A 56297-nucleotide genomic window follows, 5' to 3' on the forward strand; every position below is an offset into this window, starting at 1 on the left:
CTGGTTGTGAAAGAGCATGCAGGTTAGACTCGGACATGGCGTATCATTCCTCTGTTGGTTGTGATCTTGGCGGTGATCAACCAACAGGATACGCCACCCCTTCAGCCTGCTTCCATACACCAGAAATCACCATAACTCGCGCGGGCCTGCCGGTTCCGCAACTCTGCACAGAATAATCAGACAGATAAGCCTCCCGAATCAGGTTCGGAGCATTTACATCCGGCGTGGAGTCGTAGTGCAGTAACCACTGGAACCCGGCGTCTGCCGTCACATTGCCCGAACCGGCCAGCGCCGGATCCAGGAATGCATAGCGCAGGAGGCGATTGACCTTTACCTCAGCACCGTCTGTTGAAAGCGTCCGGGTATCGTATTCCAGTGCCAGATTGGTGAACGTTGCCGGCTGTGGCTCGTAACCGGAAAACAAATAGCTCTGGATTGCTGTCACCAAAAAGTTTTCCTGATTGGTTTCAGTGTCAACCAGGTCGCACTCAACGACCCCTCCCTGCCATTCCACAACTTCCAACGGCTCCTCATCTTTGGTGACCGCGTAACCCGCAAACAGCTTAACGCTACTATCGGGATCCCCCCCGGTTAGCCGGTAGACCGTTCCCGCGTCCGCACCAGCGCCACCGACTGTCGCAACAAGCTCCGAGATTGCACCGTCCTGCTCACTCCAGCTATAGCTAACCTCCGCTCCGGCTCCAAGCTCGGTGGACGCCGGTTCGATGCCCCTGGCTGCATGGCAAAGTGTCGACGTCTGGAATTCGATCGCCCCTCCATCCCAGTCAAAGGTCAGAGTTTCATCCACTGCCTGGTCGGGATCGTTTTCAGGATTGAACGCATCCCAACCCGCTGGCGCTAGGGATACCGAGGGCAGCCACTGGGTAGAAAGCCTGCCCATATAACCACCAGCTTCAATCAGCCGGGCCAGTTCCGGCATCGACAGCGCCAGGCAGCCATTCGCCGCAATTTTAGCCAGCCGCCCGTCTTCACCGTACTCAAACTCAAGCCCGGTTGAGGCAACCAGGTCATCCGGTGCCACTGGCAGCTCACTACTTTCCGCACGAGCAAAGACCTGCTGCCCCGTCAGCACCAGCGGATCGGTGATACTGACGGTGACATCCGGCAGTTCCAGAGTATCGATCGCCACGCTGGAGTAGTCATCGCCAGCCGCCTGATCTACGGCCGTAATTACGGCCGGAGCGTGCCGCAACAGGGAAGTGCCCAGAAGCCGGGCCTCTTCCGGGCTCAGGCTAAGCTCTGCGCCCGCCCTGTTGGGCATGCTGCTTGCCACCTGCTGCGTCATAAACTTCACCAGTGCCCGGGCATAGGCATGGGCCCGGGCATCCTGCCCACGAATATAATCCGCAGTCACGTTGATGCCAGCCAGGCTCTCACCCAGATCGCCCCCGGGCATCAATTCCAATGCCGTCTGGTAACGGGCCAGGGTGGTCAGCGGCGTTACATTGCGGACACCGGGATTAGCCGACAAAACATAGCCCACGGCTATGGCCTGATCCCCCACTTCGGTCTGCTCAACCGTGGTTCCGGGAATAGCGGCTGCGAACAGCGGGTAGTCCCGTGGATCAAGCGGTCGGCCTTCCTGGGGTGACAACTGCAAAGCGGCAAGGTCCAGGCTGAACGCGCCATCCTGACCACTCATGGCCATGGGTTCTCCGCCTTCGATAACCGCAGAATTGCCATTATCCAGCTCTACAGTGAACGACTCCGCGGTGTACTTTCCATCACCGTTCACATCCAGCCACACCCGGGCATTCTTCAGATAGCCATCAATCACCCGCCCCTGATACGGCGCCGGTTCGCTGTAGTTCACGCCATCGAAATCGCGGCCATCTACGGGCAGTTGGTCGGATTCTTCGCCACAACCGGCGATGGCAAGGGTAAGCAGGGGAACGGAGAGAGCAGTCAGGCGTTTCATCGCGGCAACCGGTTATCCTTGTTAGAGGTTGTGCCGCTACTTTAGGGGATGTACCGCCGGGAGACCTTGACAGGCTTGGCAAATTGTAAAGTTTGGTAAAGCACTGGCCCCGCACGGTGTCGGGGCCAGTCGGGTCAAAACCCTCAGAATGAACGAGCCACGATTTCCTTCATGATTTCGTTGGTGCCGGCATAGATGCGCTGCACCCGCGAATCGGCCCAGGCCCTGGCAATGGGGTATTCCCACATATAGCCATAGCCGCCGTGCAGCTGCACGCATTCATCCATCACCTTGCACTGCAGGTCTGTGGTGTGCTGCTTGAGCATGGCCGCAGTGGGGATATCCAGCTTCTTGTCCAGATGCAGTTCAAGGCAGCGGTCAGTGAACACCCGGGCCGCCGTGATTTCAGCTTTCAGCTCCGCCAGCTTGAAACGGGTGTTCTGGAACGCGATAACCGGTTTATCGAAGGCTTTGCGCTCTTTCACGTAGTCCAGGGTCCACTGCCAGGCTGCTTCGGCAGCGGCTACGGCAGTCAGAGCCACTTGCAGGCGCTCCGCCGGCAACTCCTGCATCAGCTGGAAGAAGCCCTGCCCTTCCATGCTGCCCAACAGATTATCGGCCGGCACTTTTACATCCTGGAAGAACAGCTCGGAGGTGTCCTGGGCCTTCATGCCCACCTTGTTCAGGTTCTGGCCTTTCTCGAAACCTTCCCAGGCGGTTTCCACCAGCAACAGGCTGGTGCCCTTGGCGCCTTCCTTGGGATCGGTCTTGGCCACAACGATCACCAGGTCCGCCAGCTGGCCGTTGGTAATAAACGTTTTGGAGCCATTGAGATTGTAGTGGTCGCCCTGGCGAATGGCGGTGGTCTTTACGCCCTGCAGGTCAGAACCGGCGCCCGGCTCGGTCATGGCGATGGCGGTAATCATTTCACCGGAGGCCATTTTCGGCAGGTACTTCTGCTTCTGCTCTTCCGAGCCGTAGTTCAGGATGTAAGGCGCCACAATATCGGAGTGCAGTCCCCAGCCAATGCCGGACAAACCGGCCCGGGAGATTTCTTCCATAATCACCGCCGAGTAGCGGAAATCGGCCCCTACGCCGCCGTACTCTTCCGGCAGCATCGGGCACAGGAAGCCCAGCTCGCCCGCCTTTCGCCAGAGCTCGCGGCTGACCTGGCCATCCTTTTCCCATTGCTCGTGATAAGGCGCGGCTTCCTGTTCCAGGAACTTGCGAACGGAATCGCGAAAGCCTTCAAGATCGGCGTCGAACAGAGTACGTGGAATCATGCTGAACCTCGGTGAACGGGTTGGTTTATCGTTGTGTTCAGCAAGTCTGTGGCGGGGCGGGTTTTGGCTCAATGGTGAAAACCATCAATCGCTTTGGCCAAAACCAACGTCCCGGGAAGGGTCAATCTGTTTTCTTTGCACCCCAGCGCGGGACCAGGGTTTGCGGCAGGTCCAGGTGGTCAAGAATCCGGGCCACCATGAAGTCCACCAGGTCATCCAGGGATTGAGGGTTGTGATAGAACCCCGGACTGGCCGGCATGATCACCGCCCCCATGCGGGTGAGCTTGAGCATGTTCTCCAGGTGCACTTCGGAATACGGGGTTTCACGCAGCACCAGGATCAGCTTGCGGCGTTCTTTCAGCGCCACATCGCCGGCCCGCTCGATCAGGTTGTTGCTGGCACCGGTGGCCAGGGCCGACAGGGTGCCGGTGCTGCAGGGGCAGATTACCAAAGGCGCTTTCTCGCCGGAGCCCGAGGCCGGCGGGGAAAACCACTCCTCCCGGCCGAACACCTGTACCTGCCCGGCTTCGGCGCCCGCGTATGCAGACAGCGCCTCCGCCATGGCCGGGGTGGAACCCGGCAAACGGAAATCAGTTTCGGTAGCAATCACCACCTGGGCCGCCTTGCTGATCATCACGTTCACCCGGCAACCGTTCGCTACCAGGCACTGCAGCAGGCGCAGTCCGTATTGGGCCCCGGACGCGCCGGTAAATGCCAGGTTAATTACCGGTGATGTTTCAGCCACGACGCTTCTCCAGTTCGGCGACCAGTTTGCGGTGAATACCACCGAAGCCACCGTTACTCATGATCACAATGTGGCAGGTTTCCGGCAGCTGGTCCACGGCCCGGGCAATCAGGGCATCGACCGACTCTTCCACGCCATGGTGGTCCAGCTCGCCGTGCTCGGCACGCCAGCCGTTCACCAGTTCCGGCAGCCAGCTCATCTCGCTCAGGTTACCCCAGAGTACACGGTCTGCTGCCGCGGCACTGGGAATCAGGGTCTGCTGGTGTACACCCTGTTTCATGGTGTTGGAACGGGGCTCGATAATGGCAAGAATCGGCTCGTCCCCCACCTGGCTGCGCAAGCCCTCAAGGGTCAGGGCAATGGCCGTCGGGTGATGGGCAAAGTCGTCATACACCCGCACACCACCAACCTCGCCCACCAGCTCCATCCGCCGCTTAACACCGGAGAACCGGCACAAGGCGGCCACGGCATGGTCCGGCGTTACACCCACATGGCGGGCAGCGGCAATGGCTGACAGCGCATTACGCACGTTGTGCATACCCGTCAGTTTCCACTTCAGGGTAGCCACCGGCTGCTCGTGGTGGATGACCATAAAGCGGCTGCCGTCTTCTGCCAGCAGCTCCGCGCGCCAGTCTGCGGTGCGGCTGATCTCGCTGCCGATGGCGGTATCCTGCACCGGGCTCCAGCAGCCCATTTCCAGCGCATTGTCCAGGTGCTGGTCCAGGGCCGGACGAATGATCAGCCCCTGGGACGGAACAGTGCGCACCAGGTGGTGGAACTGGCGCTCGATGGCTTCCACGTTCTCGAAAATATCGGCGTGGTCGTATTCCAGGTTGTTCAGGATCAGGGTGTTCGGGCGGTAATGGATAAACTTGGAGCGCTTGTCGAAGAACGCGCTGTCGTATTCATCGGCCTCGATGACAAAGAAGTCGCTGCTGCCCAGGCGCGCGGACACCGGGAAATCCTGGGGCACGCCGCCCACCAGGTAGCCGGCATCAAACCCGGCCTGGTCCAAAATCCACAGCAGCATGGCGGTGGTGGTGGTTTTGCCGTGGGTGCCGGCCACCGCCATCACCCAGCGATGGCGCAGGACTTCCCGGGCCAGCCACTCGGGGCCGGACATGTAATCGATGCGCCGGTTCAGAACAGCTTCCACCTCCGGGTTGCCCCGGGACATGGCATTACCGATCAGCACCAGGTCCGGCTTCGGCTCCAGGTTCTCCACCCGGTAGCCTTCCATTAACGAGATACCCTGGGCCTCCAGCTGGGTGCTCATGGGCGGGTATACCCCCTGGTCGGAGCCGGTCACAGTGTGCCCCAGTTCCCGGGCGATGACCGCCAGGCTGCCCATGAAAGTGCCGCAGATTCCCAGGATGTGTATGTGCATTAAGGTAAGGCCTCCGGTTTGAAACCTGCCAAGCCTCTACCATACTTTCTGCGGGGTCAAGGGCACGGTATATGCTCATGAAACTTCCACCTGATTCGCGTATGATTTGCGCCATCATTGAACCAGCAGGAGGCTTTAGCCCGAGATGGCTATCAAGAATGCATTTTATGCCCAGTCTGGCGGGGTTACCGCCGTTATTAACGCCAGTGCCTGTGGCGTTATTCAGACCGCCCGCCAGCACCCGGACAAGATCGGCAAGGTGTTTGCCGGCCGCAACGGCATTATCGGCGCCCTGAAAGAAGAGCTGATTGATACCAGCCTGGAGTCAGATGACGCCATCCAGGCGCTGATTCATACCCCGGGCGGCGCTTTCGGTTCCTGCCGCTACAAGCTGAAGAACCTGTCTGAGAACCAGCGCGAGTACGAGCGCCTGATCGAAGTGTTCCGTGCCCACGACATCGGCTACTTCTTCTATAACGGTGGCGGCGATTCCCAGGATACCGCCTACAAGGTATCCCAGCTGGCCGACAAGATGGGATATCCGATCACCTGCATCGGTGTACCCAAAACTGTCGACAACGACCTGCCGTTCACTGACTGCTGCCCCGGCTTTGGTTCTGTCGCCAAGTACATTGCCACCTCTACCCTGGAAGCCAGCCTGGACATCAAGTCTATGTGCGAAACCTCCACCAAGGTGTTCATCCTGGAAGTGATGGGCCGGCACGCGGGCTGGATTGCCGCTTCCGGCGGCCTGGCTGGCCAGGGTGAAGGCGAACCACCCCACATCATCCTGTTCCCGGAAATCCCGTTCAACCGGGAGAAGTTCCTGGAGCGCGTAGACCAGTGCGTGAAAGATTACGGCTACTGCGTGGTGGTTGCCTCGGAAGGTGCCCAGTACGAAGACGGCCGGTTCGTAGCCGACGCTGGCGCCAAGGATGCCTTCGGCCACACCCAGCTGGGCGGTGTTGCACCGGCCCTGGCCAACATGGTGAAGCAGGCCCTGGGCCACAAGTACCACTGGGCCGTTGCCGATTACCTGCAGCGCGCAGCGCGGCACATTGCCTCCGCTACCGACGTAGAACAGGCCTACTCCGTGGGAAAGGCTGCCGTGGAAATGGCGCTGAACGGCAAACAGGCATTGATGCCCACCATCGTGCGGGACCAGGCCAAGCCTTACCGCTGGAGCATTGGCCAGGCTAACCTGAGCGAGGTGGCTAACCAGGAAAAGAAAATGCCCATCCACTATATTACGGATGACGGCTTCGGCATTACCGAGGAGTGCCGTGACTACCTGCAGCCGCTGATCGAGGGCGAGAGCTTCCCGCCGTTCGAGAACGGCCTGCCCAAGGTGGCCAAGCTGAAAAACCAACTGGCCGAGAAAAAGCTGAAAACAGAGTTCACCCTGTAACAGCTATCGCCAGAAACACAAAGGCCCGGCTTTTTACAGCCGGGCCTTTGTGTTTCCGGAAGACGGAAAATGGCGTCAGGCGGGCTGCCTGCGCACGTAGGCGGAGAAATCGTCGTAGCCGCCAACGTATTCGTCACCCACCAGAATCTGCGGCACGGTATACACCGGGCGGCCAATCCTGTCGGCAACGTCCTGCTTGCTCAGCCCTTTCTCGATCATGTCGACCCACACGTAGGGCATGTTCCGGGACTCGCACAAGTTCTTTGCCGCTACGCAGAACGGGCAGCTCATGCGACCGTAGATGGTAACCTGCTCCATAAAACCTCCTCGGGAAATAAAGGAAAACCAAAACCTGAAAGTTGGGCAAATAATGACAGCTCGTCCGGGGATTGGAAATTGGCACTTACCATTACAGCCATAGTACTTTACGATTCAGCCATGGAGACGCCATGGCCTACCTGACCCTTTTCCTGACCGCCTTCGCGGCCGCTACCCTGCTGCCAGCCTACTCGGAGATCCTGGTGGGCACCCTGGTGAACCAGGATTACGCCCTGTTCTGGATCTGGTTCTGGGCCACCGCCGGCAATACCCTGGGCTCGGTGGTGAATGGCATCATTGGCCGGCAGGTAGACAGGTTCAAACACAAACGCTGGTTTCCGGTCAGCGAACTGCAACTGCACAAGGCCCGCAACCGGTTCAACCGCTACGGGCAGTGGTCTTTGCTGCTCGGCTGGCTGCCGATCGGGGGTGACGCGCTCACACTGGTGGGCGGCATTATGCGGGTGCCCTGGCTCAACTTTGTAGTGCTGGTAGCCATCGGCAAGGGCTTGCGCTACGCCTTTGTGATTTGGGTGGTACTGGAAGCGTCCGGGTTGGTCGGATCCTCACCGTAAAGGTAACGGCGCAACAGTGGTTCACCATTAAACTCGGAGTGCATCACCGCCACAAAGGTGTACACACCAATCAGCTTCCGGTTCAGGAACACGAACTCCTTGGGCGGTACCCGGAAGTAACGGCTGATGGCCGAGCGGGCTGCCTGCCGGGCCACCCGGGATGGCAGGTCGCTCTGTTTCCAGCGGTACTGGCCGTGGCTGTTCACCGCATAGTCCGGCCACTGGCCCTGGTCCCGGGCCAGGGGCTCCAGCACCGACATGCAAACCTGTCCGAACTTTTCCAGCACTTCCCGGGGCCAGTCGTAGCTCATAAAGCGCAGCTTCACGCCGCCCTCGATCACCTGTTCCAGGTCGTCTTCATAGGACGCCCGGATCATCTGGATGACCGGGTCCAGAAACTCCCGGGAATAGCTTTGTACCGCACCGAAATCGAGCAGCACAATGCGATCATAATCCGGCTCCTCCCCGGCTTCACCGGCAATACGGATCCGGTAATTGCCGAAGTTGGGATCGGTCTGGATTTCGCCCCAGACAAACAGCTCCCGGAAAAACAGCTCAAGGGCCGCCTTGCCCAGGGCGCTCCGGCGCTCCAGGGACAGCTCCCGCACTTCCTGGGAGCCTACGGAATGGCCGTGTTCATAGGTTGAGGCGATGATGTGATCGGTGGAATATTCCGGCAGCACCCGGGGCACGATAAACCGGGGATCGTCCGCCAGCATCTGGCGGAATTTTTCCGTGGTGCGGGCTTCCAGCCGGTAGTCCACCTCCCGGTGCATCATCTGCCGGACTTCTTCGAGCCAGTCATTGAATTCGGGGCCAAAGCTCACCAGCCTGGCCACTTTCAATAACTGGGCCACGGCGTTGAGGTCGCTGTCTACAGCATCAGCCACGCCGGGGTACTGAACCTTCAGCACCAGCTCCAGGCCATCGCTGCGGCGCACGGCACGGTGCACCTGCCCCAGCGAGGCAGCGCCTATGGGTTCCGGGTCTACCTCCAGCTCTGCCAGCCGGTCCGCACCGATTTCCGCCTTCAGCACCCGTTCAATGGCAGGCCACTCCAGGGACGTGGTCTGGTCTTCCAGGGTATGCAGGGCTTCAGTCACTTCTTCCGGCAGAAAGTGCTCGCCGTACAGCGCCATCACCTGGCCGATCTTGACCACACTGCCCTTCAGGCGGCCAAGCTCATCTACCAGGAACCGGGCCTGGCTGGACAGCATGGCCTTGTGCCTTTGCTCACGGGTGTCTTTGCTGCTGAACCAGTTGGTAGCCATGTGGGAAGCCATGCGGGTTCCGGCAAAGAGACCGGCCTTGGTCAGCGACAGCCGACGCTCAAAACTACCGGTCTTGATGCGTGAGACGGATTTTCCGGAGCGCCTTTCTGTCATGAACGACCTGTCTTTGTCTGGGAATTTGCTGCTTTTCCGATACTTCCATGCATTATACGGATCCTGCCCCGATACAAGCTAACCGATTCGTCGCCGGATTTCCGCTTCCGGGGCCAATGTGCACGAACTTTAACCAGCAATAATCAGTACCCGCTGAAGGTTACGATTCGATACAGTCACAGCACTTAAGTGCCTCTACTATGTACAGACCGGCCACGACTGGCCGCCCTGAAATCTTACACAACAATAATGCCATGACGCAGACACCCCACTCCGCTGCCGATTCCGAGCTGTCTCAGTTTCGGGTTAAAGGCGAAATTCCTGTACCGGCCCTGATCAACTGGCTGAGCGCGGCCGCGGTTCCCATACTGGCCTTCTTCGCCTGGCGCTCGAGCCAGCATGGCGACAACCTGAACGCCAGCGTGCTGCTGGTATTCTCCGGCCTGCTGGCACTCAACCTGCTGGTGTTTCTGGGCTTTCGCCACAAAACCTTGCAGCGTCGGGGCTTCATTTCGCTGATCACCGTGCTGTTCACGTACCTTGCCGTGCACGCGGTGGAAGATGGCTCTGCCATTATCTGGCTGTTTGCCTACCCGCCCATCATCTTTTACATCAGTGAAGCCCGGGTGGGCGTGTTTGCCTGTGCTGGCGGCTGGCTGGCCGTACTGTTTCTGTTCAGCCCCGCCGGCGAATGGCTGTTTGGCGCCACTTACAGCAGCAGTTTCCGGATTTCCCTGGTGATCGTGCTCGCGTTCGAAATGATCACTGGCTATATCCTCGACCAGAGCCGGCGCCGCAGCAAGCTGGGGCTGCTGAAACTGGCGGCGGAGTTCGAATATGCGGCCAAGCACGATGCCCTGACCGGGCTGGCCAACCGCCGCGAAGGCCTGACCCAGCTCGAAGGCGAATACCAGCGCTACCTGCGCAACGGGCGGCCTTTCTCGGTATTACTGATGGACATTGACCTGTTCAAGACCGTGAACGACCAGCATGGCCACCAGGTGGGCGACGAACTGATTATCTTGGTGGCGCGCACGCTGGCATCCGGCTGTCGCAAGATGGATACCATTGCCCGTTGGGGCGGGGAGGAATTCCTGGTGCTGTTACCGGAAACGGCTCTGGCCGAAGCCAGTGCCAGCGCTGAACGGATGCGGGCCGCAGTAGCCAGGCAGTCCGTTCAGACCGAAAGCGGCAAAACCATGGGGGTTACCATCAGTACCGGCGTTGCCAGCATTCGAGGATCGGAATCGATTGACCGGCTGTTGCAGCGGGCCGATGAAGCCCTGTATGCCGCCAAGTCCGGCGGCCGGGACCAGGTGTGCATCGAGGCCAATGCTGCACGCTGAACCGGCTTACCAGCCCTGGCGATGCTCCACCTGCTGGTTGCCCAGCCCGGCTACCAGCTCTTTCACCAGGCGGCGTTCAAGCTCGTATACCGAGGCGCCCTGCTCGAAGTCTTTCACCTGACACATGTTCATGCCGGCATAGCCACAGGGATTGATGCGGGAGAAAGGTTCCATGTCCATATTCACGTTCAGGGCCAGGCCGTGGAAAGAACAGCCCCGGCGCACCCGCAGGCCCAGCGATGCGATCTTGGCCCCGTTCACATAGACACCGGGTGCGTCGGCACGGGGTGCCGCTTCCACACCGGACTGGGCCAGTGTGCGCACAATAGCCTGCTCGATCACATCCACCAGGGCCCGGACACCCAGTTTGCGCCGGGACAGGTCAATCAACAGGTAGATCACCAGCTGGCCCGGGCCGTGGTACGTCACCTGGCCGCCGCGGTCTACCTGGATAACCGGGATATCACCCGGTAACAGGATATGCTCGGCCTTGCCCGCCTGCCCCTGGGTAAACACCCGGGGATGTTCCAGGCACCAGAGTTCGTCGACCGTGGATTCGTCCCGGTTAGCGGTGAAAGTTTTCATCGCCTCCCAGGCTTCCATGTAGGGCTGCTGGCCCAGCGAGCGGACAATCAGGTCTGGCATTTACAGCACCATGTGAACCCGGCCACTGGCTTTGAGGTCCTCAAACAGTGCCTTGAGTTGCTCTTCGCCGGTGGCAACGATTTTCAGCTGCACAGACGAAAACCGGCCCTTGCTGCTGTCGTTTACCGAGATATCTGCCTCGCAGATGCCCGGCGCGTGCTGCTCCACCACTTCCACCACGAATTCCGTGAAATCCGGGGCTGCATTACCGATCACCTTGATCACGTAATCGCAGGGAAATTCAATTTTCGGTGCTTTCGGCTCACTCACGCCGTCTTTCTCCCGGCCAGGGCACACTCTGTGCCTGTGGCTCACTCAAACAGTTGAACAAAAAAGAGCTTGATGGCATCCCAAAGCCGCTTGAACAGCCCGCCTTCCGGCACTTCGGTCAGCGCCAGTACCGGTTCGTCCACCAGGGTTTCGCCATCCAGGATAACCCGAACGCGACCCAGCTCGTCTCCCACATTGATGGGTGCCTTGATCACAGAATCAAGGTCTACGGTAGATTCCAGCTGGTTTCTGGAGCCGCGGGGAATGGTTACGTAAACATCTTCCGGCATACCCACGGAAATCTGGTCAGCCTGGCCACCCCAGACCTTTGCCTGCACCAGCTCCTGGCCGGCACGGAACAAACGCTCGGTTTCGTAGTAACGGAAACCGTAGTTCAGCATTTTCTGAACTTCCTGGGCCCGGGCTTCGGAACTCGAGGTGCCCATTACCGAGGCAATCAGGCGGGTATCGTTACGCTTGGCAGAGGCCACCAGGCAGTAACCGGCTTCTTCGGTGTGGCCGGTCTTCAGGCCATCCACGCTGTCATCCCGCCACAACAGGGCGTTGCGGTTTGGCTGACGGATATTGTTGTAGGTGAAGTGCTTCTCCGCATACAGCGGATAGTTTTCCGGATAGTCCTGGATAATTGCCCGGGCCAGAAGGGCCAGGTCGTAGGCGGTCGAAAAATGATCCGGGGCCGGCAAGCCGGTGGCATTCTGGAAGTTGGTGTTCGTCATACCCAGCAATTGCGCCTGCTGGTTCATGATATCCACGAACGCACCCTCACTACCGGCAATAAATTCGGCCAGGGCCACGGAGGCATCGTTACCAGACTGGATGATCACGCCTTTCAGCAGGTTTTCCACGGATACCGTGGTGCCTTCCTGTACGAAGGTCCTGGAACCCTCGGTACGCCAGGCTTTCACACTGATGGGCACCATGTCAGACATGGAAATCCGGCCTTCGTCCAGCTCACGCTCAACGATGTAAGCCGTCATCATCTTGGTCAGGCTGGCCGGGGGCAAACGCTCGTTGCTGTTGTTCTCCATGATCACACGGCCGCTCAGGGGGTCCATCAGAACCCAGGAGCTGCCGGCAATGGCCGGAGGAGAAGGAATCAGGACCGACTGGGACTGGGCCGAAGCCGTCCCTGCGGTTACAAACAGAGCAAATGCCAGTAGAAAAATTCGGGTAAACATTTTGAAAGCCATGGGTTGTGTCATTCGTCGTCAGATGTTGGTCTTATGTGTGCCGGCGGCAACTCAGTGCGAATCCGTCAGGACTATGGGCTGGCCGAAACCCCGGGATTCCAGCAGGTTCCGGGCATAGCGGGCTTCGTCTTCATTCGGGAACGGGCCCACCTGTACACGGTGGAAACGTCCCGAGCCGGTGCTCACTTCACGCAATCGTGCCGGAGTCTCCGTTGCTTCCCGGGCCCTGGCCAGCAGGGCTTCGGCCGGGTCCCGACTGCTGAAGGCACCCAGCTGCACAAACAACGCCTGTCCCGATGCTGCCGGCGCAGAGGCAGGTTCTGAGGCTACCTGCACCGGTGCCTGGACCTTGCCAGTGGGCTCAAATGGCTCGCCCGCCAGGAACATGGCGCCATCCGGACGAACCGTGATAGCGGCCACTTCCACCCGGGCTGTGCCGCGGGCGTGATAATCCAGCTTCTTGGCTGCCGCATAGGACAGATCAATCAGGCGGTCGCCGTGAAACGGGCCACGATCATTCACCCGGACAATCACCGACCGGCCATTGTCCAGGTTGGTCACCCGGGCATATCCCGGTATGCGCAAAGACTTGTGGGCGGCCGACATGGCGTACATGTCGAAGGTCTCGCCATTGGACGTTTTGTGGCCGTGGAATTTCTCACCATACCAGCTGGCTGTACCCCGGGCCACATAACCGTCATTGCTGTCGATCACCCGGTAACTCTTGCCCCACACGGTGTACGGGGATTTGTTACCGGCCCGGCGAGGCTCCTCGTAACGGGGCACCGCGTCGGTCAGGCCGCTGATATCGTAGTCACCGGAGGGGCCACGATCCTGCTTTATGGTATAGCGCGAGGAATGATCGGTTTCCGGAGCCGGAGTGCTGGCACAGCCAGACACCAGAACCAGTGTGATCAACCCCGGCAGCCAATGTTTCGGAACCTGCAGCATATCAGCGCCTACCCCTGTATTGTCTCGGTTAGTCAGTCATTACTGACCGGCAACATTGTAACGGGTTCCAGGCGTGATTCACCATTACCGGCCGGCCATTATTGCCAGCCCGGCTACGCCGAGATCATCCGGCGGTGGGTGTGAATCGACATCAGCACACCGAAGGCCGCCATCAGGGTGACCCCGGACGTGCCCCCGTAACTGATCAGGGGCAGCGGAACACCAACCACTGGCAGCAGCCCGCTGACCATTCCCACGTTCACAAAGATGTAGATGAAGAAGGTCATGGTCAGGGCGCCCGCCAGCAAACGGCTGAAGGAGTCCTGAGCGGTTACGGAAATATAGAGACAGCGCAGGATAATCAGGAAATACACCGCCATCAGCAGCATCATGCCGACAAAGCCGAATTCCTCGGCAAGCACCGCCACAATAAAGTCGGTATGGCTTTCCGGGAGGAATTCCAGGTGCGACTGGGTGCCCTGGAGCCAGCCCTTGCCATCCATCCCGCCGGAGCCGATGGCGGTTTTCGACTGGATAATGTTCCACCCCGCCCCCAGGGGATCACTTTGCGGGTCAAGCAGGGTCAGCACCCGTTGCTTCTGATAGTCCCGCATCACGTAGAACCACATCAGCGGCGCGGAAACCGCCACCATGCCGAAAAAGGCCGTAATGAGCTTCCAGCTGATGCCGGCAAAGAACACCACGAAGATACCTGCCATACCCACCAGCAGCGAAGTACCCAGGTCAGGCTGCTGGATGATCAGGAACATGGGCAACAGAACAATCACCAGGCCAACCACAATCCGCGAAAACGTGGGTGGCAGGTAATAGCGGGACAAATACCAGGCCGCCATCATCGGTACCACCAGTTTCATCAGCTCCGAAGGCTGGAAACGGGGCAGCCCGGGTAGCGCCAGCCAGCGCTGGGCACCCTTGGCACCAACACCCACCAGCAACACCGCCACCAACCCGGCCAGGCCAGCCAGGTACAGCCAGGGAGCCCAGCGCCGGAATATTGCAGGGTCCAGCTGGGCAAACACAAACATCACTACAAAGGCCACGCCCAACCGGATCATCTGGCCCTCAACCACGGCAAAGTTCCGGTCTGCACCGCTGTACAACACAAACAGGCCTCCACCCACCAGCAGCAACAATAACGCCAGCAAGATTGGATCCAGGTGTAACGTTGACCAGATGCTTCTGGGCCGGCCCAGAGCGCCCGATTCCTGGCTGTTCAACAGCTTTCCGAGTGCCATCAGCCCTCACCTCCGGTTTCAGCCTGGCCCACCACCTGGGCCGCCTCTGCCGCAGGGAATTCCTCCAGCCACGCATCAAACAGCCCGCGGGCAACCGGTGCCGCGACACTGCTGCCGCCACCGCCATTCTCGACAATGATGGCAACGGCGATTTTCGGATCGTCTGTGGGGGCAAAGCCGACAAACAGCGCGTGGTCCCGCAGGCGCTCGCGGATCTCCTCGGCATCGTATTCTTCATCTTCACCCAGGCTGAACACCTGGGCGGTACCGGTTTTACCCGCCATCCGGTAGCTGGCACCCCTGGCGGCACCACGAGCCGTGCCGCGGGTTCCGTGCATAACTTCTTCCATGGTATCCACCACGTATTCCCAATCGTCAGGATTCTTGAGATCCAGGGGCTTATGGGTGGATGCCGGCAGGAACTCTTCCACCGGGCGGTCACCACGGATATCTTTCAGCAGGCGCGGTTCTACCCACTCACCCCGGTTGGCAATCAGGGCCGTGGCGGTCGCCAGTTGCAGGGGTGTAGCCAGGAAAAAGCCCTGGCCGATACTCATATTGACGGAATCCCCCGGATACCAGGGTTCACTGCGGACCGCCCGCTTCCAGTCCCGGGACGGCAGCAGACCACTGAGGGCCCCGGCGACGTCGAGGGTGGCGTCTTCACCAAACCCGAAGCGGGACAGGTAGTCGTACATCACGTCGACACCCATTTCGACGCCTATCTGATAAAAATACACATCGCAGGACTCCGCCACGGAATCCATCAGGTCTACCCAGCCATGCCCGGTTCGTTTCCAGTCCCGGTAGCGTCGACCGCTTTCCTTGAGCTGGAAATAGCCCGGGTCCCAGATGGTTCGCTCGCGGGTGGTTACGCCACTGTCCAGGGCAGCCACGGCCATCATGGGCTTGATGGTGGAGCCGGGGGGATACTGGCCACGCAGGGCCCGGTTGAACAGGGGCTTGTCGATGCTTTCACTCAGATCCCGGTAGTCTTTAACACTGATACCGGTCACAAACTTGTTGGCATCGAAGCCGGGCACGCTGGCCAGAGCCAGGATGCCGCCGGTGGCGGGCTCGATCGCAATGATGGCGCCACGCCGGCCTTCCAGCAATTCGTGGGCCTTGCGTTGCAGGCGCAAATCCAGGTGCAGCTGCAGGTCTTCCCCGGGTACCGGGTTTTCCCGTTCCAGCACCCGGAGTATCCGCCCCCGGGCATTGGTTTCTACGTGCTGGTACCCCACCTTGCCGTGCAACACTTTTTCATAGAATCGCTCCACACCGGATTTGCCGATGTAGTTGGTGCCGGCGTAATTCACCGGATCAATGCGCTGCAGTTCATTCCGGTTAATACGGCCGACATAGCCCAGGGCATGGGCGGTCAACTCACTGTGAGGGTAATAGCGAACCAGTTCGGCCTTGACCTCGACACCGGGGAACCGGTGCCGGTGTACCGCCATCCGGGCGATTTCCTCTTCGTTCAGGTCGTAACTCAGGGGGATTTCCTGGAACGGGCGGCGCGGTTCATTCAGCCGGCGCTGGAAGCGTTCAATGTCTTCATCGGAAATACTCAGGATTTCCGTCAGCCGGGCCAGGGTTTCATCCATGCTGCCAATCCGCTCGGGCACCAGGGTCAGGCTGAACACCGGCCGGTTTTCCGCCAGCAGCAGGTTATTGCGGTCGTAAACCAGCCCTCTGGGAGGCGGGACCGACTGCACCTGCACCCGGTTCTTGTCAGACAGCGTGGTATAGATTTCATGCTCGACGATCTGTAACTGGTACATCCGCGCCAGCAAACCACCCAACGCAAGCATAACCAGCACCAGCATAACCAGTGCCCGGCGCTGGAACAGTCGGCGCTCTGCTACGGTGTCCTTGAATTCGCCCCAGGCCATTGGCAGCCCTATGCCCGGTGGTAGGGGTGGTTACGGGTGATGGACCAGGCCCGGTACAGTTGTTCGGCCAGGACGATACGCACCAGCGGGTGCGGCAGGGTAAGGGGGGAAAGTGACCATTGCTGGTCGGCACGGTTGCGGCAGGCGTCAGCCAAGCCATCGGGGCCGCCCACCAGAAAGCAGACATCCTGGCCATCCTGCTGCCAGTTTTCCAGCTGGCTCGCCAGTTTCTCGGTGGACCAGGGCCGGCCACCCACTTCCAGCGCAATCACGCGGTCACGCTGACCCACTGCCGACAGGATGGCGTCGCTTTCACGCTGCATCAACCGGGGAATATCCGGATTCTTGCCGCGATGGGCCATGGGGATTTCAGTCAGTTCGAGGGGCAACTCCGGAGGCATCCGGCGGGCGTAGTCGTTGTACCCCGCACTGACCCAGTCGGGCATTTTCTGCCCGACACAGATCAGACGCAGGCGCATGGTTACTCGCTGCCCGCTGCACCAAGGTCCGGAGCATCACGCCAGAAGCGCTCCAGATCGTAGAATTCGCGGGTAGCAGGCATCATCACGTGAACCACCACATCGCCCAGATCTACCAGAATCCAGTCACTACCGGCACCGCCTTCAACATTGTTGGCGCGCACACCCTGCTCCTTGGCTTCGATAACCACGGAATCGGCAAGGGATTTGATGTGACGGTTGGAAGTACCCGATGCGAGAACCATAAAGTCGGTCACGCTGGTGCGATCACGGACATCAATCACGCTGATATCCTGTGCCTTGACCTCTTCAAGAGCGTTTACGACCAGATCTTTCAGTTGTTCTGCCTGCATAATTACCCTGTTTTCCGGGCTCTGGCCGGAGCGGCCGCCCGATAAGTGATATTCAGCCGCGATTGTAGCATCAAAGCCGGCTGTGGATAACTCCTAAAAACCGTCGGCGCTGCCGGAACCATAAAGGCCCAGTGCCTGCACTCTCTGCCACACGGCATCGGGCATCAGGTATCGGGGAGAACGGCCGGTTGCAATGCGCTCCCGAATGCCGGTTGCCGAGATGTCCAGCAGCGGCGGATCCAGCTCCAGTACCCGGCCAGCCGGGCTCTCCCGCAAACTGGCCGCACCGGCAGCGCGCCGGCCCGCAAGCAAGTGTGCCGCACCACTGTTTTCAGGCAGCTCAGCGCCGGGCCTGCGTACCACCACAATGTGCGCCAGTTCGGGAATCTGCTGCCAGTCCTGCCAGCGGTCAAAGCCGGCAAAGGAATCAGTACCCACGACCATGACCAGGGGCGCCTCCGCACCCAGTTCCTGCCGGAGCTGGCGCAAAGTGTCTGCGGTATAAGAGGCACCGGCCCGCTGAAGTTCACGGTCATCCACCCGCAGGCGTTCTTCGCCGGCAATGGCCAGGCGGATCAGCTCGAGCCGCTGGGCAGAGGTCGCCCCCGTGTCGCCCCGGTGGGGAGGAATATGACAGGGCACCAGGTGAACCCGATCCACCGCCAGGGCATCGGATACCTCCAGCGCCAGCCGGAGATGTCCGTGGTGGATGGGGTCAAAGGTGCCACCGTAGATTACATGCATGGCATCAGGCCCGGATGTGGCCGTCGCCGAATACCACGTATTTCTGGGAAGTCAGGCCTTCCAGGCCAACCGGGCCACGGGCGTGGATCTTGTCGGTGGAAATGCCGATTTCAGCCCCCAGGCCATATTCGAAACCGTCCGCAAAGCGGGTGGAAGCGTTGACCATCACCGAGCTGGAGTCCACCTCGGTCAGGAACCGGCGGGCCCGGGTGTAGTTCTCGGTGATGATGCTGTCGGTATGCTGGGAGCTGTACCGGTTGATGTGCTCGATGGCGCCATCCAGGCCGTCGACCACTCGCACCGCAAGAATCGGCGCCAGGTACTCTTCGTGCCAGTCGTCCTCGGTGGCGGCACTGATGCCTTCAAGAATCGCGCAGGTACGCTCACAGCCCCGCAACTCCACACCCTTTGCGGCAAATTCGGCCGCCAGCAGGGGCAACATATCGTCTGCCACCTCCTGGTCCACCAACAGGGTTTCCATGGTGTTGCAGGTGCCGTAACGGTGGGTCTTGGCGTTGACCGCAACCTTCAAGGCTTTTTCAGGGTCGGCATGGCTGTCGATGTACACGTGGCACACGCCGTCCAGGTGCTTGATCACCGGCACCCGCGCGTCCCGGCTGATGCGCTCGATCAGGCCCTTGCCACCCCGGGGCACAATCACATCCACGTACTGGGGCATGGTGATCAGCTCGCCCACCGCGGCGCGGTCCGTGGTTTTCACCACCTGCACAGCGGTTTCCGGCAGCCCGGCGGCCGCCAGGCCGGTGGCCAGGCATTCGGCAATCGCCTGGTTGGAATGGATGGCCTCGGAGCCACCGCGCAGAATGGTGGCATTGCCGGACTTCAGGCAAAGGCTGGCCGCCTCCACCGTCACATTCGGCCGGGATTCGTAGATGATGCCGATAACGCCCAGCGGAACGCGCATCTTGCCCACCTGGATACCGGAGGGGCGATAGGTCATATCGGTGATTTCGCCCACCGGGTCCGGCAGGGTTGCCACCTGGCGCAGGCCTTCAATCATGGTGTCGATACGGGCCGGCGTCAGCTCAAGGCGGTCCAGCATGGCTTCGTCCAGGCCATTGGCCCGGCCGTTTTCCAGGTCCTTGCGGTTAGCCTCTGCCAGTGCCTGGCGCGCCGCATCCAGCGCTTCCGCTGTCGCCAGCAGGGCCTGGTTGCGCACTGCGGTTGCCGAACGGGCGACTTCTCTTGAGGCGACCCTGGCCTGCTGGCCAAGCTCCGCCATATAGGCTGCAACATCCATCGATATACCTTTTATTCTGCTAGCTGATTCCAAAACCGGGCGGTTACTTTACCTTTCCCGTTTCAAGTCCGCACCCCAAACGACTATTATACCGCTGCACTGCTTTCAATATTCAATGGATGTGCCAGCGAAGGACAGAGGTTCCATGCCCCAGTCGGCCGAAAAATTCCTGCCCAGCACCCTCACCAAAGCCGGTTGTGCCGCCCTGGCGCTAACCAGCGCCCTGAGTGTGCTGCTTGGCGAACCCCTTGCGGCGGCTTCTGCGGCGGCTGCGGCCGGGTTGTGCCTGGCAGGCAGCCCCCTGAACAATCAACAGGGCAAACTGCCATGGCCACAACTGAGGTATTTTTTCCTCGGCGCCCTGGCCCTGGCGCTTATTGCCGCCCTGTGGCTGGGGCCGTGGTCACTAAGCCACTGGCTCTATGCCCTGCCGCTGGCCACCTTCGCCCTGCTCCCGGTTTACCTGGCGGCACCGGTGACCCTGGTTCTGCTGGTCCTCGTACTGTCCAGCGCCCAATGGCTGGTCAACCTGCCAGACCGCCACCAGATGGTCAGCGCGTTTGTACTGACCACGCTGTTGGCCGGCATCCTGGTGTTCCTGCGGGAATACAAGTCCCGCCAGCTGGCGCCACTGCGCCGCACCGACGAGCTCACCCAGGCCGCCAGCCGGGAGTACCTGTCGGCGGACCTGCACAAGGAAATCCAGCGCAGCGAACGGGAGGGCACCAACCTGTCGGTGATGATGATCGGCCTCGACACCCATCTGAGTGACAGCGACCCGGACGAAGACATCCGCGCTATCCTGCCCAGAATCGGCCGTTACCTGCATTCCCAGTTACGGGACTTCGATACCTATTACCGGGTGGCCGACCTGCAATTCCTGGCGATTCTGCCGGGCGCAAATACCGCCGAAACCGCAAAGAAGGCAGACCTCATCCGCCAGGGACTTGATAAATTGATGGAGTCTCACGGCCTGAAACTCACCGTCAGCACCGGCGTCGCCGGCCTGAACATTGGCGATGATGCCGACAGCCTGCAGCAAAGCGTGGCCAACGCCCTGCGCCGGGCCCAGCAACAGGGTGGCAATCGCACCCAGACCTTCAGCAACCCGCTGCCGCCCGACCTTCCGGGCAAACAGGAACCGGAGGCCAACGCTCAATGACCGAAACCCGCCTGCGTACCTGGAGCCACAGCGCCGCCTACAGCCTGACAGCCCTGGTTATTTCCGTCCTGGCGTTGCAGAACCTGCGCTACGGCTTCTACCAACTGTTTTACCTGGCCCTGGCAATGACCGCCCTGCTGCTGGCCGGGCTGGTGTATACCTACTTCTGCCGTCGCCACCAGCTTTCGGCACCGGGCCACCTGATCATCCTGGCCGGCCTGAACAGTGGCCTGGTGGCGGCCGTTCTGACCATGAACGCACCCGGCATCAGCCACTGGGCCATGCCCCTGCTGGTGCTCAACCTGCTAATCCTGCCCCTTCGGCAGGGGCTGGCGCTGTGCGCCCTGCTACTGCTACCGGTGATTGCCGCGACCTGGCTCGGCAACCCTGTAACCGATGCCGTTATCACCAGTGCGGGGCTGCTGTTGCTGGCCGCCGTCACCGCGCTTTATGTCTGGCACTACGACCACATGACCCAGTCCGCCCAGGACCTGGCCATTACCGACCCGATCACCGGCGCCCACAATGCCCGCTTCCTGGATGAAACCCTGCAAAAGGAAATCAGCCGGGCCATTGCCACCGGCCACCCGCTGTCGGTCATCAGCCTGAGCCTGGACCACCACGACCAGATCCGCGACCTGCACGGTAAGCGCGGCCTGAACCGCCTGCTGAGCCAGATTACCCGGCAACTGTTCGAAACCATCCGGGCGGGAGACTCCCTGTACAGCCTGCAGGATTCCGAGTTTTTCCTGATCCTGCCATTCACCCCGGAAGAAGGCCTGCGGGTCATTGCCGAACGCATCCGCCGCACCATCGCCGAACGGGACTGGCCGGAAACCGGCAAGGTGTCCGTAAGCCTTGGCTGTACTACACGGGGCAATGGCGATACCAGCACCGAGCTGCTTCGCCAGCGGGCAACCAATGCCATGCTGGAAGCCAGGAAACACGGGGCTGATTCCGCCTGGTTCACCCCGGGAGAGCCGGTCCGGGCATGACCGGGAGCTGGTTCACTGAGCTGACCACCTGGGTAGCTGGCAACCCGGGCTGGCTGGTGTTCGCCCTGTTTGCCACGGCGCTGATTGAATCCCTGGCTATCGCCGGCATCATCGTGCCGGGCGTGGCTATGTTGTTTGCCTTTGCCGCCCTGGCCGGAAAAACCGGCATTCCCCTGTCCGAAGCCCTGATCTGGGCCGGCCTGGGCGCCGTTGCCGGCGATGTCCTGAGCTTCTCCATCGGCCGGCTACTCAAAGGACGACTCGACGCCGTGTGGCCTTTGAGCCGTTACCCCGGCCTGATTGCGAAGGGAGAAACCTTCTTCCGGGCCCATGGCGGCAAGAGCGTCATCATCGGGCGATTCGTGGGCCCGATACGCCCTATCATTCCCATGGTGGCAGGCGCACTGCACATGCCCTGGCGCACCTTCATTACCTTTAACCTGCTGTCAGCCGTGGGGTGGGCACTGGTGTATATCCTGCCCGGGTTCACCGTAGGCACGGCACTGGCCAGCGAAATCAAGCCGCCACCTCACTTCTACCTGGTGCTCGGAGTCAGCTTTGGGGTACTGCTGGTGGTTTACCTGATCCTGCTGCAAATGCGACTGGGCCTGGGAGAAGGCAGCCGCCCGTACCGGTGGCTGGAAACCACCATGGCCCGCTACGATGCAACCCACCGGTTCTGGCGGCTGTACACCAGCGAGCGGCCGGCCCGCCGTGGCGAATTCCCGCTGCCGTCCCTGATGATGTCCGTTACAGCCCTGGCGCTGTTCCTGATCCTGGCTCAGGTGGTGCCGGTCAGCAGCAAACTGTATGAACTGAACCAACAGGTGCTGGCCTGGTTTGCCCTGCTGCGCCAGCCGCTGCTGGATTTGCCGATGGTTGCCTTTACCCTGGCCGGAGACCCACCGGTACTGATTGTCGCCGCCGTGCTCGGGTTTCTGGTGCTGGTATTTCGCGGCTACTATGCCGCCGCTATCCACGTGGCCGCAGCCGCCATTTTGGCCAGCGGGAGCATCTGGTTACTGAAAGCCGGCTTCGGCATACCACGGCCCGATACAGTGATGCTCCCGCCATCTTCAGGGGCCTTTCCCAGCGGCCACACTGCCGGGGCCACGGTGCTGGTAACCCTGTGCGCCAGCTTCATTGCGGCGGAAAGCCGGCAACGGCAACGCTGGCAAAGCTACGTGCTGCTGTCACTGCCATTGCTGCCGGTAGCCCTGAGCCGGCTGTATCTGGGGGTACACTGGTTTACCGATGTTCTGGGAGGGTTGTTCCTGGGGTTGGCCATTACCGGGGTTATCCGCGCCAGCTACAGCCGATATGATCGCGTGCCCCTGAGCCCGGATCCGTTCACCTGGGCAGCGCTGGGCCTGTGGCTGGCATTCACCGCCGTTTACATGGCCAGCCATTGGGACGGTGCCGTTCTGGCCTACTCGCCGCAGCCTGTGACGCCCTGACCGGTTTCAGGCGCCTTGTTCAAGGATGTCCAGCAGCGCTTGCAACCGGTCCAGGCGTTCGACCGGATCCCGGCACTCCGCCAGCTGCTGCTTCTCGGACTTGTCCAGGGGCAACAGCTCGGTAAGCCGCCAGCCCACCTCACGGGCATCCTCAAAATCGACATCCATGCCCAGATCCTTCACCACCGGATGCCGGAACAGGGCCTGCAGAACCGCCGGCAATTCATAGTGCCGGTCCGGTATATCAACCTGCTGCTCCGGCTCCAGCGGCTCGGCATCCCCCATGTGCAAACCGTCTTCCTGCTGCCAGTTGCGGACTACCCGCACCTTGGTGTCGCCTTCAACGGTGATACCCAGCAAGCCGTTCTCCAGCTGCTGAAAGTCGATAATCCGCACATAGGTGCCCTGATCGTGGAACAGGGCCTTGCGGCCAACCTCGTCGCCATCCTGCAAAAGCACCACCACAAAGCCCTGCTGCTCTTTCAGGCAGCGGGTCAGCATATCGATGTAGCGGGGCTCGAACAGCTGCAGGGGAATACGCCCCTTGGGCAGGATGATGGAATTGAGCGGAAACAGCGGCACGCTGGAAAGTGAGTCAGTCACTGTGGGAATGGCTCTTGGTTGGTTTTATGGAATTCAGCCTGCGGGCTGAAGGTTTATTGTAAACACCGATCGGGAAAACAGCCATGTGAGGGGCACGGAATCTGTTATCCTCTCGGTTTCGCTTAGTCCGTTCAAAATCAAGGGAGAGAGCAGCACACCATGCCCCAGTATCGTTCCCACACCTCAACTGCCGGCCGCAACATGGCTGGAGCCCGTGCGCTCTGGCGCGCCACCGGTATGAAAAATGACGATTTCGGCAAACCGATTATCGCCGTTGCCAACTCGTTCACCCAGTTTGTGCCCGGCCACGTGCACCTGAAAGACCTGGGCCAGCTGGTCTGTCGCGAAATCGAAGCCGCCGGTGGTGTGGCGAAGGAATTCAACACCATCGCCGTAGACGACGGTATCGCCATGGGCCACGACGGCATGCTGTATTCCCTGCCCTCCCGGGAGATCATTGCCGACTCCGTAGAGTACATGGCCAACGCCCACTGTGCCGATGCGCTGGTGTGTATTTCCAACTGCGACAAGATCACCCCGGGCATGCTGATGGCCGCCCTGCGCCTGAATATTCCGACGATCTTTGTTTCCGGCGGCCCCATGGAAGCCGGTAAAACCAAGCTGTCCGAGAACAAGCTGGACCTGGTAGATGCCATGGTGATCGCGGCTGATCCGACCGCCACCGACGAGATGGTGGAAGAATACGAACGCAGCGCGTGCCCCACCTGTGGCTCCTGCTCCGGCATGTTCACCGCCAACTCCATGAACTGCCTGACCGAAGCCATCGGCCTGGCCCTTCCGGGCAACGGCTCGCTGCTGGCAACCCACTCCGACCGCGAGCAGCTGTTCCTGAACGCCGGCCGCCAGATTGTGGAAAACGCCAAGCGCTACTACGAGCAGAACGATGCCAGCGTGCTGCCCCGCAGCATTGCCTCCATGGAAGCGTTCCAGAATGCCATGACCATGGACATTGCCATGGGCGGCTCCACCAACACCATCCTGCACCTGCTGGCAGCAGCCCAGGAAGGCCAGGTGGACTTCACCCTGGCCGATATCGACCGGCTGTCCCGGAAGGTACCGCAGCTGTGTAAAGTGGCCCCGAACTCGCCCCTGTACCACATGGAAGATGTGCACCGCGCCGGCGGCATCATGGGCATTCTGGGTGAACTGGAGCGCGGCGGCCTGATCAACACCGATCTGCCCACCGTACACAGCAAGACCATGAAAGAAGCCCTGGAAGTGTGGGACATCATGCGCTCCCCCACCGGTGAAGTGGTGGAATTCTATAAGGCCGGCCCGGCCGGCATTCCCACCCAGACCGCATTCAGCCAGAGCACCCGCTGGCCGAGCCTGGACGGTGACCGTGAGAACGGCTGTATCCGTTCCGTCGAAAACGCCTACTCGTCCGAAGGCGGCCTGGCCGTACTGTTCGGCAATATCGCAGTCGACGGCTGCGTGGTAAAAACCGCCGGTGTAGACGAAAGCATCTTCGTATTCGAAGGCAAGGCCAAGGTCTTCGAGAGCCAGGATACGGCCGTGGCCGGTATCCTGAATGACGAAGTGAAGGCAGGCGACGTGGTCATCATTCGCTACGAAGGCCCGAAAGGTGGCCCCGGCATGCAGGAAATGCTCTACCCAACCAGTTACCTGAAATCCAAGGGACTGGGCAAGGAATGCGCCCTGCTGACTGACGGCCGCTTCTCTGGCGGTACTTCGGGCCTGTCCATCGGCCATGCGTCTCCGGAAGCGGCTGCCGGCGGCGCTATCGGCCTGATCGAGGAAGGCGACACTATCCTGATCGACATCCCGAACCGCAGCATCAATGTGCAGGTCAGCAACGACGAGCTGCAGAAGCGCCGCGAAGCGCGGGATGCCAAGGGCTGGAAACCGGAAAACTCCCGTCCCCGAAAGGTATCGGCGGCACTCAAGGCCTACGCCCTGCTGGCCACCAGCGCAGATAAAGGCGCGGTACGGGACCTGTCCAAGCTGGACTGATCCCGACAGGCCTTAAACAAAAAGCCCGCAAGCTGCCAGGCCTGCGGGCTTTTTTATGACATTGGCCAAAGCAGCCAGGCCGGGATTACCAGAGCGACCAGGCTTCGTCTTCGTCATCCTTTTCTTCAGCTTGCTCGGCAGCTTCAGGCTGCGGCTCACTTTCCGGCTTCGCAGCTGCCTGAGCGGGCGCCCTGGATTCGGGAGCAGCCTCTGCAACGACCACCATCCCGAGCGCCTTCTTGGTTTCTTCATTCAGGGTACCGCTGGCTTCCAGCCCCTGATCTTCCTGATATTGGGTTAACTCGGCCCGGGTATGTTCATCCAGTTTGGGGTTCACATTGTTTATATCGTACCCGGCGCCATATAAAGCGTGCTTTAGTGCGACAACATCATTGGCGTGGGACAAAGAGGCAGTGCCAAGGAGCGCAACGGCTCCCGCAGCGAGGACCAGTTTGTGCAATGGATGGCTGGCAGTTTTCGTGGTAAACACCGGCTTACTCCTGATATCGCTTGAATATCTTGTTATTAGGGTAATGCGGCGCCCATCTCCACGGTCGAGGGCATTAACCCGACCCTAGCACAAGCTAATCCTCATCCTTGCTACCTGGTTCACATTCTGGCCGGGAAGCATGCGCCTCTTCGCCGAACTCCCGGATAAAAATCCCCCAGAACGCCATAAACAGCGCTGCCACCAGTGGCCCCATAACAAAGCCATTGATGCCGAACAGCACGATGCCACCGAGTGTGGACAGAAGCACCAGGTAATCCGGCATCTTGGTGTCCCGGCCCACCAGTATCGGGCGCAGCAGGTTGTCGGCCAGGCCGATCACAACGGTGCCAAACGCCGTCAGGATGATCGCCGGAATGATATCGCCAACGGCTGCCAGGTAGACCGCTGCCGGCACCCACACAATCGCTGCCCCCACGGCCGGCAGCAGCGAGACAATCGCCATCACCACCCCCCACAGCAAGGCGCCGGTAATACCCAGGGCCCAGAAGATCAGCCCCCCCAGCGCACCCTGGATAATGGCAATCAGCAGGTTACCCTTCACGGTAGCCCGGGTAACCTCGGCAAACTTGGCAAACAACAGCCGCTCACGCTCATCCCCGAGCGGCAACGCCTTGATCAGCAACTCAACCAGTTTATGGCCGTCCCGCAGCAGGAAAAATGCCAGGTAAACCATCAGCGCCAGCCCCAGAAAAAACTGGAAGGTGTTCTGGCCAATGCCCAGGGCCTGCTTGGCCAGGAACTGACTGCCGCCCAGAATGGCGCTCACCGCACGATCCCGAAGTTCACCGAAGTTGATGTCAAACTGGGCCAGGAAAGCCTGAATGGCCGGAAATGACCGATTCACCTGGTCAATGTATTCCCCCGGCCGGATTTCCCCTTCCTGGATTTTCTGGTAGATGCCAACGCCTTCGGCAATCAGCGCAGTCCCGAGAAACAGCACCGGAATCACCACGATAATCATGCAGATCATCAGGGTGATCAGGGCATTGATGTTGGGGCGCTCGCCCAGGCGCCTGACCAGCAGTTGCTGGACCGGGTGAAAAATCAGGGCAATGGCCACGGCCCAGAAAATCGGCCCGAAAAACGGCTTCATCAGCCAGATAAAAGCAAACGACACCCCCACCAGCATGGCCAGAAAGGTCCGTGTCTCGAGTTTTGCGTACATATCAAACATTCCTGAAGCAATGACGTTCCCGGCGAACCGGTTTTCCAGCCCCGCAGACTACCACGAGAGCGTGGCCACTGTAGCCGGATTCACGTTATAGTGGCAGGTTATCGAACAGCAAATAAACAGGCCATGTTGTTGGATCCCGATAGCTTTACCATCGAAACCGCCCTTGAGGCTGCCACCGAACTGCAGAAGGTGCTGGCCGCCCGCACCCATCGCCGGAAAGTGATGGGGCAGGAGGTATTGGTGCCCGGGCAACTCGGCGAAGCCCTGCACCTGCCCCGCACCATCAGCCGGCTGGCCAGCAAGCAGTTACGGCAACGGGAAAGAGGGCTGGAAGACTTCCAGGAACTCTGGCCCACGCTTTCCGAGTTCACCCGGCGCAAGGTAACCGACCGGCTGGGCTGGTACGACCCGAAAGACCTGGACTGGGACGACAAACGTTCCAACCGCCGCCCGGTAGTCGATCCTGACGCCTGATACGTATAACTGCTGAACCCGAACCATGGAACGCCCGCTGGCAGACTTTGAATTGTCACAAAGCGTCCCTATGGTAGGTAGATCAGGAGGATTTCTTATGACTCAACATCAACACTTCAATGCCTTTCTGGCAGAAAGAAGCGCAGTACCCACGCTACTGTGCGGCCATTGCCGCTCGATCCTGTCCCGGGCCCGGATTTTCCGGAACCAGGGCGACAACCACCAGGACATCTGCTGCGACACCATCGGCCTGTGCTCGGCCGACGACTGCGGTGCCGTCAACTGCTGTGACGACGCCCTCGCGCAAGTCGACAACCCCGAGCGCCTGTTCGATATAGCGTCCTGATTCAAAGCTGCAACGCTCTGTTACCGAACTCAAACACAGCAACATTCCATCTGCATTATCCTGAAGACTGAACATTGTCACCGCGACAATCGCGCAACCTATCAGTCAGGACAGTCGATGGCATGCGTATTCTGAGAACTGACGAAGCCCGCTTCGCAGGCCTCCCGGATTACCCTTTCTCCCCCAACTATCTGGATGTCGAACCGGGCCTGCGAATGCACTTCGTGGATGAAGGCCCGAAAAATGCGGCACCGGTAGTGATGCTGCACGGTGAGCCTTCCTGGTCGTACCTGTACCGGCACATGATCCCCGTGGTCGCCGATGCCGGGCACCGGGTACTGGCCCCGGACCTCGTCGGTTTCGGAAAATCGGACAAACCTGTCGACACCGCAGACTACACCTCGGACAACCACGTAAACTGGCTGACCCGGTGGGCCGAAGAGCTGGACCTGTGGAATATCACGCTGGTATGCCAGAACTGGGGCTCACTGCTGGGCTTGCGACTGGCTGCAGAAAACCACCGGCGCTTCAGCCGCATTATTGTCGGTAACGGAATGCTGCCCACCGGAGAAGCGCCGGTGCCCCCGGCATTCCGTCTTTGGAAAGCCTTTGCCAGCCACAGCCCCTGGTTTCCCGTAGCACGGATCATCCAGCTGGGCACCGAGAGAACCCTGTCCAGCGGCGAACTGGCCGCCTACGAAGCCCCCTTTCCGGACGCCCGCCACAAAGCCGGGGCACGGGCCTTTCCGAAACTGGTGCCCACCTCGCCCGCAGACCCGTCCAGCGCAGCGAACCGGGAAGCCTGGCGGATACTGGAAAAATGGCGCAAGCCGTTTATTACCTGCTTCAGCAGCAGTGACCCGATTACCCGGGGCGGAGACCGGCTGATGCAGCGCCGCATTCCCGGCGCTTTCGGCCAGCCCCACATTACCCTCAGTGGCGGTCACTTCCTGCAGGAAGATTCACCCCGCCAGTTTGCCCGGGTGATACTGGACGCCCTGAAGGCCGAGATGGCGGCCTGACGCCCGCTCCAGGCTTATCCGAACACGGTAACCGTCTGCCGGCTCAGCGCCACCAGCTCACCGCTGGCCGTCCAGATACCGGCATGGGTGTGGCCGTAACCCGCTCCCGCCTGGTCAATGGTGGCCCGGTACAGCAGCCAGTCACCGGGATTGATCACCGGCCGGGGATGCACAATTTCCAGCGCCCAGCTCAGGGAACTGGCCGGCGCACGATCTTTCAGGTGCGGCAGTACCGCCGGTGGCCAGGCATCTACCAGCGCAACAATGTGGGCATCGGTAAACACTTCCGGAGCTTCCCGGAACTGCATCCAGCCGCCCATTTCGCGACCACCCTTACCGGAAAACGGCAAATTGCCGAACGCCCAGCGCATCTCGATGTGCTGGGTGAACTCCGGAGTCATGCCCTTGATGTAGGGCAGCCCCTGACACTGGTCGACCGGCCTGGCTTCAGGCGCCGGAAGCGGCTCCACCTGAATGGCCGATTCCCGGTCTCCGCCGAAGCTGGCCAGGCAGACCAGGCGAGGCTCGCCATTCTGCAGAATCCGCCCCTGTACTTGCGAAACGGCCTTGCCTTCGCGCAACAGTTCGGCCTCAAACTGCGCCGGCACGCCGGGCTCCACCGGCCCGACAAAGGATACCTGCAGGGCCCTCATAGCCCGGCCATCCGCTACCTTTGCTGCCATCACATCAAATGCGAGGGCCGCAACCAGGCCGCCAAACGTGGCGCGCCCCTGAGCCCAGTCAGAAGGAAGGGTCACTGTGCCATCCTGGCGCACTTCGGCCAGCAGCTGATCAAAGGTCATAGACTTGTTTTCCAGTTGGTTAGTATGCAAACCTCATAGACTGCACCAATCGCAACACGCCCGCAATAACCTTGCCCCGGCAACTACCTACCACCAAACCGGCATTATTCATATTAAAGCAGCGACAAAACGACTATAATGTTTAAAAATCACGCACTGCCCTGCGGTGCAATACCCTCCGAATACCGAGTACATTCATGTCAGAATTGTCTTTTGCCGAACTGGGGCTGGATCCAGCTGTACTGGAAGCCGTTTCCGCTGTTGGCTATGAAACTCCGTCGCCCATCCAGGCGCAATCCATCCCTGCCCTCCTGGCCGGTAACCACCTGTTGGGCGTTGCCCAGACCGGTACCGGCAAGACCGCAGCCTTTGCCCTGCCGCTGCTGAGCCGCATCGACGCCAACATCGCTGAACCCCAGATCCTGGTACTGGCTCCTACACGAGAGCTGGCCATCCAGGTGGCAGAGGCCTTCACGACCTACGCCAGCAAGTTCCGCAACTTCCATGTACTGCCCATTTACGGCGGCCAGGACTTTGCTCCGCAGATTCGCGGCCTCAAGCGTGGCGCCCAGGTTATTGTGGGCACCCCGGGCCGGATGCTCGACCACCTGCGCAAAGGCACCCTGAAACTGGGCAGCCTGAAGGCACTGGTGCTGGATGAAGCCGACGAAATGCTGCGTATGGGCTTTATCGACGACGTAGAAGCGATTCTGTCGAAAACCCCGGATACCTGTCAGCGCGCCCTGTTCTCGGCCACCATGCCGCCGCAGATCAAGAAAGTTGCGCAGACCTACCTGAAGAACGCGACTGAAGTAAAAATCGAGAGCGAGACCCGCACGGTTGAGCGTATCTCCCAGTTCGTTCTGCCGGTGTATGCCGAGCGCAAGCTGGATGCCCTGACCCGCATCCTGGAAGTGGAGCCGTTCGACGCCTCCATTATCTTTGTGCGCACGAAGGCCGAAACGACCCTGCTGGCTGAAAAGCTGTCAGCCCGTGGCCACGCTGTGGCGCCCCTGAGCGGCGACCTGAACCAGCGCCAGCGTGAGCAGACCGTTGAAGATCTCAAGCGTGGCAAGAAAGACATCATCATTGCCACCGACGTAGCGGCTCGCGGCCTGGACGTGCCCCGGATTACCCACGTTATCAACTACGATGTGCCCTACGACACTGAAGCGTATATTCACCGTGTTGGTCGTACCGGTCGTGCCGGCCGTACCGGCAAGGCTATCCTGCTGGTCACTCCGCGTGAGCGCAGCTGGCTGCGTACTCTGGAGCGGGCCACCAACTCCCCGATGGAACCGTACCAGCTGCCGTCACCGGCTGCCCTGCAGAAAATGCGGGTAGAACAGTTTGAAGAGCAGCTGCTGGGCTTCACCAACGATCCCCGTTCTGGCAAGGCTATCGCCCTGCTGGACGAGATTGCCGAGCGTAACGACATGGACATGGCGGCCGTAGCCGGCGCCCTGGCCTGCCTGCTTGAAGCCTCCCAGCCGGATTCCCTACCGCTGGAGCAGCCGGAAGCCCTGCCGGAGATTTCTGCCGCACCCCGCCGTGATCGCAAAGGCCCGCCTCCGGGCAAAGGTGGTTTCCGTAAGGGTGCCCCGGGCAAGAAGTTCAGTAAGGATGGCAAGCCGGGCTTCCGCAAGAGCGGCCCGAAAGCTGGCAAACCCGCCGGCAAGGGCGGCAAGCCCGCAGCCAAGGGCCCCAAGCGCGCCCCGCGCTGAGGCCTGATCAGCTAGCCGGTCAGCTTGACCGGCTACGCTGGTAGACTACGAAGCTGTAGTCGTAAGGATTGTTGTCTGACGCGGAGAAGTCTTCGCGTCCGATTTCTTCCCACTCGTCCCAGTTCACTTCCGGAAAATATGCATCTCCGTCTACCTCGGCGTGCACCTGGGTGATGTACATCCGGTCGACCATTGGCAGGGCTTCAGCGTAGATCTGACCGCCGCCGATGATCATTACTTCGTCTCCGCCTTCCAGCTCAGCCTGCGCTTCCGCTTTGACCAGTGCCGCTTCCAGTGATGGCGCCGCAACGGTGCCCGCGGGTGCCTGCCAGTCTGCGTTCCTTGATATCACCACATTCATGCGCCCGGGCAACGGCCGGCCAATGGAATCCCAGGTTTTCCGCCCCATGATGATGGGCTTACCCATGGTAGCCTGCTTGAAGTAACGCAAATCGCCCGGCAGATACCAGGGTAGCTGGTTATTCCGGCCGATCACCCGGTTTCGGGCCATGGCTACGATCAGTGCCTTTCTCACGCTTCTGTACCTCTCATATTATGCCCTGCCGCCGCTTACCGCTTGCTTGGGTTTAGCGGGGGACAGGGTAAGGCTTTCCAAAAAACGCTCCTTGCGGCACATCCATGTGGCGCTTCTGCTCCGCCATCCATGGCTCCGCAAATTTTTGGAAAGCCTTACCCTGTCCCCCGCACCCCAACTTGAGCGTATGCCGTCTTTAGAACTCAGATTGCTATAGGGGCCTTAATCACCGGGTATGGCTCATAGCCTTCGAACTCGAAGTCTTCCAGTTCGTAATCGAAGATGGATTCAGGTTTACGCTTGATGACCAGCTTGGGCAGCGGCCGCGGCTCACGCTTCAACTGCTCGAATACGATGTCGTCGGTCAGGTGGTTGCTGTACAGGTGGCAGTCGCCGAAGGTGTGGACGAATTCACCTACCTCCAGATCACACTGCTGGGCGATCATGTGGGTCAGCAGCGCGTAGCTGGCGATGTTGAACGGAACACCGAGGAACAGGTCGGCGCTGCGCTGGTATAGCTGGCAGGAGAGTTTGCCGTCGGCCACGTAGAACTGGAACAGGCAGTGGCAAGGCGCCAGTGCCATGCGGCCTTCACGCACGTTGTCCTGAGGGCTAACGGACTCGTCCGGCAATTCTGCCGGGTTCCAGGCGGAGACGATCAGGCGCCGGGAGTTGGGTTTGGTGCGGATCTGGTCGATGACTTCGCTGATCTGGTCGATGACGCGGCCGTCGTGGCATTGCCAGCTGCGCCATTGTTTACCGTAGATGGGGCCCAGGTCGCCGTTTTCGAGGGCCCATTCGTTCCAGATGCTGACTTTGCGTTCCGCCAGCCAGGTGTTGTCGGTGGAGCCTTTCAGGAACCACAGTAATTCGTAGATGATGCTGCGCAGGTGCACTTTTTTGGTGGTGACCAGCGGGAAGCCGTCCTGCAGGTTGAAGCGGATTTGTCGGCCGAATACCGAGCGGGTACCTACGCCGGTGCGGTCGCCTTTGTCGAATCCGTTGTCGACTACGTCTTGCATCAGGTCGAGGTAGGCTTTCATTGGGCGTTTCTCCGGTAAGCAAGGATCATCAGGGCGGCGCCGGCGGCGATCATGGGGGTGGAGAGCACCTGCCCCATGGTGAGCCAGTCAAAGGCCAGGTAGCCCAGTTGCGGGTCTGGCTGGCGCACGAATTCGGTCAGGAAGCGGAAGCTGCCGTAGCCCACCAGGAACAGGCCGGAGACGGCCATTTTCGGGCGGGGTTTGGAGGAGAACCACCACAGCAACGCGAACAGCACCACGCCTTCCAGGGCGAACTGGTAGAGCTGGGACGGGTGCCGCGCCAGGCTGTCCGGTGCCTGGGGGAAGACCATACCCCAGGACACATCTGTAGGCTTGCCCCAGAGTTCGCCGTTGATGAAGTTGCCGATGCGCCCGGCACCCAACCCCACCGGCACCAGGGGTGCCACGAAGTCTGCAATTTTCCAGAAGCCGGCCCCGGTTTTGCGGCCGAACCACCACATGGCCAGCATCACGCCCAGCAATCCGCCGTGGAACGACATGCCGCCTTCCCAGACCCTGAGCAGCCACAGCGGGTCTGCCAGGAAGGTGTCGAAGTTGTAGAACACCACGTAGCCGAAGCGGCCACCGAGGATGACCCCCAGCGCCAGGTAGAACAGCATGTCGCCCACCTGTTCTTCGTGCAGGGGCGACCAGGGCTTGCGGGTGCGCAGGCGGCCCAGCCACCAGCCGGCAGCAAAGCCGAGCAGGTAGGTCAGGCCATACCAGTGAATTTTGAGTGGGCCGATGGCGATGGCCACCGGGTCAAATTGCGGGTGTTGCAGCATAGAATGTCTCTCAGCTCAGCAGGAATCGGAGGCCGACGATGATCAGAACGATCGCAAAGATTCGCTTCAGCAGGCGGCCGTCGAGTTTGTGCGCCAGCTTTGCGCCGATGCGGGCAAAGAACACGCTGGTAACCACAATACCGATCAGGGCTGGCAAATATATGAAGCCGAAGCTCATTTCCGGCAAACCCGGGTGTCCCCAGCCGGTCCAGATGTTGGCAGTGGCTCCGGCCAGGGCGATGGGCAGGCCAAGGGCGGCGGAGGTTCCCACCGCCTGTTGCATTTTCACGTTACACCAGGTCAGGTAAGGCACTGATATGGTGCCGCCGCCAATCCCGAAAATGGCGGAGGCCCAGCCGATAAAGCCGCCGGCTACGCCAAGGCCGGCTATTCCCGGCACATCCCGGCCCGGCTTGGGGTTCACTTCCAGGATCATTTTCAGGGCCACCAGGATAGCGAAGGCACCGATGATGGTTTCCAGGGCGGGCCCGCTCAGCAAAGACGCTGTCCAGGCCCCTACCACCGCACCGCCGACAATACCCACAGTCAGGGGCCGGAACAGTTCCCAGCGCACCGCCTGGTGCTGGTGGTGGGTTCGGATGGAGCTGATCGAGGTGAACACGATGGTGGCCAGGGACGTGCCGATGGCCAGATGCGCAGCGATTTCAGGGCTCACGCCCACAAAACCGAAGCTGAAGATCAGCACAGGCACGATCACCAGGCCGCCACCAATGCCGAACAGGCCCGCCATGGTGCCGGCCAGGGCGCCGAGCAGCAGGTACAGAATAAATACGCCGAACAGGGTCATGAGTCTCAAGGGTCCCGGTAGGATTTCAGGCTGGTATGATACGCATAGTTGACTGTATCTGCAGCCTCCCGAACCAAAGGAAACGCCTGAACCATGTGCCTGATTGCCTTCGCCGTTGGCCAGAATCCCCGCTTCCCGCTGGTGGTGGCGGCCAACCGGGATGAATTTTTCCGGCGCCCCACTGCCGGCATGGATTGGTGGCAGGATTCCCGCGGGCAAAAAGTGCTGGCAGGCAGGGACCTGGAATCCGGCGGTACCTGGCTGGCTATCTCTCCGGACGGCCAGGTGGCTGCGGTTACCAACGTGCGCGAAGGCAGTACCGAAAGCGGTCGCCACAGCCGGGGTGAGCTGCCACTGCTGGCACTGGCCCGGCCACGGGAGGAATTGCAACACCAGCTGAATTCCGAACCCGGCCGCTACGCCGGGTTTAACCTGGTGTCGCTGGCCGGCTCCGGCGGCTGGTATTACAGTAACCGGGACGCCCATCCCGGCCGGCAGGTATTCCGGGGCATGTACGGCCTGAGCAATCACCTGTTGCAGACGCCCTGGCCGAAGCTGCTGCGCCTGCGCACCGCCGTGGGCCACTGTGTCGAGCAGGCCGGCGGCGATGCCGGCGCACTCCATCAGCAACTGATTCCCCTGCTGCAGGACAACAGCCCGGCCCCGGACCACGAACTGCCGGATACCGGCGTAGGCATCGAAACCGAGCGATTTCTGTCGGCGCCCTTCGTTACCGGTGAGCACTATGGCACCCGGGCCACCACGGTGGTGACAGTCTCCCGGGAAGGCGAAATCCACGTAACCGAACAATTCTGGGGGCCGTTCGGCGCCGCCCTTGAGCGACGTCAGTTCAGCTGGCAGCGATAGCCCGGGGACTCTGATATAATCCGCCCAATTTCTGACACACCGGACCCGGAGGGCCCCATGGCCGGCGAGAGCAACAACAGCACATCCATTGCCGACTTTGAAAAATCCCTGGACGAACTGGAAAAGCTGGTTCGCGACCTGGAGCAAGGCGAGCTGTCGCTGGAGCAGTCCCTGGCCGCTTTCGAGCGGGGCGTAAAACTCACCCGGGAATGCCAGAGCGCCCTGAAATCCGCCGAGCAACGGGTGGAACAACTCGTCCAGAACAGCGATGGTTCGCTGGAAACCCGGCCCTTTTCCGCGGATGACAGCAACTGATGACCGACAGCACTTCCCCGGCCCTCGCCTACCTGGAACACTGCCGTACCCGTATTGACCACGAGCTCGCCCAGGGCATCCAGCAGGCCTCGGTTTCAGACCGCCTGCAGGAAGCCATGCGCTACAGCGTGCTGGGAGGCGGCAAACGGATTCGCCCGGCGCTGTGCCTGGCCGCCGCCAGGGCAGTGGGCAGCCCGGAAGATGCCGCCGTGGCACCGGCCTGTTCACTGGAACTGATCCACGCCTATTCGCTGGTGCACGATGACCTGCCCGCCATGGATGACGACGACCTGCGCCGGGGCCGGCCTACAGCCCATATTGCCTTCGACGAAGCTACCGCGATCCTGGCCGGCGATGCCCTGCAGACCCTGGCGTTCACGCTGCTCGCTGATGCCCCGCAACTGTCCGATACCCAGCGGGTTCGCATGATTGCCGAGCTGGCCCGGGCCAGTGGCCATCAGGGCATGGTGGGCGGCCAGGCCATTGACCTTGAATCGGTCGGCCTTGCGCTGAACATCGAACAGCTGGAAACCATGCACCGGCACAAGACCGGCGCGCTGATTGAAGCCAGCGTGCGGCTGGGCGCCCTGACCGCTCCGGGGGTCAGCGAGCAGCAACTGAGTGCCTTGTCGGATTACGCCAGCGCCCTTGGCCTGGCATTCCAGGTGCAGGACGACCTGCTGGACATCGAGGGCGACACTGAAATCATCGGCAAGCGCCAGGGCTCGGACGCCGCCAAGGCCAAGCCCACCTACCCGGCCCTGCTGGGGCTGGACGGTGCCCGGGAGCGGCTCGGGGCGTTGCTGCAGCAATCCAAGCAGGCGCTGGACGGGTTTGGCGAAGAAGCCGCTCCGTTGCGGGCCATGGCAGACTATGTGGTCAGCCGGAACCACTGACCGGATTATCGCCGCAACATACCTTTTTGTAACAACTGGCCCGGGAAGTATGAAACAGCCTGTCCTGTTCCCTTATAATGCCCGCCAGAGAATTCATCTTTCCGACAAAGACCCGAGCTGATGCAGGACACATATATTTTCAGGGAAATCCCGTCACAGCGGCCCAACACTCCGCTACTGGACCGGATTGAAGTTCCGGCCCAGCTGCGTGAACTTCCGCCGGAAGATCTGCCCCAACTGGCCCGGGAGCTGCGAGCATTCCTGCTCTGGTCGGTGGGCCAGACCGGTGGGCATTTCGGCGCCGGCCTGGGGGTTCTGGAACTGACCCTGGCACTGCATTTTGTATTCAACACGCCTGAAGACCGGCTGGTATGGGATGTGGGCCACCAGGCCTACCCCCACAAGATCCTGACCGGCCGCCGCGAGCAGATGGGCAGCATCCGCCGCAAGGATGGCCTGGCCGGGTTCCCGAAGCGGGCCGAAAGTGAATACGACACCTTCGGTGTGGGCCACTCCAGCACGTCTATCAGTGCCGCCCTGGGCATGGCCATTGCCGCCCGCATGCAAAACACCGGGCGCAAGAGCATTGCCGTGATCGGCGATGGCGCAATGACCGCAGGCATGGCCTTCGAGGCCCTGAACCACGCAGGCCACCTGCATGCCGACATGCTGGTGATCCTGAACGACAACGACATGTCCATCTCCCGCAACGTCGGCGGCCTGTCCAACTACTTTGCCAAGCTGCTGGCCAGCCGCACCTACAACCAGGTTCGCGACAGCAGCAAGAAAGTACTCAAAGGCACGCCACACCTGATGGCGCTGGCCAAGAAGACCGAAGAGCACTTCAAGGGCATGATCGCACCTGGCACCCTGTTTGAAGAGCTGGGCTTCAACTACATCGGCCCCATCGATGGCCATGACCTGCCGCTGCTGGTGGAAACGCTGGAAAATATCCGCGAGCTGGAAGGCCCGCAGTTCCTGCACGTGGTAACCACCAAGGGTAAGGGCTTTGCCCCGGCCGAGGCCGATCCGATAGGCTACCACGCCATCAACAAGATCGAACCGGTGCCAGCCAGCAAACCGGAGCCGGTAAAACCCGCCTCGCCCAAACCCAAGTACGCCAACGTCTTCGGCCAGTGGCTGTGTGATGCGGCAGAACAGGACGAGCGGGTTGTCGGCATTACCCCGGCCATGTGTGAAGGGTCAGACCTGCTGGCCTTCTCCGAACGTTTTCCGGAGCGCTATTTCGATGTTGCCATTGCCGAACAGCACGCCGTAACCCTGGCGGCCGGTATGGCCTGTGATGGCGCCAAGCCGGTGGTGGCCATTTACTCCACCTTCCTGCAGCGGGGCTACGATCAGCTGGTGCACGATGTGGCCATCCAGAACCTGGATGTGCTGTTTGCCATCGACCGGGCAGGCCTGGTGGGCGAAGACGGCCCCACCCACGCCGGCGCCTTCGATATCAGCTACCTGCGTTGCATCCCGAACATGGTGATCGTGACGCCGTCGGATGAAAACGAAACCCGCCAGTTGCTGCACACCGGCCTGGAATTCCAGGGCCCGGCGGCAGTGCGTTATCCCCGAGGCACCGGCCCGGGCGCGGACATCCAGCAACAGCTGCAGGCGCTGCCCATCGGCAAGGGCCGACGGGTTCGGGACGGCAGCCGGGTGGCCATTCTCAATTTCGGCACCCTGCTGACACCGGCACTGGAAGCGGCCGAAGCCCTGGATGCCACCGTGGCCGACATGCGCTTTGTTAAACCTCTGGACGAAGCCCTGGTGCTGGAACTGGCCGAACAGCATGACCTGCTGGTGACCCTGGAAGAGAACGTGGTTGCCGGTGGTGCCGGCAGTGCAGTGACCGAATTCCTGAACGCCAGCCTGGTTACCATGCCGGTGCTGCAGCTGGGTCTACCTGATCGGTTCGTGGAGCACGGCAAGCACGAGGAACTGCTGGAAGAGTGCGGGCTGAATGCCGCAGGCATTCGCGAGGCCATCGCCCGGCGCCTGGAGCAACTGGGTTACCCGGGGCTGACCGCCACCAGGTAGCCGGTACGCGGGCAACCCGGGTTGCCCGCAGCAATCAATTATTCAGGCCGGGTCGTCGTCCTGGTGGGTCTCAAACCAGTGGCCCAGCTTGCTTTGCTTGGTATTCAGGTAATGCTCGTTATGGGGGTTACGGCCCACATGCAAAGGCACCCGCTCGGCAATCCGGATGCCGTAAGATTCCAGCGCCTTCACTTTCCTCGGATTATTGGTCATCAGCCTCAGGCTGGTAATGCCCAGATGCTCCAGCATGTCTTTGCACATGCTGTAATCCCTCAGGTCTGCCCCGAAGCCCAGCCGCTCGTTCGCCTCGACCGTATCTGCGCCCTCATCCTGCAACCGGTAGGCCCGGATCTTGTTCAGCAGGCCGATACCCCGGCCTTCCTGACGCAGGTACAGCAGAATGCCACGACCTTCCCGGGCAATACTGCGCAGCGCTTCTTCCAGCTGGTAGCCACAATCACAACGCATGCTGTACAGGGCATCACCGGTCAGACACTCCGAGTGGGTACGGGCCAGCAGTGGCTTGTCTGAGCTGATATCCCCCAACGTCAGCGCTACATGCTCCTTGCCGGTATCCGGCTCTTCAAAGCCGTGCATGTCGAAAACACCGAACGGGGTGGGCAAACGGCAGGTCTCAATGTAACGAACAGCCACTGTAATTCCTCGTGGTTCTGACAAATGGGGCGGGCATTCTATCACGGTGGTACTAGGCGGGCGTAGTGCCGGCAACCCAGTGACCGGAACGACCACCTTTTTTCTCAAGCAAACGGACGTTATCAACCACCATCCCCTTGTCCACCGCCTTGCACATATCGTAAAGGGTGAGGGCCGCGATGCTGGCAGCCGTCAGTGCTTCCATCTCGACACCGGTCTGGCCGGAGAGCTTGCATCGGGTCAGGATATGGACCGAGGCGCCATCTTCCCCCGGGGTCAGCTCCACCTTCACCGAGGTAAGGTTCAGCGCATGACAAAGGGGAATCAGGTCGTGGGTCCTCTTGGCCGCCATAATGCCGGCAATTCGTGCAGTGGCCAGTACGTCACCCTTCGGATGCTCGCCATCCACGATCATACGCAGGGTTTCCGGTTGCATACGGATGGTCGCCTCGGCCCGGGCTTCGCGCTCGGTTACGGCCTTGTCGGTTACATCGACCATCCGGGCTTCGCCCTTATCATCAAGATGAGTCAGCTTGCTCACGATTGTTTCCGCCTCAGTCATTCAATGGGTTATTTCAGCAAGGCCCAGTTACCACCAGAAACCGATCCCGGCAATCCCCTGGCCGCCAAGGGCCCTGGCCTTTGCTATGTGGCCGGGCTGCATACCGCCCAGTGCGTAGACCGGCAGCCTGGCTGCCGCGACCAGTTGCTCAAAGCCCTCCCAGCCCAGGGTTGGTTCTCCAGGGTGGCTGGCCGTGGGCAACACCGGCCCCAGCACCGCGTAATCCGCTCCCAGGCGCTCTGCCTGGCTCAGTTGCTCTGCACTATGGCAAGACACACCCAGCCGGACATTACCCGCTACAGGGCGCCCTGAAAGCCTTTCAGCTTCACGCCAGGGCAAATGCAGGCCGTCGGCCTCCGCAAATTCCGAAAGCAGGGCTGGTCCACCATGGAGCATTACCCCGACCGATGAGCCGGAACAGCGCGCCAGCGCCATCGAGACCAGCCGCCGGTACTGCTCCGGAACCAGCCCCGGCGCCCTTAGCACTACCAGGCCGTCGGTAACCCGCTGCAGGGCCTGGTCGAGCCGGCATTCACCCTCGCCTGGCCCAGCCAGGGAACCGGTAATATGCAGAGTCCTGGGCAGTCTCAGGGCCCGGATGATCGGCCGGTTCGCCGCAGGAAAGTCTTCATCCCGCAACTCTTCCGGGGTCAGCCAGAACACCGGCTGACCTTCCCTGCCCCCGGCTTCGCCTTCCGCCGCTGCGGTCTGCCAGACATCCAGAAACACGTGCTTGTCGCCGTAGTCATGGCGAATACCAATCACCGGCTCCAGCGTTTCAGCCGGCACCCGAAGCCCGGTTTCTTCGGCGATTTCCCGCACCAGGGCCTGCTGTACGGTTTCTCCCGGCTCTACCTTGCCGCCGGGAAATTCCAGCAATCCTCCCTGATGTACGTGCTCCGGCCGCCGGGCGATCAGTATCCGACCATCACGCACGATTACCGCTACCGCCACATGGATCAGTTTGTTCACTGCCATGGCCGCGGGCTCAGGTGCGGTATTCGGCATTGATGGTCACATAGTCGTGGGAGAAGTCGCAGGTCCACACGGTTTCGTGGACATCGCCCCGCTTCAGGTCAATGGCGATGGTAATTTCTTCGCGGTCCATTACTGCCTGGCCGCGGGCTTCGGAATAATCATCGGCCCGGCCGCCGTTGCGCACCAGACAGACATCGCCCAGATAGATTTCCAGCGCTTCCAGGTCGAGATCTGGTACACCGGCACGGCCCACGGCTGCCAGGATCCGGCCCCAGTTCGGGTCTGACGCAAACAGGGCGGTCTTTACCAGCGGCGAATGGGCCACGGTATAGGCTACGTCCAGGGCTTCCTGCTGGTTACCGGCGCCGGTTACGTCAATGGTGACAAACTTGGTGGCACCTTCGCCGTCACGAACAATGGCATGGGCCAGGTCCATATACACCTGCTTCAGGGCCTCTTTCAGCTTCGCCAGCAACGGGCTGTCTGCGGTAATTTCCGGGCCGGAGTACTGACCCGTGGCCATCAGCATGCAGGCATCGTTGGTGGAGGTGTCACTGTCGATGGTAATCCGGTTGAAGGACTTCTCGCCCAGCTCGGAGGCCAGGCCCTGGAGCACGTCCGGCGCAATATTGGCATCAGTGGCGATAAAGCCCAGCATGGTCGCCATATTGGGGCGAATCATGCCAGCGCCCTTGCTGATGCCGGAGATAGTTACCGTGTGGCCATCCAGGTCCACCTGGCAGCTGGCACCCTTGGGCCGGGTATCCGTGGTCATAATGCCGCTGGCAGCTTCCGCCCAGCGATCTTCACGGCTGCCCGAAAGGGCTTCCGGCAACGCAGCAACAATCTTGTCCACCGGCAGAGGTTCGCCGATGACGCCGGTCGAGAACGGCAGAACGTCAGCCGTCCGGACACCAGCCTGCCCGGCCAGCTCGGCGCAGCAACGTTCGGCATCGGCCATACCACGGGCGCCGGTACCAGCATTGGCGTTGCCGGTGTTGATCAGCAGGTAACGGGGAGCACCCTGCTCCAGGTGGCGCCGGCTCAGCACTACCGGCGCGGCGCAGAACTGGTTAGTGGTAAAAATACCGGCCACCCGGGCACCGGGTGCCAGCTCGAACACCACAACGTCTTTGCGGCCGGGCTTTTTGATGCCGGCGCTGGCAATGCCAATCTTCACCCCGGCCACCGGGAAAAACTCGGGTAAGGTTCCTGGACCTACCGCCATGCCTGTCTCCTTGAATAATCCTGATCAATAAACGACAAAACCCGCAAGCTGCCAGCCCTCTGGCGGTTTGCGGGTTCTGGTGCTTCGGTGCCGGGCTGGTCGGTTAGCTGACCTTGCCGCAGCACTGTTTGCATTTCTTGCCAGATCCGCAGGGGCAGGGCTCGTTTCGGCCCACTTTTCGCTCCTGGCGCACAAAGGTATCCGGAGTGGTCTGCTGGCCTTGCTGGCCGTCTTCGCCGTCACCTTCACCTTCCGCTGCCCGGGCGGCACTGGTTTCGTCATGGCGGAGCTTGGCACGGGCCATTTCCCGCTCCAGCTCTTCCTTGCGACGGCGCTCGATCTCTTCCATTTCCTCGCGGCTCTGCACGCGAACGTGGCTCAGCACCCGGGCAACATCACGCTTCATGGTATCGAGCATGGTCTCGAACAGGTTGAAAGCCTCACGCTTGTATTCCTGCTTCGGGTTCTTCTGGGCGTAGCCACGCAGGTGAATACCGCGGCGCAGATGGTCCATGTTCGACAGGTGTTCTTTCCACAGGGTGTCGAGCACCTGCAGGAACACCTGCTTTTCGAACTTGCGCATGGCTTCGGCGCCGGCGATTTCTTCCTTGGAGCGGTATTCGGCCACAATCGCGTCGAGGATCTTCTGGCGAAGGTTCTCCTCGTACAGCTTGTTGTCTTCTTCCAGCCACTTCTGAACCGGAAGGTCCACAGCCATCTCGGACTGCAGCTGAGCTTCGAGGCCGGCCACATCCCACTGCTCCGGCATGCTCTGGGGCGGAATGAACTCGCTGATCAGGGCATCCACCACATCGGCCCGGATGGTGTCGACCATCTCGGAAATATCGTTGGAAGCCATCACTTCGTTACGCTGATCATAGATCACCGTACGCTGGTCGTTGGCCACGTCATCGTATTCCAGCAGGGTTTTACGCATGTCGAAGTTGCGACCTTCCACCTTGCGCTGGGATTTCTCGATGGCGTTGGAGACCATGCGATGCTCGATGGCCTCGCCCTTCTTCATGCCCATGGCCTGCATCAGGTTCTTCACCCGCTCCGGGGCAAAGATCCGCATCAGGTTATCTTCCAGTGACAGGAAGAAGCGGGAAGAACCCGGATCGCCCTGGCGCCCGGCACGGCCCCGCAACTGGTTGTCGATACGGCGGGATTCGTGGCGCTCGGTACCGACAATGTGCAGACCACCGGCGTCCAGCACCTGGGTGTGACGCTCGGTCCACTCGGCCTTGATGCGGGCAACTTCTTCCTCGGAAGGGTTGTCCAGGCCGGCCACTTCGTGCTCCCAGTTACCACCCAGCACAATATCGGTACCACGGCCCGCCATATTGGTGGCGATGGTGACCGCACCGGGGCGGCCCGCCTGGGCAATGATCTGAGCTTCAGACTCGTGCTGCTTGGCGTTCAGGATCTTGTGGTCGATCCGGGCCTTTTTCAGCAGCATGGACAGCAATTCAGACGCCTCGATGGAGGCCGTACCCACCAGTACCGGGCGACCTTCGGAGGTTACATCCTTGATCTCGTCGATAATGGCGTGGAATTTCTCTTCCTGGGTCAGGTACACCAGGTCGTTGTAGTCAATCCGCTGGATCGGCTTGTTGGGCGGAATCACCACCACGTCCAGGCCGTAGATCTGGCGGAACTCGAAGGCTTCGGTATCGGCGGTACCGGTCATGCCCGCAAGCTTCTCGTACAAACGGAAATAGTTCTGGAAGGTTGTGGAGGCCAGGGTCTGGCTCTCGGCCTGGATCTTCAGGCCCTCTTTCGCCTCGATGGCCTGGTGCAGGCCTTCGCTCCAGCGGCGGCCCGGCATGGTGCGGCCGGTGTGTTCGTCAACAATGACCACCTGCCCGCTCTGGACAATGTAATCCACATCTTTCTGGAACAGGTGGTGGGCGCGCAGGGCCGAATGAACATGGTGCAGCAGGCTGAGGTTGGCCGCGGAATACAGGCTTTCACCTTCCTGCAGCAGGCCACGGCCCAGCAGCAGTTCTTCCACTTTCTCGTGACCGCTCTCGGTCAGCTCCACCTGACGGGATTTTTCATCGATGGTGAAGTCGCCGCTGGCTTCGCCCGCTTCGTCTACCTCACCTTTTTCCAGGCTCGGTACCAGGGCGTTAACCGCCTGATACAGCTTGGAGGAATCTTCTGCTGCACCGGAAATAATCAGCGGGGTACGGGCTTCGTCGATCAGGATGGAATCCACCTCATCCACGATGGCATAGTTCAGCCCGCGCTGGACCTTGTCTTCAATACTGAAGGCCATGTTGTCGCGCAGGTAATCGAAGCCGAACTCGTTGTTGGTACCGTAGGTAATATCAGCCTGGTAGGCCGCGCGTTTTTCTTCCGGCGGCTGGCCGGCAACCACGACGCCGATGGTGAGCCCAAGGAACCGGTACAGCTTGCCCATCCACTCGGCATCACGGCTGGCCAGGTAATCGTTCACGGTAACAACGTGAACGCCCTTGCCCGGCAATGCGTTGAGGTATACCGACGCGGTAGCCACCAGGGTTTTACCCTCACCGGTTTTCATCTCGGCGATGCGGCCTTCGTGCAGGGTCATACCACCGATCAGCTGCACGTCGTAATGGCGCATGCCCATTACCCGGCGGCTGGCTTCACGTACGGTGGCAAAGGCTTCGGGAAGCAGCGCATCCAGCGCTTCGCCTTCTTCAAGGCGCCGGCGGAACTCCGCCGTCTTGCCTTGCAGCTCTGTATCCGACAAACCGCCAAATTGTTCTTCAAGGTCGTTGATGCGCAACACCGCCTTGCGCATGCGCTTGATCTCTCTGGCGTTTTTACTGCCGAACATCTTGGTTGCAAGCTTTGAGAACATAGACCACTGCTTCTTCAGTTAAACGGAGGAAGCCGGCATTCTAACCTTATTTGGCGACAGGACAAAAGGCAGGGTTCACAGGAATGATATCAGCGGCTTGCCCGCTGGATATATTTGACAGGATCTTCGGCCTTTCCGTTACGGATAACTTCGAAATGTACGTGCGGTCCAGTAGAGCGGCCGGTGCTACCCATCAGTGCAACCACCTGGCCTTTCTGGACCACATCGCCGATCTTGACCTTGACGGTTTTGGCGTGGGCGTAGCGGGTAACCAGGCCATCGCCATGATCCACTTCTACCAGGTTGCCATAGCCGTAACGCTCGCCGGCCCAGGTGACCACACCACTGGCCACGGCAATAATGTCGCTGCCGTCCTTGCCGGCCAGGTCCACGCCACCGTGCCAGGTACGTTTGCCGGTGAACGGATCGGAACGGTAACCGTACTTGGAGGACAACCAGCCCCAGGTGATCGGCCGGCCCTGCACATAGCGTTCATCTTCCAGCTTTTGCCGGGACGACACCTTATCCAGCAGGCGCAGTTGTTTCTCGCGGTCTTCCAGCTGACGCTCCAGCTGGAAAATCATTTCGGTCAGCTCAGGGGCACTGTAGGAATCACCGGCAAGGCCCAGTTCTTCCGGGCCACCCACTGCCGGCGGCTGGTCGAAATTGAATTCGTCACTGGCCACCAGGCCCGATTCCATAAAGCGCTGACCGAGGGCATCCAGGCGCAGCATACGGCCCTGGATCTGGCCCAGGCGAAGGGTCAAGGCGTCTACCTGCTGTTGTACATCTTCCCGAACACGGGCAAGCTGGGCCTTCTGCTGCTCCAGCTTTGAACGCCATTCAGCCACCAACTCGGATTCGGTCGGTTGTTCAGCGGCCGCCTTGGTAACGGCTACCTTATAGCCCGCCCAGCCGGCCGCCAGAATAAGCGCCAGCACAAGGAAAATCAGCCCGGCCAGAACACCGCCATTCAACGCGACAGCCTTTGACTGGCCATGGCGTTTGCCAACGAAAATTACATTCATATCGTCATTTGGTGTCATCGAAGAGTCGCAACCTGTTCCCTGTAGTGCTGCGACCCGGAAAATTTTCGAGTGGGTCTGCTATCCTTGCAACAACTACGTATTGAATAGACGCAGTGCCAGCTGGACACACTCTCTCGCGACAATGTAAAACGGGAGCAATGCTGGCACCATCAAAAAAGCGTGCCGAAGTTTAACCAATCGTAAACGGGCTCGTCGAGACAAAAACTGTCAATGAATGAAAAATCCGATCAAAAAATGATCTTCCGCACAAACAGCGGCCCGGCCCCCGCCTCCACCCTGAAGGAGCTGATGGCCCGGGCGGAACTGCATTTACAGGCGGAACAACAGGTGCTCGAAGCCATACCCGCGGAACTTCGGACAGGCACCCGATTTGTCAGCTGCCAGGATGGCGAACTGGTTCTGGCTACAGATAACGCCAGCAAGGCCACGCGATTGCGCTTCCGCCAGCACGAAATTATGGAGGCATTACGGGAGAACGAACTGTTCCGTTTTGTCTGGAAGGTGCGCATCAAGGTCAGCCCGCTCAGGTATTGGGCGCGCAAGAAGGTCGAAAAAATACCTTTGAGCCAGGAAAATGCCCGGCTCCTCAAAGAGGAAGCCGGGCACACGAAGGATAAAGCTTTGCGCGAGGTTCTCGAAAAACTCGCCAGCCACGTGCGGGATTAAGGCGTCCGGCCTTAACCCACCGCCAGCACAGGCTTCATATAAGAGATAGGTGCAGTGGCTTCGTCATCGAAGGTCACCACTTCCCATGCATCTTCTTCAGCCCTGAGCTTGCGCAGCAGCTTGTTGTTCAGGTCGTGACCTGATTTGATACCACGGAACTCACCAATCAGGCTGTTGCCCAACAGGTAAAGGTCGCCGATAGCATCCAGTACCTTGTGCTTGACGAACTCGTCGTCGTAGCGCAGACCGTCTTCGTTCAGGATTTTGTAGTCGTCAACCACGATGGCGTTGTCGACGCTACCACCGAGGGCCAGGTTCATGGCCCGCAGCTTCTCGATATCCCGCATAAAGCCGAAAGTACGGGCACGGGATACTTCCTTCACGAAAGACGTGGAAGAGAAGTCTACCGTTGCGGTCTGGGCGCGACCCTTGAACACCGGATGGTCGAAGTCGATACCGAAGCTGACCTTGAAGCCTTCGAACGGCAGGAAGGTTGCTTTCTTACCGTCTTCTTCCACGGTAACTTCACGCTTGATGCGGATGAAGCGCTTGGCGGCTTCCTGCTCGGCGATCCCTGCAGACTGCAGCAGGAATACAAACGGGCCGGCGGAACCATCCATGATCGGCACTTCTGCCGCACTGAGTTCGACGTAGCAGTTGTCGATTCCGAGACCAGCCATGGCCGAGAGCAAATGCTCAACCGTCGCCACACGGACACCGTCTTTTACCAGCGTCGTGGACAGCATGGTCTCACCCACATTCTCCGCACAGGCACGGATCTCGACCATCGGGTCCAGGTCGGTGCGGCGGAAGATGATTCCTGCATCGACAGGTGCCGGCTTCAGCGTCAGGTAAACCTTTTCCCCTGAGTGCAGGCCTACACCAGTCGCGCGGATGGTGTTTTTGAGTGTCCGTTGTCTGATCATCGGTTCATTATTCCGTCACAAAAGTTCGATATTCTGAGCAAAAGACTGCCCGCAGAATATCAGAATTCAAGACTGAGCACCATTTAACCAGCATGACTTTACTTAACTTTTGCAATAGTCATCGGCTATGGTCAATCAGCTCACGTTTGACCAAGGCTTTCAGTTCCCTGAAGAAACACCAGGAACCAGACCTTCGCCACATTTGAGACAGATTATCAATCAGCCTGCCGGCGAAGGAATGCGGGAATATCGAGATAGTCCACGCCCTGCTCTTCGCTTTCTTTGCTCTGGTCCAGTGCCACATTGCCCTGGGTTACCGCACGACGACGCAACACCGCCGGGCGATCCAGCTGGTTGTAGTCGGTCTTGCCATCCAGGGTACGGGTGTTGTCCACCACCTTGGTCGGCTTCTCGCGCTCACCGCCCAGACCGGTCGCAACCACGGTAACCTTCAGTTCTTCGGTCATTTCCGGATCGATCACGGTGCCCACCACCACGGTGGCGGAGTCAGACGCGAATTCGCGAACGATATCGCCCACCTCGGAGAACTCACCCAGGTTGAGGTCCATACCGGCCGTGATATTAACCAGGATGCCCTTGGCGCCCTGCAGGTTGATATCTTCCAGCAGCGGGCTGCGTACGGCCGCTTCTGCTGCTTCACGGGCACGGTTCTCGCCGGTGGCGCGGCCGGTACCCATCATCGCCATGCCCATTTCGGACATTACGGTTTTCACGTCGGCAAAGTCGACGTTGATCATACCGTTACGGGTGATCAGGTCGGCAATACCCTGCACAGCGCCAAGCAGTACGTCGTTGGCGGAGGCAAAGGCGTCCAGCAGGCTGGTTTTCTTGCCCATGACCGCCAGCAGTTTTTCGTTCGGAATGGTAATCAGGGAGTCAACGCTCTCTTCCAGTTCCTTCAGGCCGGATTCCGCCACACTCATGCGCTTGCCGCCTTCGAACTGGAACGGCTTGGTGACCACGGCAACGGTCAGGATACCCAGTTCACGGGCAACCTCTGCCACGATCGGCGCAGCACCGGTACCGGTACCACCGCCCATACCGGCGGTGATGAACACCATGTCCGAGCCGCTCAAGGCCTCGGCAATACGGTCACGGTCTTCCAGCGCAGACTGGCGACCGACTTCCGGGTTGGCGCCGGCACCCAGGCCCTTGGTGATGTTGCCACCGAGCTGGATGATCTGGCGGGCGTCCAGGTTTTTCAGGGCCTGGGCGTCTGTGTTGGCGCAGATAAACTCTACACCTTCAATGTCGCTGTTGAGCATGTGGCGAACAGCGTTACCGCCACCACCACCAACACCGACAACCTTGATTACTGCGTTTTGCTGAACATTATCAACGAGTTCAAACATATCCCCTACTCCTTCGTGCGGTTTCCGACCTGTCCCGGCCGGCTATTTCGATCGTTTTTTGCTTTTCGAGAAACCTTCGTGCCTTACCCCCGGCCTACCGTCAGAAATGACCGGTAAACCAGGCTTTCATCCGCTCAACCAGTGAGGGTGCATCCTCACCCTTGAGCGCCGGCGCCCGGCCAAGATCCATTTGCCGGAAGCCATGGATCAGCAACCCCACGCCCGTGGCGTAGATCGGGTTGTTGACCACTTCCGTCATGCCGGAGACTTTCTGCGGACAGGCAAGCCTGACCGGCATGTGGAAGATTTCTTCGGCCAGTTCCACCACCCCTTCCATGGTGGAAGAACCGCCGGTAATCACGATGCCGGCCGGAATCAGGTCTTCAAACCCGGACCGGCGCAACTCCGACTGAACCAGGGTGAACAGCTCCTCGTAACGGGGCTCCACCACTTCTGCCAGGGCCTGGCGGGACAGATCGCGGGGTGCGCGATCGCCCACGCTGGGCACCTTGATGGTTTCGTCGGCGCCTGCGAGCTGGGTCAGCGCACAGGCATATTTGATCTTGATCTCTTCTGCGTTCTGGGTGGGCGTGCGCAGTGCCATGGCGATGTCGTTGGTCACCTGGTCGCCGGCGATGGGAATCACCGCGGTATGGCGAATGGCGCCGCCGGTAAACACCGCGATATCGGTGGTACCGCCACCGACATCCACCACGCATACACCCAGCTCTTTCTCGTCTTCGGTGAGAATGGCGTGGCTCGAGGCCAGCTGTTCCAGGATGATGTCGTCCACCTCCAGGCCGCAGCGCTCCACGCACTTTTCAATGTTCTGGGCGGCATTCACCGCGCAGGTCACCAGGTGCACCTTGGCTTCGAGGCGCACGCCAGACATGCCCATGGGCTCCTTGATGCCTTCCTGGTTATCGATCACAAATTCCTGCGGCAGGATATGCAGGATTTTCTGATCCGCCGGAATGGCCACGGCCTGGGCAGCATCGATCACCCGGTCGATATCCGCCTGGGTCACTTCCCGGTCCCGGATGGCCACGATGCCGTGGGAATTCAGGCTCTTGATATGGCTGCCGGCAATGCCGGCATACACCGAGTGAATCCGGCACCCCGCCATCAGCTCCGCTTCTTCCACGGCGCGCTGGATAGCCTGAACAGTGGTTTCGATATTCACCACCACACCACGCTTGAGGCCGCGGGACGGGTGGGAACCGATCCCCACTACTTCGATCGTTCCATCCATCTTGCGCTTGCCGACAATCGCAACCACCTTGGAGGTTCCGATATCCAGGCCGACAATCATGTTTTCCGTTTCAACCGATGACATGTGTTTCACCAAACCCCAGGTTCGTAATAATCGTTATCAGGATTTCGGAGTGGCCTGTGCCACATCCGCTTTCCACTGCACCGCGACTCCGTTCGAGTAACGGGCATCAACCCGGCTGACTTCGCTGACTCTTGAAGCCAGCCGGTTCTCGTAAACTGTTATAAAACGCTCGAAGCGCTGCTCTACCTGGTCCCGGCCCAGCACCACTTCGATGCCGTTGGCCAGGGTAAGGGTCCAGGCCCCCCTTTGTTCAAGGGTCAGGCCGGCAAAGCCCAGCCCGTATCCCAGTAATTGCTCGCTCATATTGCGGGCCATGTCGATGACATCTCGCACCCGCTCGTCAGGCCCTGCCAACCGGGGCAGCTTGCCCGCAACTTCCGGATTGGCCGGGGCAAACAGTTCCCCGGCGCGGCTGACCAGGCGGCCATCTGTCCAGTAGGCCAGTGGCTTTTTCTCCCGGATGTCGATTTCCAGACGACCGGGCCATACCCGTCTGACGGCAGCAGACTCGACCCAGGGCCGGCGCTCCAGCTCCGCCTTGATGTCGGCCAGGTCGGTGGCAAAATAGCTCTTGCCGACCCAGGCACTGGCTGCCCGCTCTACGTCCACCGGGTTTTCACCAATAAAGTTGCCGCGCACATCCACCGCCAGAATCTGCTGATCCATGGCCGTCAGCAGGCGGTCGGTGCCCCAGGGCACCATGGCCGCCAGCAGAACCACCAGGGCTCCCAGCCCTACCTGCATCCAGGGCACAGTCGCCAGAATGGCTTTCAACACTCCAAACCGGTCCCGCTCCGGGCCCACGGAGGTTGCCCCCCGGCGCCGGGGCTGCTCGGGCGGTACCGCCCGGCTCCGGATCTGCAGTGTTTCAAGCATTCGCAGCCTCCTGCACGGTGTCCTTCAGAATGCGCACCACCAGTTCTTCAAAGCTGATGCCCGCAGCCCTTGCCGCCATCGGCACCAGGCTGTGGTCGGTCATGCCCGGCACGGTGTTTACTTCCAGCAGCCAGAACTCACCATCGGCATCCTGCATGATGTCTACCCGGCCCCAGGTGCGGCAGCCCAGCACCCGGAAGGCTTCCAGGGCGAGGTGCTGCAGCCGCAGTTCATCATCCGGCGCCAGTCCGCAGGGAATGCGGTAGCGGGTGTCATCAGTCAGGTACTTGGCGTCGTAATCATAGAAATCATGGTCGGTGCTCAGACCGATGGCCGGCAGGGCCCGGTCCTGCAACAGGCTGACGGTGAACTCCGGCCCTTCGATCCATTTTTCCACCAGCACCAGATCGTCCATGGCGGCAGCCGCTTCATAGGCTTCTGCCAGCTCGCTGGCGCTGCGCACCTTGCGGATACCGATGCTGGAGCCCTCGTGGGCCGGCTTGACGCTCAGGGGTGTGCCCAGAGCTACCACAATAGCTTCGGCTTCATCCACCGATTTCATGGCCCGAAATGCCGGTGTCGGCAGGCCGCAGCCTTCGAACACATACTTGGTGCGCAGTTTGTCCATGGCCAGTGACGACGCCAGCACTTCGCTGCCGGTGTAGGGAATACCCGCCTGGCCCAGAATCGCCTGCAAGGTGCCGTCTTCACCGCCACGACCGTGCAGGGCGATAAACACCCGGTCAAACTCCGGATTCTCGACGGTGCCCAGCAGGCAGCCCCGGATGTCCATACCCACGGCATCCACACCAGCAGATTGCAGGGCCGACAGCACGGCCTGGCCGCTCTTCAGCGACACTTCCCGCTCGGCCGAATCGCCGCCCATGAATACCGCCACCCGGCCCAGGGCTTTCACCAGCCCGGGCGATGCCTGATACGGCTGTGCGTCGGTATGCGTCAGATCACTCACTTGCTGTTACTCCTGCTGCGGCCAGTCGTGCCGCTACTCCACCAATGTCTCCTGCACCCTGGGTAATCAGCAGGTCGCCATCCTGCAACACGTTGGTCAGGAGACTTTCAATCTCGCGGTTGTCTTCCACAAACACCGGCTCCATCTTGCCCCGCTGCCGGATGCTCCGGCACAGGGCCCGACCGTCAGCGCCCGGAATGGCGGGTTCGCCGGCGGAATACACATCCATCAACAACAGGCCGTCGACTTCTGCCAGCACCCGTACGAAGTCTTCATACAGGTCACGGGTACGGGTAAACCGGTGCGGCTGATACAGCATCACAATACGGCGGCCCGGCCAGGCATCCCGGGCGGCACGGATGACGGCTTCCACTTCAGTGGGGTGATGGCCGTAGTCATCCACCAGGGTCACAGTACCTTTCGGAATCTGATACTCGCCGTAAACCTGGAACCGGCGGCCGACACCGGCAAAGCCGGCCAGCCCGCGACAGATCGCCTGGTCGTCAACACCTTCGTCCGTTGCCACCGCGATGGTCGCCAGTGCGTTCAGCACGTTGTGGCGACCCGGCATCTTCAGTTCCACGGCCAGGTCTGGCCGGCCACCGGGGCGGCGCACCACAAAGCGGGTTTTCAGGCCGTCCGAGGTAATCTGCTCGGCGCGGTAGTCGGCGTCGGGGTTATCAATGCCGTAGGTGATGATGGCGCGGGAAATACGGGGAATGATTTCCTGCACATAGTCGTCGTCTACACACATTACTGCCACACCGTAAAACGGCAGGTTGTGCAGGAAATCGACGAACGTCTGCTTCAGCTTTTCGACATCGCCACCGTAGGTGTCCATGTGGTCCGCTTCGATGTTGGTGACCACGGAAATAACCGGCGTGAGATGCAGGAACGAAGCATCGCTTTCGTCTGCTTCCGCCACCAGGTAGCGGGAACCACCCAGCTGGGCATTGGTGCCGGCGCTGTTGAGCTTGCCGCCGATCACGAAGGTCGGGTCCAGCCCCGCCTCACCCAGCACCGAGGCAATCAGGCTGGTTGTGGTGGTCTTGCCGTGGGTGCCGGCTACCGCAATGCCGTGGCGATAGCGCATGATTTCCGACAGCATTTCCGCCCGGGGCACAATCGGCACCCGGCGGCTGCGGGCCGCTGCCACTTCCGCGTTATCACTGCCCACGGCGGTGGACACCACCACCACGTCTGCCCTGGCGCTGTTCTCGGCACGGTGGCCGATCTGCACTTCCACGCCCATGGCCCGAAGCCGGTCTGTTACCGGGCTTTCCTTGATGTCGGAACCGGACACGTCGTAGCCCTGGTTCTTCAATACTTCGGCAATACCGCTCATGCCGGCACCGCCGATGCCGACAAAGTGGATATGGCGAATTCGGCGCATTTCCGGCACCTGGTACACCAGCGGCGGATTGTTTGCATCAGCCATTGGCGGCCTCCAGACAGTAATTCACGACTCTCTCCGTTGCATCGGGACGGGCCAGCGAGCGCGCGGCCTGCGCCATTCCCAGAATTTTTTCCCGGTCACCGGACAACCCTTTCAGGGTGTCGGCCAGTGCCTCGGGGGTAAACCTTGGCTGCGGCACCAGAATGGCGGCACCGGCCTTGACCATGTGTTGGCCGTTGCGGGTCTGATGGTCGTCCACCGCGTGGGGGAACGGCACCAGGATCGCGCCTACCCCGGCGGCACACAGCTCCGACACCGTCAGGGCGCCCGCCCGGCACACCACCAGGTCTGCCCAGGCGTAGGCTTCTGCCATATCCGCAATAAAGGGCTCTACGCTGGCCTTCACGCCGGCAGCATCATAGGACTGCTGCGCGGCTTCGAGATTCTTTTCGCCACACTGGTGGCGCACCTGCGGCCGGTCGGCTTCCGGCAACAGCGCCAGGGCCCTGGGCAACTGTTCGTTGAACACCTGCGCGCCCAGGCTGCCGCCCACTACCAGGATGCGTACCGGCCCGGTTCGGCCGGCAAAACGCTCTGCCGGCTCCGGCAGCTCGGCCACATCTTTGCGCACCGGGTTGCCGGTGCAGCGGGTAATGACCTTGTCGCCGAAACTGTCGGGAAAAGCTTCCAGCACGGTTTCGGCAAAGCGGGTCAGCCAGCGGTTGGTCATACCGGCAACCGCGTTCTGCTCATGCACCACCAGCGGCCGGCGCTGCATCCAGGCGGCTACGCCACCAGGGCCGGTCACAAAGCCGCCCATGCCCACCACGCAATCCGGGTTGATCCGGCGCAGCAGTGTCCAGGCCTCGCCCAGGGCCCGCATCAGGCGGAACGGCGCCAGCAGCAGCGCCAGCTTGCCCTTGCCCCGCAGGCCGGAGATATGAATGGTGGACAGCGGAATATCGGTGTTACCCACCAGCCGCTCTTCCATGCCGCCACTGGCGCCGAGCCAGTAAACTTCATGGCCGCGCTCCTGCAGCGCCCGGGCCGTTGCCAGGGCCGGGAATACGTGGCCGCCGGTACCACCGGCCATCATCAGAAAACGGCGAGGTTCAGTCATACACAGCCCCTCCCCGCACCTTGTTTTTCTTTTCCTGTTCGGACATACGAACCCGATCCAGTCGTTCCATTTCAACCCGTACCAGCACCCCGATCGCCACGCAGGTGACCATCAGGCTCGAGCCGCCATAGCTCACCAGCGGCAGGGTCAGACCCTTGGTGGGCAGCAGGCCGGTGGCAACGGCCATATTGATGCCGGCCTGCAAACCGATCAGCAGCGTCAGGCCATAGCTGAAACAGGCCCCGAACGGCATGCCGGATTTTTCTGCCCGGCGGGCAATCACAAACCCGCTCACCACCAGGGCGGTAAACAGCCCCAGCACAATCAATGCACCGACCAGACCGAACTCCTCGGCAATGATCGAGAAAATAAAGTCTGTGTGGGCTTCCGGCAGGAAGAACAGCTTCTGCACCGAATTGCCCAGCCCAACGCCGAACCACTCTCCGCGCCCGAAGGCAATCAGTGACTGGGTGAGCTGATAGCCGGAATCAAACTGGTCCTTCCAGGGGTCCAGGTAACTCACTACCCGCTTCAGCCGGTACGGCTGGGTAACCACCAAAATGGTGCCCAGCACCGCCAGGATGGCGATCAGCGGTGCGAAGCGGGTCAGCCGCACACCACTGAGAAAAATCATGCCCGCCGCAGCGGTCACCAGAACCACAGTGGCGCCAAAGTCGGGCTGGATAACCAGCAACACCGAAGCTACGCCCAGTACAACCAGGGGCTTCAGAAAGCCGGGCCAGGTATTCAGCAGCTCTTCCCGGCGGCGCACCACGTAGCCTGCCAGATAGGCAATCAGGCACAGCTTGGCCACTTCCGATACCTGCACGTTGAACACCAGCATCGAGATCCAGCGGGTAGAACCGTTAACAGTCCGCCCCAGCGGCGTCAGCACCAGCACCAGCACCGCCAGGCCAATACCCAGCATCAGCCAGCCACTGCGCTCCCACCAGCTCACTGGCACATTCACCGCAATCAGGGCTGCGACGCAGCCCATGGCCGCATACAGCAACTGCCGGATCACATAGTGATAGCCATTGCCCAGGGTGGCCTCGGCCATATCCATGGAGGCCGAGGAGATCATCACCACGCCTACCACCAGCAGGGCAACCGCAGACACAACCAACACCGGCAGCGGCTGCAACTGGCCGTCCCAGGTCCTGGTTTGCGGTATGGTCATACCTGCCTGCATCACAGAGCCTCCACCAGGGTGCGGAACTGATCACCCCGATCGTTGTAATCCCGGAACATGTCGAAGCTGGCGCAAGCCGGCGATAGCAATACCCGGTCGCCC

At 60.7% G+C, this 56297-nt stretch carries 55 protein-coding genes (1 of these 55 running past the window's edge); 16 read left to right on the forward strand and 39 right to left on the reverse strand.

The genetic code is table 11. The features are described from left to right. Positions 1-76: 76 nt before the first annotated feature. The 4 genes from AC13DJ_RS02940 to mpl form a co-directional block, all read right to left on the reverse strand. On the reverse strand, positions 77-1939 hold the full coding sequence (locus tag AC13DJ_RS02940; protein WP_482933868.1) for a hypothetical protein: 1863 nt from the start codon (positions 1937-1939) through the stop codon (positions 77-79). Between the two features lie 143 nt (positions 1940-2082). Beyond that, a complete protein-coding gene (locus AC13DJ_RS02945) occupies positions 2083-3222 on the reverse strand; it encodes an acyl-CoA dehydrogenase family protein (protein WP_482933869.1) in 1140 nt (379 codons plus the stop codon). A 121-nt stretch (positions 3223-3343) separates the two neighbouring features. Beyond that, entirely contained in the window at positions 3344-3967 is a 624-nt protein-coding gene (locus tag AC13DJ_RS02950; RefSeq protein ID WP_482933870.1) for a flavin prenyltransferase UbiX, read from the reverse strand. Beyond that, on the reverse strand, positions 3960-5354 hold the full coding sequence (mpl, locus tag AC13DJ_RS02955; protein WP_482933871.1) for a UDP-N-acetylmuramate:L-alanyl-gamma-D-glutamyl-meso-diaminopimelate ligase: 1395 nt from the start codon (positions 5352-5354) through the stop codon (positions 3960-3962). Before mpl ends, AC13DJ_RS02950 begins: the two co-directional genes overlap by 8 nt. 145 nt (positions 5355-5499) lie before the next feature. Here mpl and AC13DJ_RS02960 point away from each other — a divergent pair, with 145 nt between their 5' ends. Continuing rightward, complete coding sequence (locus tag AC13DJ_RS02960) at positions 5500-6762, forward strand: 6-phosphofructokinase (protein ID WP_022990265.1); 1263 nt, start codon at positions 5500-5502, stop codon at positions 6760-6762. A gap of 75 nt (positions 6763-6837) precedes the next feature. Here AC13DJ_RS02960 and AC13DJ_RS02965 read toward each other — a convergent pair whose 3' ends face one another. Further along, on the reverse strand, positions 6838-7080 hold the full coding sequence (locus tag AC13DJ_RS02965) for a GrxA family glutaredoxin (protein WP_094624604.1): 243 nt from the start codon (positions 7078-7080) through the stop codon (positions 6838-6840). 131 nt (positions 7081-7211) lie between these two features. Between AC13DJ_RS02965 and AC13DJ_RS02970 the strand changes: the two genes are divergently transcribed. After that, positions 7212-7655, forward strand: a complete 444-nt coding sequence (locus AC13DJ_RS02970) for a YqaA family protein (protein ID WP_058340378.1) — start codon at positions 7212-7214, stop codon at positions 7653-7655. Here AC13DJ_RS02970 and AC13DJ_RS02975 read toward each other — a convergent pair. After that, entirely contained in the window at positions 7595-9040 is a 1446-nt protein-coding gene (locus AC13DJ_RS02975) for an ABC1 kinase family protein (protein ID WP_094624603.1), read from the reverse strand. The two genes, AC13DJ_RS02970 and AC13DJ_RS02975, sit on opposite strands and share 61 nt — an antisense overlap. Before the next feature lie 254 nt (positions 9041-9294). On the opposite strand from AC13DJ_RS02975, the gene AC13DJ_RS02980 reads away from it, so the two are divergent. Continuing rightward, complete coding sequence (locus tag AC13DJ_RS02980) at positions 9295-10386, forward strand: GGDEF domain-containing protein (RefSeq protein ID WP_482933872.1); 1092 nt, start codon at positions 9295-9297, stop codon at positions 10384-10386. Positions 10387-10392: 6 nt separating this feature from the next. On the opposite strand, the gene lipB is transcribed toward AC13DJ_RS02980, so the two are convergent. From lipB to AC13DJ_RS03030, 10 genes are all read right to left on the reverse strand, one after another. Further along, the gene (gene lipB / locus AC13DJ_RS02985; RefSeq protein ID WP_022988727.1) at positions 10393-11031 is read right to left on the reverse strand and encodes a lipoyl(octanoyl) transferase LipB; all 639 of its coding nucleotides are present in this window, start codon (positions 11029-11031) and stop codon (positions 10393-10395) included. Next, a complete protein-coding gene (locus AC13DJ_RS02990; protein WP_036219349.1) occupies positions 11032-11301 on the reverse strand; it encodes an HP0495 family protein in 270 nt (89 codons plus the stop codon). 41 nt (positions 11302-11342) lie between these two features. Then, complete coding sequence (locus AC13DJ_RS02995; RefSeq protein ID WP_058340382.1) at positions 11343-12524, reverse strand: D-alanyl-D-alanine carboxypeptidase family protein; 1182 nt, start codon at positions 12522-12524, stop codon at positions 11343-11345. Between the two features lie 39 nt (positions 12525-12563). Then, positions 12564-13463 (reverse strand): septal ring lytic transglycosylase RlpA family protein, encoded by a 900-nt coding sequence (locus AC13DJ_RS03000; RefSeq protein WP_058340383.1) that lies wholly within the window; start codon positions 13461-13463, stop codon positions 12564-12566. Between the two features lie 113 nt (positions 13464-13576). Then, complete coding sequence (gene rodA, locus AC13DJ_RS03005) at positions 13577-14719, reverse strand: rod shape-determining protein RodA (protein WP_476130066.1); 1143 nt, start codon at positions 14717-14719, stop codon at positions 13577-13579. Further along, a complete protein-coding gene (mrdA, locus tag AC13DJ_RS03010; RefSeq protein WP_273134131.1) occupies positions 14719-16614 on the reverse strand; it encodes a penicillin-binding protein 2 in 1896 nt (631 codons plus the stop codon). The genes rodA and mrdA overlap by 1 nt, the downstream gene beginning before the upstream one ends. Positions 16615-16622: 8 nt before the next feature. Further along, on the reverse strand, positions 16623-17093 hold the full coding sequence (gene rlmH / locus AC13DJ_RS03015) for a 23S rRNA (pseudouridine(1915)-N(3))-methyltransferase RlmH (protein WP_022988721.1): 471 nt from the start codon (positions 17091-17093) through the stop codon (positions 16623-16625). Between the two features lie 2 nt (positions 17094-17095). Further along, entirely contained in the window at positions 17096-17446 is a 351-nt protein-coding gene (rsfS, locus tag AC13DJ_RS03020; RefSeq protein ID WP_022988720.1) for a ribosome silencing factor, read from the reverse strand. A 93-nt stretch (positions 17447-17539) separates the two neighbouring features. Beyond that, positions 17540-18190 (reverse strand): nicotinate-nucleotide adenylyltransferase, encoded by a 651-nt coding sequence (nadD, locus tag AC13DJ_RS03025; RefSeq protein ID WP_482933873.1) that lies wholly within the window; start codon positions 18188-18190, stop codon positions 17540-17542. A 4-nt stretch (positions 18191-18194) separates the two neighbouring features. Further along, complete coding sequence (locus tag AC13DJ_RS03030; protein WP_199456190.1) at positions 18195-19451, reverse strand: glutamate-5-semialdehyde dehydrogenase; 1257 nt, start codon at positions 19449-19451, stop codon at positions 18195-18197. A gap of 145 nt (positions 19452-19596) precedes the next feature. On the opposite strand from AC13DJ_RS03030, the gene AC13DJ_RS03035 reads away from it, so the two are divergent. The 3 genes from AC13DJ_RS03035 to AC13DJ_RS03045 are packed head-to-tail and all read left to right on the forward strand — an operon-like array spanning position 19597 to position 23065. Beyond that, a complete protein-coding gene (locus tag AC13DJ_RS03035) occupies positions 19597-20613 on the forward strand; it encodes a GGDEF domain-containing protein (protein ID WP_482933874.1) in 1017 nt (338 codons plus the stop codon). Beyond that, the gene (locus AC13DJ_RS03040) at positions 20610-21608 is read left to right on the forward strand and encodes a GGDEF domain-containing protein (RefSeq protein ID WP_482933875.1); all 999 of its coding nucleotides are present in this window, start codon (positions 20610-20612) and stop codon (positions 21606-21608) included. Before AC13DJ_RS03035 ends, AC13DJ_RS03040 begins: the two co-directional genes overlap by 4 nt. Further along, entirely contained in the window at positions 21605-23065 is a 1461-nt protein-coding gene (locus tag AC13DJ_RS03045) for a bifunctional DedA family/phosphatase PAP2 family protein (RefSeq protein ID WP_482933876.1), read from the forward strand. Before AC13DJ_RS03040 ends, AC13DJ_RS03045 begins: the two co-directional genes overlap by 4 nt. 6 nt (positions 23066-23071) lie before the next feature. Here AC13DJ_RS03045 and AC13DJ_RS03050 read toward each other — a convergent pair whose 3' ends face one another. After that, on the reverse strand, positions 23072-23668 hold the full coding sequence (locus AC13DJ_RS03050) for an LON peptidase substrate-binding domain-containing protein (protein ID WP_482933877.1): 597 nt from the start codon (positions 23666-23668) through the stop codon (positions 23072-23074). A gap of 159 nt (positions 23669-23827) precedes the next feature. Between AC13DJ_RS03050 and ilvD the strand changes: the two genes are divergently transcribed. Next, positions 23828-25663 (forward strand): dihydroxy-acid dehydratase, encoded by a 1836-nt coding sequence (ilvD, locus tag AC13DJ_RS03055; protein WP_288371463.1) that lies wholly within the window; start codon positions 23828-23830, stop codon positions 25661-25663. Positions 25664-25748: 85 nt separating this feature from the next. Here the strand turns inward: ilvD and AC13DJ_RS03060 are convergent, their stop codons facing one another. Next, complete coding sequence (locus AC13DJ_RS03060) at positions 25749-26153, reverse strand: peptidoglycan-binding domain-containing protein (protein WP_232900870.1); 405 nt, start codon at positions 26151-26153, stop codon at positions 25749-25751. A gap of 94 nt (positions 26154-26247) precedes the next feature. Further along, the gene (locus AC13DJ_RS03065; protein WP_482933878.1) at positions 26248-27339 is read right to left on the reverse strand and encodes an AI-2E family transporter; all 1092 of its coding nucleotides are present in this window, start codon (positions 27337-27339) and stop codon (positions 26248-26250) included. A 132-nt stretch (positions 27340-27471) separates the two neighbouring features. Between AC13DJ_RS03065 and AC13DJ_RS03070 the strand changes: the two genes are divergently transcribed. The 3 genes from AC13DJ_RS03070 to AC13DJ_RS03080 all read left to right on the forward strand — a co-directional run bounded on the left by AC13DJ_RS03070 (position 27472) and on the right by AC13DJ_RS03080 (position 29190). Then, positions 27472-27822 (forward strand): hypothetical protein, encoded by a 351-nt coding sequence (locus AC13DJ_RS03070; RefSeq protein ID WP_094624591.1) that lies wholly within the window; start codon positions 27472-27474, stop codon positions 27820-27822. A gap of 97 nt (positions 27823-27919) precedes the next feature. Further along, the gene (locus AC13DJ_RS03075) at positions 27920-28168 is read left to right on the forward strand and encodes a hypothetical protein (protein WP_273134065.1); all 249 of its coding nucleotides are present in this window, start codon (positions 27920-27922) and stop codon (positions 28166-28168) included. Positions 28169-28290: 122 nt separating this feature from the next. Continuing rightward, complete coding sequence (locus AC13DJ_RS03080; protein ID WP_482933879.1) at positions 28291-29190, forward strand: haloalkane dehalogenase; 900 nt, start codon at positions 28291-28293, stop codon at positions 29188-29190. Between the two features lie 14 nt (positions 29191-29204). Here the strand turns inward: AC13DJ_RS03080 and AC13DJ_RS03085 are convergent, their stop codons facing one another. Further along, positions 29205-29993: an acyl-CoA thioesterase gene (locus AC13DJ_RS03085; protein ID WP_482933880.1), complete on the reverse strand. Its 789-nt coding sequence runs from the start codon at positions 29991-29993 to the stop codon at positions 29205-29207. Between the two features lie 197 nt (positions 29994-30190). Here AC13DJ_RS03085 and AC13DJ_RS03090 point away from each other — a divergent pair, with 197 nt between their 5' ends. Further along, positions 30191-31717, forward strand: a complete 1527-nt coding sequence (locus AC13DJ_RS03090) for a DEAD/DEAH box helicase (RefSeq protein WP_022988706.1) — start codon at positions 30191-30193, stop codon at positions 31715-31717. A gap of 19 nt (positions 31718-31736) precedes the next feature. Here AC13DJ_RS03090 and AC13DJ_RS03095 read toward each other — a convergent pair whose 3' ends face one another. The 4 genes from AC13DJ_RS03095 to AC13DJ_RS03110 all read right to left on the reverse strand — a co-directional run bounded on the left by AC13DJ_RS03095 (position 31737) and on the right by AC13DJ_RS03110 (position 34888). Beyond that, on the reverse strand, positions 31737-32228 hold the full coding sequence (locus AC13DJ_RS03095; RefSeq protein WP_482933896.1) for a dihydrofolate reductase: 492 nt from the start codon (positions 32226-32228) through the stop codon (positions 31737-31739). Positions 32229-32455: 227 nt separating this feature from the next. Then, positions 32456-33295 (reverse strand): thymidylate synthase, encoded by an 840-nt coding sequence (locus AC13DJ_RS03100; RefSeq protein ID WP_058340397.1) that lies wholly within the window; start codon positions 33293-33295, stop codon positions 32456-32458. Then, positions 33292-34080, reverse strand: a complete 789-nt coding sequence (lgt, locus tag AC13DJ_RS03105; RefSeq protein WP_022988703.1) for a prolipoprotein diacylglyceryl transferase — start codon at positions 34078-34080, stop codon at positions 33292-33294. The genes AC13DJ_RS03100 and lgt overlap by 4 nt, the downstream gene beginning before the upstream one ends. Before the next feature lie 10 nt (positions 34081-34090). Then, on the reverse strand, positions 34091-34888 hold the full coding sequence (locus tag AC13DJ_RS03110; protein ID WP_482933881.1) for a sulfite exporter TauE/SafE family protein: 798 nt from the start codon (positions 34886-34888) through the stop codon (positions 34091-34093). Between the two features lie 93 nt (positions 34889-34981). Here AC13DJ_RS03110 and AC13DJ_RS03115 point away from each other — a divergent pair, with 93 nt between their 5' ends. The 4 genes from AC13DJ_RS03115 (at position 34982) to dxs (ending at position 39018) form a co-directional block, all read left to right on the forward strand. After that, complete coding sequence (locus AC13DJ_RS03115; RefSeq protein ID WP_482933882.1) at positions 34982-35755, forward strand: NRDE family protein; 774 nt, start codon at positions 34982-34984, stop codon at positions 35753-35755. Between the two features lie 57 nt (positions 35756-35812). Continuing rightward, positions 35813-36070: an exodeoxyribonuclease VII small subunit gene (locus tag AC13DJ_RS03120; protein WP_022988700.1), complete on the forward strand. Its 258-nt coding sequence runs from the start codon at positions 35813-35815 to the stop codon at positions 36068-36070. After that, complete coding sequence (gene ispA / locus AC13DJ_RS03125; RefSeq protein WP_286816617.1) at positions 36070-36966, forward strand: (2E,6E)-farnesyl diphosphate synthase; 897 nt, start codon at positions 36070-36072, stop codon at positions 36964-36966. Before AC13DJ_RS03120 ends, ispA begins: the two co-directional genes overlap by 1 nt. A 120-nt stretch (positions 36967-37086) precedes the next feature. Continuing rightward, positions 37087-39018, forward strand: coding sequence for a 1-deoxy-D-xylulose-5-phosphate synthase (dxs, locus tag AC13DJ_RS03130; protein WP_482933883.1), 1932 nt, complete (start codon positions 37087-37089; stop codon positions 39016-39018). A gap of 42 nt (positions 39019-39060) precedes the next feature. Here dxs and ribA read toward each other — a convergent pair whose 3' ends face one another. From ribA to AC13DJ_RS03160, 6 genes are all read right to left on the reverse strand, one after another. Further along, a complete protein-coding gene (ribA, locus tag AC13DJ_RS03135; protein WP_482933884.1) occupies positions 39061-39672 on the reverse strand; it encodes a GTP cyclohydrolase II in 612 nt (203 codons plus the stop codon). 52 nt (positions 39673-39724) lie between these two features. After that, positions 39725-40213: a cyclic pyranopterin monophosphate synthase MoaC gene (moaC, locus tag AC13DJ_RS03140; protein WP_022988696.1), complete on the reverse strand. Its 489-nt coding sequence runs from the start codon at positions 40211-40213 to the stop codon at positions 39725-39727. Between the two features lie 48 nt (positions 40214-40261). Further along, positions 40262-41212 carry a Nudix family hydrolase gene (locus tag AC13DJ_RS03145; protein ID WP_482933885.1) on the reverse strand — a complete coding sequence of 317 codons (951 nt, stop codon included), beginning with the start codon at positions 41210-41212 and terminating at the stop codon, positions 40262-40264. Positions 41213-41222: 10 nt separating this feature from the next. Then, entirely contained in the window at positions 41223-42440 is a 1218-nt protein-coding gene (gene argJ, locus AC13DJ_RS03150) for a bifunctional glutamate N-acetyltransferase/amino-acid acetyltransferase ArgJ (protein ID WP_289101833.1), read from the reverse strand. Between the two features lie 103 nt (positions 42441-42543). Next, complete coding sequence (gene secA / locus AC13DJ_RS03155) at positions 42544-45291, reverse strand: preprotein translocase subunit SecA (protein WP_482933886.1); 2748 nt, start codon at positions 45289-45291, stop codon at positions 42544-42546. A gap of 89 nt (positions 45292-45380) precedes the next feature. Beyond that, complete coding sequence (locus AC13DJ_RS03160) at positions 45381-46337, reverse strand: M23 family metallopeptidase (RefSeq protein ID WP_482933887.1); 957 nt, start codon at positions 46335-46337, stop codon at positions 45381-45383. A 213-nt stretch (positions 46338-46550) separates the two neighbouring features. Here AC13DJ_RS03160 and AC13DJ_RS03165 point away from each other — a divergent pair, with 213 nt between their 5' ends. Then, positions 46551-47006, forward strand: coding sequence for a DUF721 domain-containing protein (locus AC13DJ_RS03165; protein ID WP_289101837.1), 456 nt, complete (start codon positions 46551-46553; stop codon positions 47004-47006). A gap of 11 nt (positions 47007-47017) precedes the next feature. Here AC13DJ_RS03165 and lpxC read toward each other — a convergent pair whose 3' ends face one another. The 9 genes from lpxC to murD all read right to left on the reverse strand — a co-directional run. After that, positions 47018-47932, reverse strand: a complete 915-nt coding sequence (gene lpxC, locus AC13DJ_RS03170) for a UDP-3-O-acyl-N-acetylglucosamine deacetylase (protein WP_022988690.1) — start codon at positions 47930-47932, stop codon at positions 47018-47020. A 215-nt stretch (positions 47933-48147) separates the two neighbouring features. Beyond that, a complete protein-coding gene (gene ftsZ, locus AC13DJ_RS03175) occupies positions 48148-49305 on the reverse strand; it encodes a cell division protein FtsZ (RefSeq protein WP_022988689.1) in 1158 nt (385 codons plus the stop codon). Positions 49306-49405: 100 nt separating this feature from the next. Continuing rightward, on the reverse strand, positions 49406-50641 hold the full coding sequence (ftsA, locus tag AC13DJ_RS03180) for a cell division protein FtsA (protein ID WP_022988688.1): 1236 nt from the start codon (positions 50639-50641) through the stop codon (positions 49406-49408). Positions 50642-50677: 36 nt separating this feature from the next. Continuing rightward, positions 50678-51517, reverse strand: coding sequence for a cell division protein FtsQ/DivIB (locus tag AC13DJ_RS03185; RefSeq protein ID WP_058340407.1), 840 nt, complete (start codon positions 51515-51517; stop codon positions 50678-50680). Further along, complete coding sequence (locus tag AC13DJ_RS03190) at positions 51510-52487, reverse strand: D-alanine--D-alanine ligase (RefSeq protein WP_482933888.1); 978 nt, start codon at positions 52485-52487, stop codon at positions 51510-51512. Before AC13DJ_RS03190 ends, AC13DJ_RS03185 begins: the two co-directional genes overlap by 8 nt. Continuing rightward, positions 52480-53925 carry a UDP-N-acetylmuramate--L-alanine ligase gene (gene murC, locus AC13DJ_RS03195; RefSeq protein ID WP_482933889.1) on the reverse strand — a complete coding sequence of 482 codons (1446 nt, stop codon included), beginning with the start codon at positions 53923-53925 and terminating at the stop codon, positions 52480-52482. Before murC ends, AC13DJ_RS03190 begins: the two co-directional genes overlap by 8 nt. Beyond that, positions 53918-55003 (reverse strand): undecaprenyldiphospho-muramoylpentapeptide beta-N-acetylglucosaminyltransferase, encoded by a 1086-nt coding sequence (gene murG, locus AC13DJ_RS03200; protein WP_288371417.1) that lies wholly within the window; start codon positions 55001-55003, stop codon positions 53918-53920. Before murG ends, murC begins: the two co-directional genes overlap by 8 nt. Next, complete coding sequence (gene ftsW, locus AC13DJ_RS03205; protein ID WP_482936970.1) at positions 54996-56183, reverse strand: putative lipid II flippase FtsW; 1188 nt, start codon at positions 56181-56183, stop codon at positions 54996-54998. The genes murG and ftsW overlap by 8 nt, the downstream gene beginning before the upstream one ends. 11 nt (positions 56184-56194) lie before the next feature. Next, positions 56195-56297, reverse strand: the final stretch of a protein-coding gene (murD, locus tag AC13DJ_RS03210) for a UDP-N-acetylmuramoyl-L-alanine--D-glutamate ligase (RefSeq protein ID WP_288371414.1). It continues 1238 nt past the right edge of the window; the window shows 103 of its 1341 coding nt (coding positions 1239-1341); the start codon falls outside the window, past its right edge — the gene reads right to left on this strand; it ends in the stop codon at positions 56195-56197.

Source organism: Marinobacter sp. L-46 (genome assembly GCF_056859535.1).

Excerpts from the sequence above, each read along its gene's own strand:
- AC13DJ_RS03085 (WP_482933880.1), bottom strand. The coding sequence starts at position 29,993 with ATGACCTTTGATCAGCTGCTGGCCGAAGTGCGCCAGGATGGCACAGTG.
- AC13DJ_RS03030 (WP_199456190.1), bottom strand. The coding sequence starts at position 19,451 with ATGGATGTTGCAGCCTATATGGCGGAGCTTGGCCAGCAGGCCAGGGTC.
- dxs (WP_482933883.1), top strand. The coding sequence starts at position 37,087 with ATGCAGGACACATATATTTTCAGGGAAATCCCGTCACAGCGGCCCAAC.
- nadD (WP_482933873.1), bottom strand. The coding sequence starts at position 18,190 with ATGCATGTAATCTACGGTGGCACCTTTGACCCCATCCACCACGGACAT.
- AC13DJ_RS02980 (WP_482933872.1), top strand. The coding sequence starts at position 9,295 with ATGACGCAGACACCCCACTCCGCTGCCGATTCCGAGCTGTCTCAGTTT.
- AC13DJ_RS03080 (WP_482933879.1), top strand. The coding sequence starts at position 28,291 with ATGCGTATTCTGAGAACTGACGAAGCCCGCTTCGCAGGCCTCCCGGAT.
- AC13DJ_RS03000 (WP_058340383.1), bottom strand. The coding sequence starts at position 13,463 with ATGCTGCAGGTTCCGAAACATTGGCTGCCGGGGTTGATCACACTGGTT.
- AC13DJ_RS03145 (WP_482933885.1), bottom strand. The coding sequence starts at position 41,212 with ATGGCAGTGAACAAACTGATCCATGTGGCGGTAGCGGTAATCGTGCGT.
- ispA (WP_286816617.1), top strand. The coding sequence starts at position 36,070 with ATGACCGACAGCACTTCCCCGGCCCTCGCCTACCTGGAACACTGCCGT.
- mrdA (WP_273134131.1), bottom strand. The coding sequence starts at position 16,614 with ATGGCCTGGGGCGAATTCAAGGACACCGTAGCAGAGCGCCGACTGTTC.
- AC13DJ_RS03070 (WP_094624591.1), top strand. The coding sequence starts at position 27,472 with ATGTTGTTGGATCCCGATAGCTTTACCATCGAAACCGCCCTTGAGGCT.
- AC13DJ_RS03045 (WP_482933876.1), top strand. The coding sequence starts at position 21,605 with ATGACCGGGAGCTGGTTCACTGAGCTGACCACCTGGGTAGCTGGCAAC.
- AC13DJ_RS02975 (WP_094624603.1), bottom strand. The coding sequence starts at position 9,040 with ATGACAGAAAGGCGCTCCGGAAAATCCGTCTCACGCATCAAGACCGGT.
- AC13DJ_RS03115 (WP_482933882.1), top strand. The coding sequence starts at position 34,982 with ATGTGCCTGATTGCCTTCGCCGTTGGCCAGAATCCCCGCTTCCCGCTG.
- lpxC (WP_022988690.1), bottom strand. The coding sequence starts at position 47,932 with ATGATCAGACAACGGACACTCAAAAACACCATCCGCGCGACTGGTGTA.
- AC13DJ_RS02960 (WP_022990265.1), top strand. The coding sequence starts at position 5,500 with ATGGCTATCAAGAATGCATTTTATGCCCAGTCTGGCGGGGTTACCGCC.
- AC13DJ_RS03035 (WP_482933874.1), top strand. The coding sequence starts at position 19,597 with ATGCCCCAGTCGGCCGAAAAATTCCTGCCCAGCACCCTCACCAAAGCC.
- AC13DJ_RS03065 (WP_482933878.1), bottom strand. The coding sequence starts at position 27,339 with ATGTACGCAAAACTCGAGACACGGACCTTTCTGGCCATGCTGGTGGGG.
- AC13DJ_RS02940 (WP_482933868.1), bottom strand. The coding sequence starts at position 1,939 with ATGAAACGCCTGACTGCTCTCTCCGTTCCCCTGCTTACCCTTGCCATC.
- AC13DJ_RS02995 (WP_058340382.1), bottom strand. The coding sequence starts at position 12,524 with ATGACACAACCCATGGCTTTCAAAATGTTTACCCGAATTTTTCTACTG.
- AC13DJ_RS03185 (WP_058340407.1), bottom strand. The coding sequence starts at position 51,517 with ATGCTTGAAACACTGCAGATCCGGAGCCGGGCGGTACCGCCCGAGCAG.
- AC13DJ_RS03160 (WP_482933887.1), bottom strand. The coding sequence starts at position 46,337 with ATGACACCAAATGACGATATGAATGTAATTTTCGTTGGCAAACGCCAT.
- AC13DJ_RS03110 (WP_482933881.1), bottom strand. The coding sequence starts at position 34,888 with ATGACCCTGTTCGGCGTATTTATTCTGTACCTGCTGCTCGGCGCCCTG.
- AC13DJ_RS03040 (WP_482933875.1), top strand. The coding sequence starts at position 20,610 with ATGACCGAAACCCGCCTGCGTACCTGGAGCCACAGCGCCGCCTACAGC.
- murG (WP_288371417.1), bottom strand. The coding sequence starts at position 55,003 with ATGACTGAACCTCGCCGTTTTCTGATGATGGCCGGTGGTACCGGCGGC.
- rlmH (WP_022988721.1), bottom strand. The coding sequence starts at position 17,093 with ATGCGCCTGCGTCTGATCTGTGTCGGGCAGAAAATGCCCGACTGGGTC.
- rsfS (WP_022988720.1), bottom strand. The coding sequence starts at position 17,446 with ATGCAGGCAGAACAACTGAAAGATCTGGTCGTAAACGCTCTTGAAGAG.
- AC13DJ_RS03090 (WP_022988706.1), top strand. The coding sequence starts at position 30,191 with ATGTCAGAATTGTCTTTTGCCGAACTGGGGCTGGATCCAGCTGTACTG.
- AC13DJ_RS02945 (WP_482933869.1), bottom strand. The coding sequence starts at position 3,222 with ATGATTCCACGTACTCTGTTCGACGCCGATCTTGAAGGCTTTCGCGAT.
- lipB (WP_022988727.1), bottom strand. The coding sequence starts at position 11,031 with ATGCCAGACCTGATTGTCCGCTCGCTGGGCCAGCAGCCCTACATGGAA.
- murC (WP_482933889.1), bottom strand. The coding sequence starts at position 53,925 with ATGGCTGATGCAAACAATCCGCCGCTGGTGTACCAGGTGCCGGAAATG.
- AC13DJ_RS03120 (WP_022988700.1), top strand. The coding sequence starts at position 35,813 with ATGGCCGGCGAGAGCAACAACAGCACATCCATTGCCGACTTTGAAAAA.
- AC13DJ_RS03075 (WP_273134065.1), top strand. The coding sequence starts at position 27,920 with ATGACTCAACATCAACACTTCAATGCCTTTCTGGCAGAAAGAAGCGCA.
- ftsA (WP_022988688.1), bottom strand. The coding sequence starts at position 50,641 with ATGTCATCGGTTGAAACGGAAAACATGATTGTCGGCCTGGATATCGGA.
- secA (WP_482933886.1), bottom strand. The coding sequence starts at position 45,291 with ATGTTCTCAAAGCTTGCAACCAAGATGTTCGGCAGTAAAAACGCCAGA.
- AC13DJ_RS02970 (WP_058340378.1), top strand. The coding sequence starts at position 7,212 with ATGGCCTACCTGACCCTTTTCCTGACCGCCTTCGCGGCCGCTACCCTG.
- AC13DJ_RS03165 (WP_289101837.1), top strand. The coding sequence starts at position 46,551 with ATGAATGAAAAATCCGATCAAAAAATGATCTTCCGCACAAACAGCGGC.
- AC13DJ_RS03100 (WP_058340397.1), bottom strand. The coding sequence starts at position 33,295 with ATGAAAGCCTACCTCGACCTGATGCAAGACGTAGTCGACAACGGATTC.
- AC13DJ_RS02965 (WP_094624604.1), bottom strand. The coding sequence starts at position 7,080 with ATGGAGCAGGTTACCATCTACGGTCGCATGAGCTGCCCGTTCTGCGTA.
- ilvD (WP_288371463.1), top strand. The coding sequence starts at position 23,828 with ATGCCCCAGTATCGTTCCCACACCTCAACTGCCGGCCGCAACATGGCT.
- AC13DJ_RS03095 (WP_482933896.1), bottom strand. The coding sequence starts at position 32,228 with ATGGCCCGAAACCGGGTGATCGGCCGGAATAACCAGCTACCCTGGTAT.
- lgt (WP_022988703.1), bottom strand. The coding sequence starts at position 34,080 with ATGCTGCAACACCCGCAATTTGACCCGGTGGCCATCGCCATCGGCCCA.
- ftsW (WP_482936970.1), bottom strand. The coding sequence starts at position 56,183 with ATGACCATACCGCAAACCAGGACCTGGGACGGCCAGTTGCAGCCGCTG.
- argJ (WP_289101833.1), bottom strand. The coding sequence starts at position 42,440 with ATGGCGGTAGGTCCAGGAACCTTACCCGAGTTTTTCCCGGTGGCCGGG.
- mpl (WP_482933871.1), bottom strand. The coding sequence starts at position 5,354 with ATGCACATACACATCCTGGGAATCTGCGGCACTTTCATGGGCAGCCTG.
- ftsZ (WP_022988689.1), bottom strand. The coding sequence starts at position 49,305 with ATGTTTGAACTCGTTGATAATGTTCAGCAAAACGCAGTAATCAAGGTT.
- rodA (WP_476130066.1), bottom strand. The coding sequence starts at position 14,719 with ATGGCACTCGGAAAGCTGTTGAACAGCCAGGAATCGGGCGCTCTGGGC.